The 42,974-nt window shown below is 66.4% G+C and carries 37 protein-coding genes and 1 tRNA gene; 16 read left to right on the top strand and 22 right to left on the bottom strand.

Annotated features, from left to right (window positions below):
* Positions 1-29 precede the first annotated feature (29 nt).
* On the bottom strand, positions 30-1,706 hold the full coding sequence (locus tag SB4_RS15950) for an aminotransferase class III-fold pyridoxal phosphate-dependent enzyme (protein WP_058753363.1): 1,677 nt from the start codon (positions 1,704-1,706) through the stop codon (positions 30-32).
* Positions 1,707-1,744: 38 nt separating this feature from the next.
* Here SB4_RS15950 and asd point away from each other — a divergent pair, with 38 nt between their 5' ends.
* On the top strand, positions 1,745-2,605 hold the full coding sequence (gene asd, locus SB4_RS15955; protein ID WP_241488651.1) for an archaetidylserine decarboxylase: 861 nt from the start codon (positions 1,745-1,747) through the stop codon (positions 2,603-2,605).
* A 194-nt stretch (positions 2,606-2,799) separates the two neighbouring features.
* Here asd and SB4_RS15960 read toward each other — a convergent pair.
* The 5 genes from SB4_RS15960 to SB4_RS15980 form a co-directional block, all read right to left on the bottom strand.
* Positions 2,800-2,876, bottom strand: a tRNA-Arg gene (locus SB4_RS15960).
* Positions 2,877-2,933: 57 nt separating this feature from the next.
* Positions 2,934-3,365 (bottom strand): DUF1178 family protein, encoded by a 432-nt coding sequence (locus SB4_RS15965; protein WP_058753365.1) that lies wholly within the window; start codon positions 3,363-3,365, stop codon positions 2,934-2,936.
* Complete coding sequence (locus SB4_RS15970; RefSeq protein WP_058753366.1) at positions 3,362-4,183, bottom strand: carbon-nitrogen hydrolase family protein; 822 nt, start codon at positions 4,181-4,183, stop codon at positions 3,362-3,364. Before SB4_RS15970 ends, SB4_RS15965 begins: the two co-directional genes overlap by 4 nt.
* Positions 4,180-4,437, bottom strand: coding sequence for a glutaredoxin 3 (grxC, locus tag SB4_RS15975; RefSeq protein ID WP_058716193.1), 258 nt, complete (start codon positions 4,435-4,437; stop codon positions 4,180-4,182). Before grxC ends, SB4_RS15970 begins: the two co-directional genes overlap by 4 nt.
* 31 nt (positions 4,438-4,468) lie before the next feature.
* A complete protein-coding gene (locus SB4_RS15980) occupies positions 4,469-5,215 on the bottom strand; it encodes a ComF family protein (protein ID WP_241488652.1) in 747 nt (248 codons plus the stop codon).
* Between the two features lie 58 nt (positions 5,216-5,273).
* Here SB4_RS15980 and SB4_RS15985 point away from each other — a divergent pair, with 58 nt between their 5' ends.
* On the top strand, positions 5,274-6,119 hold the full coding sequence (locus tag SB4_RS15985) for a class I SAM-dependent methyltransferase (protein WP_082670244.1): 846 nt from the start codon (positions 5,274-5,276) through the stop codon (positions 6,117-6,119).
* Here the strand turns inward: SB4_RS15985 and SB4_RS15990 are convergent, their stop codons facing one another.
* The 8 genes from SB4_RS15990 to SB4_RS16025 form a co-directional block, all read right to left on the bottom strand.
* Positions 6,120-6,509, bottom strand: coding sequence for a response regulator (locus tag SB4_RS15990; protein ID WP_058732700.1), 390 nt, complete (start codon positions 6,507-6,509; stop codon positions 6,120-6,122).
* A gap of 66 nt (positions 6,510-6,575) precedes the next feature.
* A complete protein-coding gene (locus tag SB4_RS15995; RefSeq protein WP_193753852.1) occupies positions 6,576-8,999 on the bottom strand; it encodes a tetratricopeptide repeat-containing sensor histidine kinase in 2,424 nt (807 codons plus the stop codon).
* Positions 8,986-10,305 carry an EAL domain-containing protein gene (locus SB4_RS16000; RefSeq protein WP_058753367.1) on the bottom strand — a complete coding sequence of 440 codons (1,320 nt, stop codon included), beginning with the start codon at positions 10,303-10,305 and terminating at the stop codon, positions 8,986-8,988. Before SB4_RS16000 ends, SB4_RS15995 begins: the two co-directional genes overlap by 14 nt.
* A 368-nt stretch (positions 10,306-10,673) precedes the next feature.
* A complete protein-coding gene (argE, locus tag SB4_RS16005; RefSeq protein ID WP_058753368.1) occupies positions 10,674-11,843 on the bottom strand; it encodes an acetylornithine deacetylase in 1,170 nt (389 codons plus the stop codon).
* A gap of 89 nt (positions 11,844-11,932) precedes the next feature.
* Entirely contained in the window at positions 11,933-16,165 is a 4,233-nt protein-coding gene (locus SB4_RS16010; RefSeq protein WP_058753369.1) for a translocation/assembly module TamB domain-containing protein, read from the bottom strand.
* Positions 16,165-18,378, bottom strand: a complete 2,214-nt coding sequence (locus SB4_RS16015; protein WP_058753370.1) for an autotransporter assembly complex protein TamA — start codon at positions 18,376-18,378, stop codon at positions 16,165-16,167. The genes SB4_RS16010 and SB4_RS16015 overlap by 1 nt, the downstream gene beginning before the upstream one ends.
* A 100-nt stretch (positions 18,379-18,478) precedes the next feature.
* Positions 18,479-18,892: a hypothetical protein gene (locus SB4_RS16020; protein WP_058753371.1), complete on the bottom strand. Its 414-nt coding sequence runs from the start codon at positions 18,890-18,892 to the stop codon at positions 18,479-18,481.
* Positions 18,889-19,650, bottom strand: a complete 762-nt coding sequence (locus SB4_RS16025) for a prepilin peptidase (RefSeq protein WP_058753372.1) — start codon at positions 19,648-19,650, stop codon at positions 18,889-18,891. The genes SB4_RS16020 and SB4_RS16025 overlap by 4 nt, the downstream gene beginning before the upstream one ends.
* Before the next feature lie 97 nt (positions 19,651-19,747).
* Here SB4_RS16025 and SB4_RS16030 point away from each other — a divergent pair, with 97 nt between their 5' ends.
* Complete coding sequence (locus SB4_RS16030; protein WP_058753373.1) at positions 19,748-20,929, top strand: acetyl-CoA C-acyltransferase; 1,182 nt, start codon at positions 19,748-19,750, stop codon at positions 20,927-20,929.
* 145 nt (positions 20,930-21,074) lie between these two features.
* Here the strand turns inward: SB4_RS16030 and SB4_RS16035 are convergent, their stop codons facing one another.
* Positions 21,075-21,587 carry an SH3 domain-containing protein gene (locus SB4_RS16035; protein WP_082670241.1) on the bottom strand — a complete coding sequence of 171 codons (513 nt, stop codon included), beginning with the start codon at positions 21,585-21,587 and terminating at the stop codon, positions 21,075-21,077.
* Positions 21,588-21,717: 130 nt separating this feature from the next.
* Here SB4_RS16035 and SB4_RS16040 point away from each other — a divergent pair, with 130 nt between their 5' ends.
* Positions 21,718-22,716 carry a 2-hydroxyacid dehydrogenase gene (locus SB4_RS16040; protein WP_058753374.1) on the top strand — a complete coding sequence of 333 codons (999 nt, stop codon included), beginning with the start codon at positions 21,718-21,720 and terminating at the stop codon, positions 22,714-22,716.
* Positions 22,717-22,727: 11 nt separating this feature from the next.
* On the opposite strand, the gene SB4_RS16045 is transcribed toward SB4_RS16040, so the two are convergent.
* On the bottom strand, positions 22,728-24,221 hold the full coding sequence (locus SB4_RS16045) for a serine hydrolase domain-containing protein (protein ID WP_193753853.1): 1,494 nt from the start codon (positions 24,219-24,221) through the stop codon (positions 22,728-22,730).
* A 257-nt stretch (positions 24,222-24,478) separates the two neighbouring features.
* Between SB4_RS16045 and SB4_RS16050 the strand changes: the two genes are divergently transcribed.
* Positions 24,479-24,670, top strand: coding sequence for a hypothetical protein (locus SB4_RS16050; protein WP_058753376.1), 192 nt, complete (start codon positions 24,479-24,481; stop codon positions 24,668-24,670).
* Positions 24,671-24,730: 60 nt separating this feature from the next.
* On the opposite strand, the gene SB4_RS16055 is transcribed toward SB4_RS16050, so the two are convergent.
* The 3 genes from SB4_RS16055 to SB4_RS16065 all read right to left on the bottom strand — a co-directional run bounded on the left by SB4_RS16055 (position 24,731) and on the right by SB4_RS16065 (position 28,406).
* Positions 24,731-26,134, bottom strand: coding sequence for an NAD(P)H-dependent flavin oxidoreductase (locus SB4_RS16055; RefSeq protein ID WP_058753377.1), 1,404 nt, complete (start codon positions 26,132-26,134; stop codon positions 24,731-24,733).
* A gap of 89 nt (positions 26,135-26,223) precedes the next feature.
* Positions 26,224-27,360 carry a glycosyltransferase family 4 protein gene (locus tag SB4_RS16060; protein WP_058753378.1) on the bottom strand — a complete coding sequence of 379 codons (1,137 nt, stop codon included), beginning with the start codon at positions 27,358-27,360 and terminating at the stop codon, positions 26,224-26,226.
* Positions 27,361-27,533: 173 nt separating this feature from the next.
* Positions 27,534-28,406, bottom strand: coding sequence for an alpha/beta fold hydrolase (locus tag SB4_RS16065; protein WP_058753379.1), 873 nt, complete (start codon positions 28,404-28,406; stop codon positions 27,534-27,536).
* 37 nt (positions 28,407-28,443) lie between these two features.
* Here SB4_RS16065 and SB4_RS16070 point away from each other — a divergent pair, with 37 nt between their 5' ends.
* Positions 28,444-29,820: a protein adenylyltransferase SelO family protein gene (locus SB4_RS16070; protein WP_058753380.1), complete on the top strand. Its 1,377-nt coding sequence runs from the start codon at positions 28,444-28,446 to the stop codon at positions 29,818-29,820.
* 109 nt (positions 29,821-29,929) lie between these two features.
* On the opposite strand, the gene SB4_RS16075 is transcribed toward SB4_RS16070, so the two are convergent.
* Positions 29,930-32,911 carry a TonB-dependent receptor domain-containing protein gene (locus tag SB4_RS16075; RefSeq protein ID WP_058753381.1) on the bottom strand — a complete coding sequence of 994 codons (2,982 nt, stop codon included), beginning with the start codon at positions 32,909-32,911 and terminating at the stop codon, positions 29,930-29,932.
* Positions 32,912-33,129: 218 nt separating this feature from the next.
* Between SB4_RS16075 and cobA the strand changes: the two genes are divergently transcribed.
* Genes cobA through SB4_RS16100 form a run of 5 tightly spaced genes read left to right on the top strand, consistent with a single transcriptional unit; the run spans position 33,130 to position 37,032 of the window.
* A complete protein-coding gene (cobA, locus tag SB4_RS16080) occupies positions 33,130-33,921 on the top strand; it encodes a uroporphyrinogen-III C-methyltransferase (RefSeq protein ID WP_058753382.1) in 792 nt (263 codons plus the stop codon).
* A complete protein-coding gene (locus SB4_RS16085) occupies positions 33,918-34,214 on the top strand; it encodes a DUF2849 domain-containing protein (protein ID WP_058717763.1) in 297 nt (98 codons plus the stop codon). Before cobA ends, SB4_RS16085 begins: the two co-directional genes overlap by 4 nt.
* Positions 34,215-34,225: 11 nt before the next feature.
* Positions 34,226-35,851 (top strand): nitrite/sulfite reductase, encoded by a 1,626-nt coding sequence (locus SB4_RS16090; RefSeq protein ID WP_058753383.1) that lies wholly within the window; start codon positions 34,226-34,228, stop codon positions 35,849-35,851.
* A complete protein-coding gene (locus SB4_RS16095; protein ID WP_058717761.1) occupies positions 35,844-36,302 on the top strand; it encodes a DUF934 domain-containing protein in 459 nt (152 codons plus the stop codon). Before SB4_RS16090 ends, SB4_RS16095 begins: the two co-directional genes overlap by 8 nt.
* Positions 36,295-37,032 carry a phosphoadenylyl-sulfate reductase gene (locus SB4_RS16100; protein WP_058753384.1) on the top strand — a complete coding sequence of 246 codons (738 nt, stop codon included), beginning with the start codon at positions 36,295-36,297 and terminating at the stop codon, positions 37,030-37,032. The genes SB4_RS16095 and SB4_RS16100 overlap by 8 nt, the downstream gene beginning before the upstream one ends.
* Positions 37,033-37,041: 9 nt before the next feature.
* Here the strand turns inward: SB4_RS16100 and SB4_RS16105 are convergent, their stop codons facing one another.
* Complete coding sequence (locus tag SB4_RS16105; RefSeq protein ID WP_058753385.1) at positions 37,042-38,142, bottom strand: helix-turn-helix transcriptional regulator; 1,101 nt, start codon at positions 38,140-38,142, stop codon at positions 37,042-37,044.
* 177 nt (positions 38,143-38,319) lie between these two features.
* On the opposite strand from SB4_RS16105, the gene SB4_RS16110 reads away from it, so the two are divergent.
* Positions 38,320-38,706 carry a hypothetical protein gene (locus SB4_RS16110; protein ID WP_058753386.1) on the top strand — a complete coding sequence of 129 codons (387 nt, stop codon included), beginning with the start codon at positions 38,320-38,322 and terminating at the stop codon, positions 38,704-38,706.
* A gap of 65 nt (positions 38,707-38,771) precedes the next feature.
* Positions 38,772-39,350: a dihydrofolate reductase family protein gene (locus tag SB4_RS16115; protein WP_058753387.1), complete on the top strand. Its 579-nt coding sequence runs from the start codon at positions 38,772-38,774 to the stop codon at positions 39,348-39,350.
* Between the two features lie 66 nt (positions 39,351-39,416).
* Here SB4_RS16115 and SB4_RS16120 read toward each other — a convergent pair whose 3' ends face one another.
* Positions 39,417-40,910 (bottom strand): replicative DNA helicase, encoded by a 1,494-nt coding sequence (locus SB4_RS16120; protein ID WP_056430330.1) that lies wholly within the window; start codon positions 40,908-40,910, stop codon positions 39,417-39,419.
* Between the two features lie 97 nt (positions 40,911-41,007).
* Between SB4_RS16120 and SB4_RS16125 the strand changes: the two genes are divergently transcribed.
* From SB4_RS16125 to SB4_RS16135, 3 genes are read left to right on the top strand one after another with little or no spacing between them, the layout of a single operon-like run.
* Positions 41,008-41,490 carry a UPF0262 family protein gene (locus SB4_RS16125; RefSeq protein WP_058717756.1) on the top strand — a complete coding sequence of 161 codons (483 nt, stop codon included), beginning with the start codon at positions 41,008-41,010 and terminating at the stop codon, positions 41,488-41,490.
* A complete protein-coding gene (locus SB4_RS16130; RefSeq protein WP_058753388.1) occupies positions 41,490-42,164 on the top strand; it encodes a GH25 family lysozyme in 675 nt (224 codons plus the stop codon). The genes SB4_RS16125 and SB4_RS16130 overlap by 1 nt, the downstream gene beginning before the upstream one ends.
* Positions 42,161-42,613, top strand: coding sequence for a cytidine deaminase (locus SB4_RS16135; protein ID WP_058733100.1), 453 nt, complete (start codon positions 42,161-42,163; stop codon positions 42,611-42,613). Before SB4_RS16130 ends, SB4_RS16135 begins: the two co-directional genes overlap by 4 nt.
* Positions 42,614-42,974: the final 361 nt, after the last annotated feature.

Here is a 42,974-nt window from a genome sequence, read left to right on the forward strand (position 1 = left end):
CGGGAGGGGCTTAAGAAGTGGGGAGAGGCTTACCCGCCCCGCCCCAGCCTCACCGCCAGCGACTCCTTCAAGATCCGCCGCCGGATCGCCTTGTTCGCCGCCTTCAACTCCTGCGGCGCCTCCGGCGACGTCCACCACCAGCCATCGTCACGCATCTGTTGTCCTGCTGCAACGAAGCGGTCGCAAATCTCGGCGAACAGGGTGTCGTCGATGTCGAGGCTGAAGATCAGCCGCCCGGTCCCGACCCAGCTCAACGCCAGACCTTCCGCTCGGAGATAATATTGCAGCATCCAGTTATAGGGCGAGGCGACCGAATAGAGGATGGTCCAGATCGTCTGGACATGCGCGACCGACAGGGGCAGTCCCGCCTCGGCCATCCGGGTGTTGAACATCGCGGCCCGCGCCTGCCAGCGCGCGTCCAGCCCGTCATAGAGCGCCGCCACCTCGGGCGTCTCCAGTCGTCGCAGGAACGCGTTCATCGCCCCCATCACCATGGGATGCGAGTTGAAGGTGCCGCGAGCAAAGCAGATGTCGACGGGCCGATCCTCGCGCCAGCGCTTCATCAGATGCGCCGGACCGCACAGCACGCCGACCGGCAACCCACCGCCCAGCGTCTTGCCATAGGTGATCAGGTCGGGCTTCACCCCGAAATATTCGGGCATCCCCCCTTTTGCCAGGCGGAAGCCCATGAACACCTCGTCGAAGATCAGGACGATGCCGTTCGCCCGGCAGGTCTCGGCCAGCTTGTGCAGCCATTCGCGATAGGCGGCCAGATCGGCCCCCGCCTTGCGCCCGCCATCGACCAGCTGGCCGTCCGACGGGGCCGAACCATTGGGGTGCATCGCCTGGAGCGGGTTGACCAGCACGCAGGCAATGTCCTTGCGCGTCGCCAGCACCTTCAGCGTCTTTTCAGACATGTCGGCCAGCGTCAGCGTGCGATCGGCGGGAACGGGATTGCCGATGCCCGGCTGCACATCGCCCCACCAGCCATGATAGGCGCCCGCAAAGCGCACCAGGCGCGGACGCTTGGTGTGATAGCGCGCCAGTCGCACCGCCTGCATCACCGCCTCGGTGCCCGACATGTGGAACGACACCTCGTCCATACCCGACAGCGTGGTCAGGCGATGGACATTGTCGGCAACGACCGGATGAAAGGACCCCAGCACCCCGCCCAGATCGGCGACCATCGCCGCCCCCTCGGCCATGGTCTGCTTGTAGAAGTCGTTGCCGAACAGGTTGACGCCGTAGGAGCCGGTCAGGTCGATCAGCCGGTTGCCGTCCAAATCGACCAGGATCGGCCCTTCCGATCGCTGATAGAAGGCTCCGGTCGCCAGCGTGGTGCGCACCTTCTCGCGGAACTGGAACGGCACACGATACGCGCCGGTGAATTGCAGGTCGGACAGGCCGCTGCGCGTTTCCTTGGTCAGCGCCAGCGTCTGCGCGAATCGCGTCGCGAACAGGCCGCCCAGCCGCTCGAACCCGGCGCGCCGCTGGTCGGCAATCGCGTCGGGCGCATCATCGACGCGGAAGAAGCGATCATCGCCATAGGTGTAGAACGGGATCTGCCCGGCAATGCGCTTGGCCATGCGGACATGGCCGCCCAGCCCCGGATGCTTGGCACGCGACAGGGACAGGCGGCGATGCCCTTTCTTCAAGGCAACCGCACCGGCGGAAACGGCCAGCAGGCCAGTGAGAATCGGGTTCATGCGGCCTTTGACCGCGTACCCATGACGGAGGCATGACAATGCGTGGACCCATCATGCGGTTCTTCCTGAACGAGGATATCAATTTCCTCGTCACCAACCGCCTGCCGCGTCGGTTCGCGACGAAACTGGTCGGCCGGATTGCCCGGATCGAGCATCCGCTGGTCGCCCGACCCAGCCTGGCGCTTTGGAAATTCTTTGCGGGCGTCGACCTGTCGGATGCACGGACGACACGATTCAAATCCCTGCGCGACGGCTTTGTCCGCGCGCTTCGCGACGGCGCGCGCGAGTTCGACGCCGATCTCGACAGCATCGCCTCCCCCTGCGACGCGCTGGTCGGCGCGCATGGACGGATCGAGGAGGACCGGCTCTATCAGGTAAAGGGCTTTCCCTATCGGCTCGGCGACCTGATCCCCGACGCAGCGCTGGTCGAGCGCTATCGCGATGGCTCGTTCGTCACGCTACGTCTGACGGCGGGCATGTACCACCGTTTCCACGCCCCCACCGACCTGGTGGTGGAAGGCGTGACCTACGTCTCCGGCGACTGCTGGAACGTAAATCCGATCGCGCTGAAGCGGGTCGAACGGCTTTTCTGCCGCAACGAGCGCGCGGTGATCGAGGCGCGCGTGCTGATGTCGGGTCAGCCGATGCTGATCGTGCCTGTCGCCGCGATCCTGGTCGCGAGCATCCGCCTCCACTGCCTCGATACCGAGCGGACGTTGCGCGAACATGGCCCCGGCCGCACCGCCTGTTCGGCGCGGATCGGCAAGGGTGAAGAGATGGGCTGGTTCGAGCATGGCTCGACGATCATCCTGTTCCTGCCCAAGGGAATGCGGCTGTCGGACACGCTGGTCGAGGGGCAAGCGATCCGTGCCGGTGCGGTGATCGGGCACGTCGGATAACGTCGCTGTCTTGGAAAGACTTGGCGGATGCCACCTTGGAACTCGGGACCGAACGGCGCATCATCCCACCGGTCACGCATGTCTGGCACGTGATGACGGACCGCTTCGAGCGGTGGTTCCGCTCCACGCCATGGCGCGGGATGACTGGAAAATTCCGGTGAGTCTTGCCATCAGTCGGATCGCAAAGCGTTACATGGTGACCCCGACTGGATTCGAACCAGTGGCCCTCAGATTAGGAATCTGATGCTCTATCCTGCTGAGCTACGGGGCCCCATGCGGGGGCGGTGATAACCGGGACGCGGCATGGGGTCCAGAGTGGTTCGCGGCCTCAATTGGCGAGCTTGGGCGGCACCACCGGAAAGGGAAGCGGGGCGACGGGCACCCCTTCTTCGACCAGCGCCTTCGCCTCGGCCAGGCTCGCCTGACCATGGATCGGCGCGACGGGCGCATCGCCGTCGTGCATGGCGCGGGCTTTGTCGGCAAAGGCGGTGCCGACCCAGGTCGACTTTTCCAGCATCTTGGCCTGGGCCTGCGCCAGTTGCTCCATGACCGCCTTCACCGCCTGCGAGTTGGGCAGGTCGGGCTTGCTGTTGCTCTTGGCGGGGATCTGCGGGGCCATGACCGCCTTTTCGATCTGGCGGTCGCCGCACAGCGGACAGGACACCTGCCCGTCGTCACGCTGTTCGGCATAGGCGGCGGAGGAGGCGAACCACGCCTCGAACACATGGCCGGTCGTGCAGCGCAGGTCGAAGACGATCATGCCACCACCGGCGGAATGGCGCGACGATGGCGAAGGGCGGGCAGGCGTTCGCGCACCGCCGCCACTTGGCCCGCGTCGATCGTCGCGACGCCCAGCCCGGCCGCCTCGCCCATGTCGAGCAGCACCTCGCCCCAAGGTCCCACGACCAGCGAATGGCCATAGGTGGCGCGACCGTCCTGATGCTCGCCGGTCTGCGCGGCGGCGACCAGATGCACCCCAGCCTCGATCGCCCGAGCGCGCAGCAGGATATGCCAGTGCGCCGCGCCCGTCGGCCGGGTAAAGGCGGCGGGCACGGAGAGGATCGTCGCCCCCGCCTCGGTCAGCGCGGCGAACAGCGCCGGAAAGCGCAGGTCATAGCAGATGGCCAGGCCCAACCGTCCGACCGGCGTATCGACGACGACCGCCTGTTCGCCCGGCACATAGGATGCCGACTCGCGCCAGCTTTCGCCGCTGGGCAGATCGACGTCGAACAGGTGCATCTTGTCATACCGCGCGCGGATCGCGCCGCCGTCATCGATGACATAACCGCGATTGGCGAGCCGCCCGTCGCCTTCGCGCACGGCCAGCGAGCCCAGATGCACCCACAGGCCTTGGGCCGCCGCCGCGGCACGAACGCGGGCGAGCACCGGGTCCTGATCCTCGGCCACGAGATGCGCCGCCGCGCGTGTCCGGTCGCGGTCGATCAGCCCGGACATTTCGGGCGTGAACAGCATTGTGGCACCGCGCGCCTTCGCCTCGACGATGGCGCGTTCCAGCACGTCCGCATTGGCGGCGGGATCGATCCCCGCCGTCATCTGCAGCACCGCGATATCGGTCATGCCGACAGCAGCGGGTCGAGCCCTCCCCGCTTGTCGAGCGCGGCCAGATCGTCCGAACCGCCGATATGCTCCCCGTCGATAAACACCTGCGGCACGGTGGTCCGCCCGTTCGCGCGCTGGATCATCTCGGCGCGCTGGGGACCGCCCATGGTGATGTCATATTCCTCGGGCTCGACGCCCTTGGAGGCGAGCAGCGCCTTGGCCCGGGTGCAATAGGGGCAGAACGCCTTGGTGTAGATTTCGACCTTTGCCATATCTCTCAGGTGTGGCGCGTCGGCCCGCTTGTCAATCGTCGGACCGCTCGATGACCCGCGCCCAGCACAGGATCGCGACCGACGCCGCGCCCGCCCTCAACAAGGCCGCCACGCACGCCCCCGCCGTCGCGCCGGTCGTATAGACGTCATCGACCAGCACGACGTGCCGCCCCCTGACCAGCTCGGTCTGGGCGACGCGAAAGGCGGTGGTCACCGCCGCGCGGCGCTGTCGCGGCGACAGGCCACGCAGCAGCGGCGTCGCCCTCACCCGCTCCAGCGCACCGCGCGCCATCGGCACCCCGGTCCGCCGTGCGACGCCCTCGCCCAGCAATACCGCCTGGTTGAAACCACGCCGCCACAAGCGCCAGCGATGCAGCGGTACGGGCACCAGCAAGTCTGCCCCCGGCGGCAAGCGCCGCGCCATCGGCCCGGCCATCGTCTCGGCCACGCCGATCCGCCCGCCATGCTTTAACCGGATCGGCAATTCGCGGGCGATGGGGCCATAGGCGACGGCGGCGTAAATGCCCGCATGGCGTGGCGGCCGGGCCATGCAGGGCCCGCACCACGGCTCACCGACCGCATCGCCGCCCAGTGGTATGCCGCACCGCGCACAGCCCCCATCGTCCAGAAAGCGCAACTGCCCCCAGCACCGCGCGCAGAAGCGATGATCGGCCTCGACCGGTTCGGCACAGCCCGGACAGCGCGGCGGTAGGGCCCAGCGCACGATTCCTGCCACGATCGCCCCGGCGCGCGCCATCGCGAATCCCGGCCATTTCATGCTTGCCCCCATCGGCTGCACCTTGTTCCCGATCGCACAAGCGCGCACAAGCGCGACCGTGACCCACCCCAGCATCTTCGACCGCCAAGCGCGCCGCCTGCGCCGCGACCGGGCCCAGCCCGCTTATGCCGAGCATGATTTCCTGCGCGCGGCCATGCTCGACGGCCTTGCCGAGCGGTTGGATGCGGTGACGCGGCCGTTCCGCGATATTCTGGACTTGGGTTGTTTCGATGGCGCCTTCCTGCAGCCCCCGGGGGCACGGGTGGCGCGGCTGGACCCGGGCTTTGCCTTTGCGCGCGGCGCGCACGGCGTGCAGGGGGATGAGGATCGGCTGCCGTTCGCGGATCGCAGCTTCGACCTGGTGGTCAGCGCGGGCGTGCTCGACCAGATCGATGATCTGCCCGGCGCGCTGACGCTGATCCGCCGGGTGCTGCGCCCCGACGGGCTGTTCCTCGGCGCGTTCGTCGGTGGCGGTTCGCTGCCCCGCCTCCGCGCAGCCCTGCGCGTGGCAGAGGCCGAGCGGCCGGTCGCGCGGCTGCATCCGCAGGTCGATGTGCGCTCGGCGGGCGATCTGTTGATGCGTGCAGGCTTCACCCTGCCGGTTGCGGATATCGAGACGCTGGACGTGCGCTACCGCGATTTCGGGCGGCTGCTGGGCGATCTGCGCGGCATGGCGGCGAACAACCTGCTGGCCGAGCGTCGGCCCATATCGCGAGAGGCGCTGACAACGGCGGCCTCAGCCTTTGCCGACATGGCGGACCCGGACGGCCGCGTGCCCGAACAGTTCAACCTGGTCTTCCTGACCGGCTGGGCCCCCGATCCGTCGCAGCCCGTGCCAGCGAAGCGGGGCAGCGCCACCGCGTCGCTGGCCGAGGCACTGCGCCCCAAGCCAGACGCGGACTGATCAGCCGATGATCGCGCCGCCGCGATCGCCCGCCAGGATACGGCCCATCGATTCGAATAGCTGATCCATAGCGACGGGCTTGACGATCACGTCGTCGGCCCCCGCCGTGATGCAGCGCTCGCGCAGGTCGACCCCGCTGTCGGCGGTCACCACGATGATCGGCACCTCCGCCTTGCCATCGCTGCGCGCGCGAATGTGGCGGATGGCGGTGATGCCATCCATGCCGGGCATCCGCAGATCGATCAGGATCATGTGATAATCGTCGCGGTCGATCATCTCAAGGCCGAGTTCGGCGCTCTCGGCCTCGGCCATCTGGGCTCCCGCCACGTCCAGCATATCGCGCACGACCCGACGGTTCATACGGTCGTCCTCGATAAAAAGGACGTTCATCGACGTCCCCTTTGCATCGCGGACAGGATGGCATCCAAGGCGCAGGTCATGGCTTCGCCCTAACGATCATGCCGCTTGCGTTACAAGCGGCGATTCAGGGCTTTGCGGCGAGATGTCGAACATTTTGCTCATCACCTCGGCCCCTGCGATCGGTTTGGCGATAACGTGAACCAATCCGCCGCGTGGCAAATCGTTCCCCGGCAGCGGATCGGCATCGGGCCACAGCAGGAATAGGGGCACCGCCGCGCCCGCTGCCGCTTCTGCCAAGGTATGCAGCGCCGCAGACCCATCATCGTCCCGAATCGCACCGTCATCGACCAGAAGCTGCGCGACCCCGCCCTCGCCCAGCCGCGCCACCGCTTCGTCCACATTCCCGGCGAAGGCCACGGCGGCATGGTCCGCACACAGCTTGGTCCACATGGCACGACGGATCGGATTGCGATCGACGATCAGGACAGTCAGCCGCGCGACTTCGGGCTCCACCGGCAACTCGACCAGCGGTAATGTCAGGGTAAAGCATGATCCGCGCCCCGGCTCGCTGTCGACCGTCACGTCGCCGCCCATGGCGCGCGCCAGCCGACGACAAATGGCAAGGCCCAGGCCCGTGCCGCCATATTGCCGCGTCGTACTGGTATCCGCCTGGCGAAACGCCTCGAAGATTTCCTCCAGCTTCTCGGGTGCAATGCCGATACCGGTATCGGTGACGCAGACCGAAACGCCGTCCGCCAGCCGCGTCACGGTCAGCCGGACCGCACCCTCGCTCGTGAATTTCAGGGCGTTGGACAACAGGTTGAAGACGATCTGCCGAATACGCGCTGAGTCGCCGACCACCATCGCCGGGCAATCGGACAGGTCGCGGGTAAAGCCGATCGCCTTGGCCGCCGCCTCCCCCTCGAACAGGCGGGACGCGTCGCGGATCGTCGCGGCGAGGTCGAACGGTGCCTCCTCAAGGGTCAGGCGGCCATTCTCGATCTTGGCGACGTCGAGCAGATCGTCGACCAGCGCGCGCATGGTCAGGCCTGCGCCGTGCATCACCTCGACCCGTTCGCGCTGTTCGTCGGGCAACCCGGCATCGGCCAGCATGACCTGGGTCATGCCCAGAATACCGTTCAGGGGCGTCCGGATTTCATGGCTGGTCGTCGCCAGAAACTCGGTCTTGACCACCAGCGCCTTTTCGAGCTGGTCGTTGGTAAGGGCCAGTTCGCCATGCGCCGCGCGAATCCGGTTGCGGCTGCGGCCCAGCGTGAACAGCCAGATGCCGAGCAGCGCCAGCACCACGACGATGGCGACGACCGATCCGATCAGGATGAAGCGCTCCGTCCGCAGCTGGGCGCGTTCAAAGGCGATGTTGCGTTGCAGGTCGGCGGCCTTCATCCGCGCGATCCGCAGTTCCTGATTGGCGAAGTCGAACCGCGCACCCATCAGCGCAAGACCGGTCGAGGTCGCCAGCCGGGTCGATTCGTCGTCGATCCGCTTGAGTGCCTCCAGATGGCGCAGCGCGTCGGCGGTCCGGCCGACCGCGTTGTAAATCTCATAAGCGCTGCGATGCGCGTCCCGCTGCAACACCGTGGTCGTCGCGAGATCGACGCCAGCAAAGCTCCGGTCGATCAGCCGCGCCGCCTCGGCCGCGTTGCCACGCTGGAACGCGGCCTGGGCCGCGATGCTTTGCAGCGCGCGGATATCCTCGGCCCCCGGCCGGGGATCGGCCCGCCGTACCTCGGCAATCGTTGCCTCGGCCTCGCCGATCCGGCCCATGCGCAATTGCGCCCGCGCGATGTTACGCCCGATCACCGCCTGTAGCGCGACGCTGTCCATCTGCCGGGCCAAGCCCAGCGCCTCGCGAAGCTGGGTCAGCGCATCGGCGGTGCGGCCCATCTCCGCCAAGGTCAGAGCGCGATTGTTCAGGATGGCGAGGCGAAACATATCGTCGCCGCGATAGGTGCTACTCGCCTGTTCCAGGTAACGAAGCGCCGAGGTGAAGTCCTTGGCGTCATTGTACAGGTCCGCGATCTGGACCAGCGCCTTGGCCTGCCCGCGCGGATCGTTCAGCTGTTGGAAGACGCGGTGCGCGGATTGATAGGCGTTCAGCGCATCGGCGATCTCACCGTCGGCGCGGTTCAGGCCCCCCTGCGACAACAGGATATTGGCCATCAGATCGGATTTCGGCGAAAGCGTCCGTGCGATCCGATACGCTTCGGCAATGGCCCCCTTCGCTTCGCCCGTTCGCCCCATACGAACCGCGCTTTCGCCGTGCAGCCAGTCGGCGGTGGCGAACGCCAGCATCCGATCGTCGGAGTCGGGGATCGCCGCGGCCGCCATGCGCGCGGCATCGGCACTGCGCATCGCCAGCGCAGGGTCGCGCAGCATGTCGGTCTTGGCGGCATCGATCGCCCGGCTATAGGGCAAAGGCAAGGGTGGTGCGGCGGCGCGGGCCTGCGCCTCGGCCACGACCAGCGCGATGAAGATCAGCGCCAGCCTAAAGGCGCGCATTGGCGACCAGCCGGGCGAAGGGCGTCGGCTTGGCCAGCGCCGCCACGGCCTCATGCGTGCGTTCGGTCAGGAAATGGATCAACGCCTCCAACCCGATCGGACGGCTGATCAGATAGCCCTGGATCATGTCGCATCCCATCACGGTCAGCAGTGCCAGCGTGGCGGGCGTCTCCACCCCCTCGGCTACCACCTCCATTTCCAGCGCATGGGCCAGATCGATGGTCGAGCGGACGATCAACGGATCGCGATTGGAACTGGTCAACTGGGTGATGAACAGCTTGTCGATCTTCAGCTCGCAGGCGGGCAGCTGCTTCAGATAGGAGAGCGACGACAAGCCCGAGCCATAATCGTCGATCGCCACCGCAATGCCCGTGTCGACCACGGCCTGAAGATGGGTGATGGCGCTTTCGGGGTCGTGGATGACCGAGGTTTCGGTGATCTCGAAGCCGATCTTGGCACCGCTTTCGGTAACGATCGCGCAGGCCTCCTGCACGAAAGTCTCGTCGCCCAGCAACATGCCCGAAATATTGATGAATATGCGCAGGTCATGCCCGGCTTCGGCCAGGCGCCGCTGGTCGGCGATGACCCGGCGCAGCACCCACAGCGTCAGCGGCGCGATGATCCGCGCTTCCTCCGCCACCGGTATGAACTCGACGGGACTGATCGGCCCGTGCACCGGATGCCGCCAGCGCAGCAGGGCCTCGGCGCTCGACACGCGCTGTTGGCGGACATGGACCTTGGGCTGATATTCGATCGACAGGCCGTCCTGCTCGATCGCGCGGGTCAGTTCGCGCGCCAGGGCGATGCGGTCCAGCCGGTCGGCGCGCGCGGCAAGTTCGCGGATGACCGTCCGCCCCTCGATCTGGGCGTCGGCCAGCGCGTGTTCGGCTTCCTCGAGCAAGCGCATGTCGTCATCATGCGGGACGGCGGCCAGGGCCGCCCCGAGCACCGGGTCGATCCGATACTCTCCATCGGGCAGCAGGAAGGGATAGCGAAGCGCCTCGCCCAGCGTCAGCAGGTTCGCGTCCAGCGCCTCGCGCGAATTGGCGCGAATCATCACCTCGATCTGGGACGGCGTGGCCGGTCGCGCGATGGCGTCGGGAATACACTGGCCCGCCCGCCCCGCCACGGCATCGACCAGCGTGGCCACGGCCTTTCGCCCAAGATGACGGCGCAGCAAGGTGAAGTTGCCCAGCCCGACCAGAACGAGCAACTGCCACTGCGCCCCGACTTCGGTCGGGGCGACATGGTCCGATGTGGCGGGCGCAGACGCGCCGGACGCGATTCGAGAGAGGCCGTTATCCACCCCTCCAAATTAAGGGCCACGGCTAAACAAGGTGTTAACCCCGTTTGGTACGACATTCCAACCGGTTGTCGGGCGGTGGCACCCCATGCCCCTTCCACAAACGCCGTGGGCTCCAACGCGGCCGTGGCGGTTAACGTAAGAGAAGCGGCAACCCATTGCGAAATGGTTAATAGCGAATTAACCATAACCATGCGCCGGATCACGGCGCTAACGAGGGAGAAAACCCATGCTGAAGTTCATTCTGGCGCTGATCTACGGCGAGTCGATCCGCCCCTGGTAATCCCAAGACGGTCATGGGGCGGAGCAACACGGCTCTAAGCCACGGCATCGCCCCATGACTTTTGATCGCTGTCCCAAGACCGGCGGCGTCAGCCCAGCAGGTCGTCGGCCAGCCGCAGCATGAAGGCCGCGCCGCGCTCCATCTGAGCGACCTCGATATATTCGTCCGGCTGATGCGCCTGGGCGATCGAGCCGGGGCCGCAGATGACGGCCGAGAATCCCGCTCCCTGAAACTGCCCCGCCTCGGCGGCATAGGGCACCGCCCGCGCCGGGCCATTATCCCCCGCCCATCGCCGCGCCAGCCGTTCGGCCACGCCATCCGCCTCGGGCGCGAAGGAAGGGGTGCGCGACCGCCGTTCGACCCGCACACCAGTGTCGGGAAAACGGGCGCGCAGGTCCGCATCCGCCGCTTCGCAGGCCAGGAAGAACGGCGCCAGGATCGCCTCCGGCTCCTGCCCCGGCAGGGTGCGCAGATCAAAGGCGAAGCGGCACTCGCGCGCCAGGATGTTGACCGCCGTGCCGCCATTCACCTGCCCGATGGTCAGGGTGGCATGATGCGGACAGAAGGGACCATGCGGATCGCCCTCCCCCGCCAGCTGGTCGGCGAGATCGGCGAGCTGCTGCATCAGCCGGACCGCCACCATGTTCGCCGACGCGCCCAGATGGATGAGGCTGGAATGCGCCTCATGCCCGGTCACCGTCACGGTCCAGGTCGCGATGCCCTTGTGGCCGCTGACCACCACCATGTCGGTCGGCTCGCCCACCACGACGGCGGCCGGGCTCGGCACCTCTCGCGCAATCTCGGCGATCATCGACGGCGCGCCCAGACACCCCACTTCCTCGTCATAAGAAAAGGCCAGATGCAGCGGACGGACCGCGCGGCCCTTTGCGATATGCGGTGCCAAGGCCAGCGACAGCGCCAGAAATCCCTTCATGTCGCAGGTGCCGCGCCCGAACAGCCGGTCGCCCCGCCGGGTCAGCCGCCAGGGATCGCTGGTCCAATTCTGTCCATCGACCGGCACGACGTCGCTATGTCCCGACAGGACGACACCGCCGGGCTCCACCGGGCCGATGGTAGCGTAGAGATTGGCCTTGGTGCCTTCCGCATTGAACACCCGCCGCCCCGTGACGCCGATCTGGCCCAGATGCCGCTCGACATAGGCGATCAGGTCGAGGTTCGATTCGCGCGACGTGGTGTCGATCGCGATCAGGTCGGCCAGGATGGCGGTGGCTTGGGCGGCGAGCTGGTCCGGGGTCATGCCGCCATCCTGCCGGATGTTACGGTTTGGTGAAAGCCCTGCAGCCTCCCTCTTCTAACAGGAGAGAGAAGGCTGCGGGGCCATCCCGGTCAGAAATCCCGCGAGTAGCGCAGGCTTGCCGCCGATCCACCGAACGAGCCCGTCTGCGTCAGCAGACTGAGCGTACGGGTCAGCGCGATCTGCAACTGGGTGGCGGTGAAGCCGCGCGCGTCGGTGACGATCTCCACATAGATATTGTCGGTGATGTACTTGCCCGCCGCCAGGCTGGTGCCCCGACCGGTCGCGTCGTCGGCTCCCAACACACGCAGCCGGTCGATGCCCGTCGCCGAGCGCAGCTTGCCCAGCGGGTTCAGCCCGCCACCGCCAGACCCACGCAGCGAGTTGAGCGCGGCGGCCAGCTGGATCGCCTCGGTCGCGGACAGGTTTTCGGGGTTGGTCCCGAACAGCAACCGGCTGAGCACCTCGTCCTGCGGCAGGGTCGGCGTCGAGGTGAAGCTGATCTGCGGACGCTGGCCGGTGCCGGTGACGTTGATGACGGCGGTGATGCCATCGGTCGTGGTCGTCGCCTGGATATTGATATCCGGGTCGGTCAGCGCACCACCACGGAAGCGGATGGTGCCGCGATTCACCTCGAACCGCTTGCCCGCAAAGCTGTAGGTGCCGCGCACCAGGTCGAGCCCGCCATTGATCGTCGGTGCCGCGCTGGTGCCACCGACCCGCAGGTCCATCTCCCATTCCGACTCCAGCCCCATGCCCGAGACGAAGAGCTGGTTGTTGGCGCGCACCCGCAGGTCGAGGCGGAACAGCCCCGGCGGTGCGGCGGGCGCGGGTCGGTCGGTCGGGCGCGCCACGCGAATCTCGCTACGACGGCGAACCCCGGTCAGTTCGGGCACTTCGGCCTGGCCCTGGCGGATGATCTGGTAGCGGGCGTTGGGCACGGTCAGGTCACCCTGGATCAGCCCGCCGTCCCGGTTATGGGTCAGGCGGATCGTGCCGCTGGTCGTCGCGGCCAAAGCATCGCTGTCGGCCAGGCGCGCATTGTTCAGCTGCGCGCGGATGTCGATCGGATAGCCGCTGTCCGCCGCCAGCCCGATCGTACCCTGCGCCTGCACGGTGCCGTCCCCCGCCTTGGCCTGAAGCCGGGTGATCTCCAGCCGGTCGTTGTTGAAACGTCCCGCCAGCTGCATGTTGGTCAGCCGGGTGCCATAGGTTTCGTTGTCATAGGTCAGGTTGTCGGCCCGCATCAGGCCGTTAAGCTGCGGCGCGGACACCCGCCCGCCGAAATCGGCCGCGACCGCGATCGGGCCGCTCAGCTGCTGGTTGGGAAGCGCCGCGAAGGAGAACAGCACCGCCGACGGGCCATTATAACGGAGCCCTCCCGAGAGCGGGGCCTGCATCAGACGGTTGACCCAGCCGCCATTACCCGGCGGCAGCGGGCGGAGATTGGCGACCATCCGGCCGACGACCATCTGCCCCCGCCGGATCAATGCGCGCGCCTCGCCCCCGTCGGAGACCAGCCGCCCGGCAAAGACGATGTCCACCGTCTCCGACACCGCCGCCAGACCGGTGCGCCGGAAATTGGCGATGGTCAGCCGTGCCTCGGCCGCCGGGAAGCTGGCATCACGCGCCTGCGTAAAGTCGAGCGCGCCGCTCGCCTGGCCCGAAATACCCAGATTGGGGACAAAGGCATCCAGGATCGACAGCTGTAGCTTGTCGAGCCGCGTCTGCACCTTCAGCCCGTTGCCATAGCTGCCCGCCATCAGCACCGATCCGCGCCCGAAGTCGATCCGGGTCGGCGACAGCTGCCACTCGCCCTTCACGCTCTGGATGCGCGCCGGGTTGGCGGTGCGAAAGTTGATGCCGTTGGCCTGTCCCTTGGCCGCGACCAGATATTGGTTCGGCGCCAGTTGCGCGTTGAGCGCGACGTTGAAGGGGATGCTCGACGATCCGGTCAGCACTGCCTGCGCCGTGCCGCGTCCGCCCGCATAGTTCAGCTTGGCGCGCGAGGACTGGATGACCACTTCGCCGTAACGCGTATCGGCCAGCTGCGCGTCGGCGACGATCTGCGGCGCGTTCGGCACCATGACCAGGCTGGCGTTGACGATGGCACGGCCGATGGTGAAATCCACCGCGCCGGGCACGCGTGCATTATAGGCCCGCGCGGCGATATCGGCGCGCTGGTTGCCGCCCTGATCCGCCAGCTGAACGCGGCCGTTGATCCCCTGCCCTGCGAATTGCAGCGCCCCCGCAAAGGGCCCCGCCGCGGTCTGCACGACACGGCCGGTCGCGTTGATCCCCGCAAAGACCAGACTGCGCACATCGACCGCCAGCTGCCGCCCGGTGCTGACCAGCACATCGGCGGTAAAGGGACCATAATTGGTGCCGCCGCTGGCATTGACGGCATAGGCGCCGGTACGGCCGACGATCCTGGCCTGAAGATTGGTCAGGCCCACGCCGACGCCGGGCTTGCTGGCGCGCAACACGACGACCGGATTGGTCTGCGACCCCGTCACCCGTGCGGTGATTGGGCCGTACTGGTTGGAATAGGCATCCGCCTCGACCGCCAGCGCCCCATTGGCGGGGTTGTAGCGCCCGCTGCCCCGCGTCACGCGGAATTGCGGAGCCGTCAGGCGCAGGCCACCGAAGGTCACGATGCCTTCCGGGCTATATTCGACATCGGCGCGGACGATCGCGTTGCCGCCCAGGAAATTGCGCGCGCCTTCATTGAAGATCTGCTGCGTCCGCGCGACCACCCGGCCCTTCATGCCAAAGCCGGTCGGCGTCGCGACCAGATTGGCATCGGTGGTCAGGTTGATGATGCCGATGCTCTCGACCCGGTAATTGTTGACCCGGCCCTTCAGCGCGCCGGTGTAGCGCCCGGTCTTCAGGTTCGCGACGACCACGGCGGTCGCATCGATATTGTCCGAACGAATGCGCAGATTGTCCGACAGGATATTGGGCATGGCGATCGCGAAATCGCCTTGGATCGCGACATTGTTGGTCAGCCCGCCGACAGCGGCGTTCAGCCCCGCGATTCGCTTCGCCCGTGCCTTGACCGGCACCAGGATGCGGTCGGCATTCACCTTGGCCAGACCCTCGGCATAAAGGTTTTCGACCGAGGTTTCACCGAAGCCGAGTGCCGCGGCGCGGATCTTGTAATCCACGGTCGGCGTCGCGAATGCCCCGTCGAGCACCGCACGCGCCAGTACGTCGCGGCCGCGCAAGTTCGGCGCTATGGCACCGGGGGTCAGCAACTTGGCATCGACCGCGAAATTGCCGAACCGGCTGTTCGCCAGATCGATCAGGCCACCCGCATCGACCATCAGCGCCGAAGAGCGCAGCTTCATCCGCGTATCCGCGCGCCGCTGGTTCAGCGTCGTGTCGATCGCCACCTGGAGCGCGGGTGCGGTCAGCCGCTCGACCGGCCCTTCCAGATACAGGCCGGGCCGGGTCACGCCGCGAAGTTCGATATGCCCGTCGCGCGCCGTGCCGGTCAGGTTCGCCAGCTCCCCGCCGCCCAGCGTGGCAATGGCGCGGCCGGTCCAGGCCTTCCAACCACCGCGCCCATCGACCGACAGGGTCAGCGGCGCCTTCAGCCCGGCCATGGTCGCGACCACGCCACCGGTCGGCGCGGTCAGCTTCACGTCCACCGCCAGCCGGTCGGCATCCGGCACGGCGTCGAGGACCAGGCGCAACCGGTCGCCGCCCGCGATGCCGGGTCCACGCAGCGCGTCCGCACTGGCCGTCACCTGCGCGCGGCGGTCGGCGATATGCACCTTGCCATCGATGGCCAGCACATGGCGCTGACCCGTCACCGGCGCACCGATGACGAAGCGCTTCAGCGTCAGCCGGTTCACGTCGATGTCGAGATCGGGGAGCAGCGGCGCATTCGGGTCGCTGGGCGTCGGCTTCAGTTCGGGCTTACGCGCCAGCGTCACCAGATCGGCGTTGAGCGAGCGGACGTCGATATGGTTCTTGGTATAGGCAAAGGGTCGCCAGTCGACATCCAGGCGCGGGCTCGACAGGAACACGCCTTTGGGATCGCTGACCCGCAGGTCCATCAGCCGCATCCGGCCATAGAGCGACCCCTCGATCCGTCCGACCTTGATGTTCAGCCCCGAGGCGGTGGTGTAGCCGCCCAACTGGTCCGCGACGAAACGACGGCCCGGATCGGTGTTGATCCCCAGCAGCACCGCCCCGACCAGCAGGATCAGACCCAAGATCGTGAAGCCGATCCATTTCAGGATACGCTGCCACAAGGGACGCCGCACGATGACGGTTTCGGTGACGGGCTCGGGCGCCATGGTCTGTTCGTCCGCCATCAGAAGGCCTGCCCGATCGAGATGTACAGGGCGACCTTGCCGTCACCCGGTCGCGGGTTCAGCGGCGTCGCGACGTCAACGCGCAGCGGCCCGAAATTGGTGTAGAAGCGCCCACCGATACCCGCGCCGAAGCGCAGGTCCTTGCCTGTGGGCAGCGTGCTTTCATAGCTGTTGCCCGCATCGACGAACGGCACGATGCCGAAATTGCCGAAGCGATAGCGCGCCTCCAGCGCGAACTCGTTCAGGCTGCGGCCGCCGACCGGATTGCCCTGCGGATCGAGCGGCCCAAGCCGCTGGAAACCATAGCCGCGCACCGATCCGCCGCCGCCACCATAATAGCGCCGCGACGGGGCCAGATCATCCCGCTCGATGCCGAAGATCGCTCCCGCCCGCGCCCGGCCCGCAAGGACGAGGCTGTCGTTGAACGGATAATAGAAGGTGCCCTCGACCATCGTCCGCGCATAGGGCCGCACCGCGCCGCGCACCGAGGTTTCGGGGCTGAGGTTCAGCTTCAGGCGATAGCCGCGCGTCGGGTTGAGCAGGTCGTTCGACTGGTCGAACACCACCTGACCCGGAATGGCGGCGATGCCATAGGTGCCGCGCACCCTCTCGCCCCGCGCGAAATCATAGACGCTTTCGTTGGTGCCGGTCAGTTCGCCACCAAAGGCATAGGTGAACTTCTTCTGCCAGATCGGCGTGGAGTCATAGCTCCAGCGGAAGGCAACCGTGCCGATGAACGCATCAAACGCATCGTAATTCTGGTGGCTGGCCGAGGCGATGACCTGAAACGTGCGGTCACGCCGCCCGGCGTTCGAGCGGCGGAAGGTGCCGCTGAGCCCCTGTTCCTGCGTACCCGCAATGACCGAGGCGATGATCGCGCCCTCGGGCGAGAAGGCGTTGCGGTTGGTGAAGCTGCCCTGCACCCGCACGCCTTGTCCCGTCGAATAGCCGCCCTCGCCCGACAGGGTCCGGCTGGGCCCCTTGGTCTGCGTGACTTGCAGGTCGATCTGCTCGGTGCCGTCGGGATTCATCCGCCCGGTCTGCTTGGGCTCGACCGCGATACCGTTGAACAGGCCGGTCGCGACCAGCGCGTTGCGCAGATCGTCGGTCAGTCGCGAGTCGTACAACTGGCCTTCGTCGAAACGCGGAAAGACGTTCAGGTGATCGAGGTCGAACACCGCGTCGCCCGTCGTGGTCAGCTTGCCGAACGCCGAGCGCGGGCCGGTATCGACCGGCAGGGTGTAGGCGCCGACCGGCTCCGGCCCCTGATCCTCCAGCAATATGTCGCGGTCGCCGACCTTGACGAAGGGATAGCCGCGCTGGGGCAGGACCAGGCTGACATTCGCCTCGGCACCTTGGATTCGCGCGGCTTCGATCGGATCGCCGACCTTGAGCGGCAAGTTGGAGCGGACCAGATCGGGCGGCGTGGTCGGATCGGCCTTCACCGTCACCGAGGACAGGCGATAGAGCCGTCCCGGTGTCGCGGTCAGCACGACCTTCAACCGACCATTCTCGCCCTCTCCCGCGCCTTCGCGCTGGAGCGTCGATACGGCGGTGGCGTCGTAATAGCCGAGCGACTTCATCAGCCGGATCGCCAGCTGCTCGTCCTCGCGGGCGCGGGCGGAGACCTGGGTCGCATTGGCCGCCTTGCCCTTGCCTTCGCGCAGGGACGACAGGCCCTTGAACTCGTCGTCCAGCTTCAGCTCGGCCAGGCCGCGCACCTCCATGTCATACCGGATTTCGGGCGTGCGGGTGCCCTTGGGATCGGCTGCGGTTTCCAGCGGGGTCGTGTCGAAACTGGCCAGCGGGGTCAGCGGCTGGGCCAGTTGCGGGTCCTCGGGCGCGATCGGGCCGATGGTATCGCCGGTCGCCAGCGGCTGGGCGGTCTGCGCGCTGGGCAGGGGCGGCGCGGTCTGCGGCGTCGGGATGGCCTGGGCCGCGGGCTGGTTCTTTTCCATGGTCGCCATGGATTCCAGCGGTGCGTTGATATCGCCGCTCAGCGGGGGGAGCGCGGCGTTGAACTGCGCGTCGGGGACGATGGGGGCATTGGCCTGCGGGTCGCTGGTCCCGTCGCGCTGATCCTGCGGCACGCTCGGCCCTTGTGCAGGGGCGGTGCCCGGCTTGGACAATTGCCCCGAGACGGGCGACGAGAACAGGGAGGGAGCAATCAGCGCGAACGCGAGCCAGGTATGTCTGCCGTTTCGTTCCGCCACGCTGTAAAAAGCCCCTTTCCGACAGGGCTCTTCCGTTATTCGGAACGATCCCCCAACGATCCCCCAACGCGGGAAGACCCCGCGAAGTTCCCTCGGCGGATCAACGGGCCGCCGGTGCGCACCCCACCATGCCGCCCACCGGCACGATGATTTCGTCCTGATTTCCGCGCGCTAGGCGGATCGTCGCATCCGATACGATGGCCCCGTCCTGCAGCGTTTCGCGCTGGGTGATCGTCATGTCGAGCGTGGCCGTAACCCCTTCCCCGGCATAGCGCGTTGTGCTGGCCAGCCCCAGCGCGCCCGTGCCCCCGGCCTCGGCAGCGGGCAGATCGGCTTGCTTGCCGTCCAGCATCACGCGCAGCCGCCCCGGCTCGACCATGGCGACGAAACGCTGGTCCTGCACCGCCCACAGATAGGCGGCGCAGCCCTTTTCCGGGAGGGACTGTTTGGGCAGCGTGCCCAGAACGGGCGCGGCGGCGGCTTGCGCCATGGCGACGATCGTCAAGAGCATCATGGGGCCATTCCTATCATCAACACCCAGGCCGGGTAAGCCGCCAGGGCCAGCAGCAGGCCCAGCGGCACCATGTCCTGCCTCAGCGCCCCGCGCCCCAAGACGAGCCGCAGTCCGACGAAGCCCAGCCCGATGATGCAGGCGACCAGCAGCACCCCCGGAATCATCCGCCAGCCGAGCCACAAGCCGATCGCCCCCAACAGCTTCGGGTCGCCACCGCCCAGCCCTTCGCGTCCGCGCCACCACCGGTAGCCCGCACCAATGGCCCAGAGCCCACCAAAACCAATCAGCCCGCCGACCAGCCGATCGCCCAGCGGCGGCGCTTGGCCCAGCACCCCGGTCAGGACACCCGTCATCGCTAGCCAAAGCGTCAACCGATCCGGCAGCCAGAAGGCCAGGGCATCCAACGCCCCCAGCGCCAGCAGCGACCAGCCGAACAGCGCCCCCATCCAGCCATCGGGCCCCGCGACCCAACCCGCCGATGCGCCGATCAGCAGTGCCAGCACCTCTATTCGCCAATGCACCGGATCGATCGGCTCTCGGCACCGCGCGCAACGGCCGCGCAGGGCAACGAAGCTCAGGACCGGCACCAGCTCCCAGGGCCGCAGCGTTCCCCCGCAATGATCGCAGGCCGACCGCCCGACCATGACCGAGCGATCCTCCAGCCAGCGCAGCACCAGCGCGGCGACGAACGATCCGACGATCGCGCCCGCCAATCCATAGAACACGGCCCACACCGCCGATGCCGCCCCGAACGCCATGGCCACCGCCCTAGCCCCTTTGCGCCGCCCGAGCAAAAGGCGTACAGACCCGGCCAACAACGACATCAAAACATACCTATTTGGAGAGCATGTCCCCATGACGGACCCCATCGTCATCCTGTCCTATGCCCGCACCCCCATGGGATCGTTCCAGGGCAGCCTGTCGGGCTTGTCCGCGACCCAGCTGGGCGCCGCCGCCGTAAAGGGTGCGGTCGAGCGGGCGGGCGTCGATCCTTCCACCATCGATCGCATCCATATGGGCTGCGTCCTGCCCGCCGGGTTGGGTCAGGCCCCAGCGCGCCAGGCGGCGATCTTCGCGGGTCTGGGTGAACAGGTCGAGGCGACGACGGTCAACAAGATGTGCGGTTCGGGCATGCAGGCCGCGATCATGGCCGCCGAGGCGCTGGCGGCCGGGTCGGCCGACCTGATCGTCGCGGGCGGCATGGAGAGCATGACGAACGCCCCCTATCTCAGCCACAAGCATCGCGGCGGCGCGCGCATCGGCCATGACACGCTCTACGACCATATGTTCCTCGACGGGCTGGAGGACGCCTATGAGCGGGGGCGGCTGATGGGCCATTTCGCCGAGGAGGCGGCGCAGGAATACCAGTTCACGCGGGCGGCGCAGGATGATTTCGCCATCGCCTCGCTGGAGCGCGCCAAGGCGGCGCAGGCCTCCGGCGCGTTCGACCGCGAGATCGTGCCGGTCACCATCAAGACCCGCAAGGGCGAGGAACAGATCAGCCTCGACGAACAACCCGCCAAGGGCGATCCGGCCAAGATCCCGACGCTGAAGCCCGCCTTTGCCAAGGACGGCACCATCACCGCGGCCAATGCCTCCTCCATCTCGGACGGCGCGGCGGCGCTGGTCATGACGCGCGCCAGCGTCGCCGAGCGGCTGGGCCTCACCCCGATCGCGCGGGTCGTAGCGCAGGCAGGCCATGCCCATGCGCCCGCCCGTTTCACCACCGCGCCGGTCTTCGCGATGCGCAAGGCGCTCGAGCGCGCGGGCTGGTCGACCGGTGATGCCGATCTCTATGAAGTCAACGAAGCCTTTGCGGCCGTCGCGATGATCGCGATGCGCGACATGGACCTGTCGCACGACCGGCTGAACGTCCATGGCGGCGCTTGCGCGCTGGGCCACCCGATCGGCGCGAGCGGCGCACGCGTGCTGGCGACCCTGTTGTCGGCGCTGGAGACCAAGGGGGCCAAACGCGGCGTCGCCTCGCTCTGCATCGGCGGCGGCGAAGCCACCGCGATGGCGGTGGAGTTGTTGTAAGTTTCTGCTTCGCTGTCGCAGCCCGGCAAGGGTCTGAAGTTTCATTGAGGCAATCGCTGCCCTCCCCCATCCCCTCCCGCCTGCGGGAGGGGATGGGGGAGGGCAAGGGGTCTCACCGAGACCAATTCCGCGACCAGGAACCCCCTTACGGCAGCACTTCCCCCGGATCGACACCCCAGATCGAGCCGACCGGCACGAAGCCCGCCTGCCCCTTCACGTCGAACCGGCACCAGGCCCCGTTGCACTCGCTGATCCGCCCGACCACGCCCGGCGCAGCGCGCCATAGTGTCTTGGCACCCTCATCCGGGGCGGCGCGCATCGGCAGCGGGTCGGAACTGCGCACGATGGCGGTACGGGTGTTGCGGAGCAGGACGGCGAGCATCCAGCCCTCGGTCCCATCGGGGTCCTGCACCTTGCGCCATTCCTTGAACGCGGCGATCACCTTTACCGGCAGGTCCTGGCGGCGATAGGTCCAGCTGGCGGGATAGGCGCGCGCCGGGCCGGTGCGCATCCGGGCCAGCGTCGCCCCGATCGAACCATAATAGGGCATGGCGCGCTTTTCGGACGCGGCAACGGCGGCCGGAGCGGTCAGCCCCGTCGCCAGATCCATCGACAGCGTCGTCGCGATCAGTGCCAGCCCGGCCATCGACCTGCGCATCGTCTATCCTTTTACCTGCCCGCCCGGCCCTGCCTCTACGCCGAGCGGGGGCGCCGCTTCAACCATGTTCGCAGGGGCGTGCGGCGCGTGCCCGGTTGACGGACCGGCGGGCTTGGCCCAATCCGTCGCTATGACCGATCCACGCCGCTGCCTGAACCCCAGGGTGGTCGTCACCCGCGAGCTGCCCGATCCGATCATGGAGCGGATGGCCGCGCTGTTCGATACGCAGCTGAATCGCTCGGACGAAAAGATGCACCGCGACGAACTGGCCGCCGCCATGGCCGATTGCGACGTGCTGGTCCCGACCGTAACCGACGCGATCGACGCGGATTTGATCGCGAGCGCCGGGCCCCGCCTGAAGCTGATCGCCAATTTCGGCGCGGGCGTGAACCATATCGACCTGAAGGCAGCCCGCGCCCGGGGCATCATCGTCACCAATACCCCCGGCGTCCTGACCGAGGACACCGCCGACATGACCATGGCGCTGATCCTGTCGGTGCCGCGCCGCCTGCCCGAGGGCGAGAAGCTGGTCCGCTCGGGCGGCTGGAAGGGATGGAGCCCCGGCGGGATGCTGGGCCACCGGATCGGCGGCAAGGCGCTGGGCGTGGTCGGCATGGGGCGGATCGGCCAAGCCGTCGCCCGGCGCGCACGCGCCTTTGGCCTGTCGATCCATTACCATAACCGCCGCCGCCTGCCCGCCAGCATCGAGGCGGAGCTGGGCGCGACCTGGCATCCCGATCTCGATGCGATGCTGGGCGCGGTCGACATCGTGTCGATCCACACGCCCCTGAACGCCGATAGCCATGACCTGATCGACCGCCGCCGCATCGCCCTGATGCGCCCCCATGTCTATCTGATCAACGCCAGCCGGGGCGGCATCGTCGACGAGGATGCGCTGGTCGACGCGCTGGAGGCGGGCCAACTGGCAGGGGCCGGCCTCGACGTCTGGCGGCACGAGCCGGAGATCGACCCGCGCCTGCTGGCGCTGCCCAATGTCGTTCTGACCCCGCATATGGGCTCGGCCACGCTGGAAGGTCGTGTGGCATCCGGCGAGAAGGTCATCGCCAATATCCGCAGCTGGGCCGACGGCCACCGTCCGCCGGATCAGGTGTTGGAGGGGTGGTTATAGGGGCTGGGCCGCTAGCGGGGCGAGGCCTGCAGCCGCTTCAACGCATCGCTGGCATAGACATTGGTCGGATCGAGCGCCAGCGACTGGCGAAACAGGCTGATTGCCTGTTCGCGATCCCCCTCGGCGACGGCGATGTCCGCCAAGCCGTCATGGCTATAAGCGGATTTGGGGTAGACCGTCAGGTTGAAGCGGAAAATCGCCTTGGCGTCGGCATAGCGCTGGGCTTCATAAAGATCATAGCCCAGCCCCACCAGCGCATCGTCGCTGAAGTCGAGCTTGGCATCCGACTGTTTCAGTTCCCGATACAGCGCGATGGCGCCGGCGACGCCGCCACGATCGATCCGGTCCCAGAGAATTTCTCGAAGCTGCGCGACGGGCAGCGGTGTCGGCTGACCGAAGGCAATGGCGGCCATCGCATTCCCGACCTTGCTCGCCGAGGCACGATCGCTGTTGCTCAGCACAATCGCGGTCAGCCGATCGGCGGGGAATCGGATGATGTAGGTCGAGAAGCCGTTGTCGCTTCCGGAATGGTCCATCTCGTGGCGGCCAAACCGCTCCCCGATCCGCCAGCCAAAGCCGTAATTGTTCTTCGCTGGCGTAAACATCGCATCAAGGGACGCCTGGCTGACCAATTTGCCGGGCGCCAATGCTCGCTCCCAGAGCAGCAAGTCACCCACGGTCGAGTGGAGCCCACCCGCAGCATAGCCGACCGTGTGGCTGATGATCGGCGCGTTGATAAAGGTGGTGCCAAGCGAATAATAGCCCGACGCGCGGTGTGGAACGATGGCGCGACTATTATCGTCCCCGCTGTGCGTCATCCCGACCGGTATCAATATGTGCCGCTTGACATAGGCACCCCAAGGCATCCCCGAGGTCCGCTCGATGATAAGACCGAGGAGATGATAGCCCGAATTGGAATAATCGTACTTTTCACCGGGCGCGAATTTCAGGGGCAGGTTGCGGAATAGCGCGACAAGCTCGGTCGGTGTGTAATCGCGCCGGGACAGCACCTCGTCCCACTCGGGCAGGCTGGAGAAGTTGGGAATGCCCGACATGTGGTTTAGCAACTGGCGAATGGTGATCGGCCGCCATGCGGCCGGACAGTCGACCAGATAGCGGCAGATCGGATCGTCGACATGGAGCTTGTTCTGCTCTTGAAGCTGCATGACGGCAAGCGCGGTAAACTGCTTGGTGATCGAAGCGAGGCGGAACACCGTGTCGGGGCCGTTCGGGACGCTCAGCTCGTAGTTTGCCATGCCATAGCTGCGCAGGAAGACCGGCTTGCCGTCCCGCGCGAGAAGCACGGTGCCGGAAAATTGCTCGTTCCGGGTCGCGGCGACGAGATAGGCATTCAGCGCCGTGTCCAACGCCCGATCCGCAGCAACGGATGCGGGCACCGCCTGCCCCTTGGCGGATAGGGGGGCTGCAACGAGGATCAATGCCAGCGTAACGGTAGAGACCGCCCACCGGACATAGGTGTCGCGCGACCCCATTATGCGTGACATGCTCGCCATGTGCTTCCCCCCTGCCGTCGTTTCAGGCGCAGTACCCGAATATATGAGGAACTGTGTTACTGAAACAATACAGATATCGGGATGATCGTATCGCTTCAACCCGGATCGGCAAAGGCGGCACGCACTTCCAACCCAGCATCCTATCGCCCTGTAACGGCGTTTCCCGATCCGTTTCAAAATGTTGCGACGCGGAACCGCATGGGGCGGGCGGCATTCCCCCTCCTGTCATCTCAACAGGAGCTACCTTCATGAAAAAGCTGGCCATTGCCTTCACCCTCACCGCAACCGCGCTGTCGATGTCGGCCTGTTCGACGCTGAAGGGCGCCGCAATCGGTGGCGCGGGTGGCGCGGGCGTCGCCGCCGCGACCGGAGGCAGCGTGCAGAAGGGCGCAGCGGTCGGCGGCACCGCCGGTGCGGTCGTCGGCACCGTCGCCGACTGATGCAAAAAGGGGGGCTTACCGGTTCAGGAAAGCCCCCCTTTTCGTAACGCTTCGCGGCGATCAGTCGCCGGTCAGGATGCGGTCGACCAGTTGCTTGACCGTCGGCACGAACCCGTTCGAGTAGAAAGGGTCGCGCTTGAAGTTGTACGCGGCGTGGCCCGCGAACATCAGGTTCTGCTCGACATCGCCGCCATGGGCGATCTCCTGCAGCGTCTTCTGGATGCAGAAGCTGCGCGGGTCGGCCAGACGGCCGGTCGAGTTGGTCTCGCTATCCGCCCAGCTCGAAAACAGGCACTGCGACAGGCAGCCCATGCAGTCGGCCTGGTCCTTGCGGATTTCCTTGGCTTCTTCCGGCGTCACGAAGACCAGCGTGTTGTCGGGCGTCTTCAGCGCCATGGTGAAACCCGCGCCGAACCACTCGCGGGCTCGCAGCAGGTCGCCCTTGGTCACCCAGAAATTCTTGCCCTTCACGCCCACGTCGAGCTGGAAGACATGGTCTCCCGCTTCCTGGGTCGAGAAGGCGATCTGGCGCTCCGAACGAGCCTCCAGATTGCGCAGGAAGGGGTTGCGCACCGCACTGGAATAGAAACCGGTCGGCGAGAAGCGGTGGAGCAAGACGTCACCCTGCTCGATCGTCATCAGCCGCTGCTTCCAATCCTCGGGGATCGGGCTTTCCTGGGTCAGCAGCGGACGCGTGCCGAACTGGAAGGCGATCTTGCCCAGCTCGGGATTGTCGATCCAGTCGTTCCAGTCGCGCAAGTACCAGACGCCGCCCGCCATCACGATCGGCACCTCGTCCGAAATCCCGCCCTCGCGCATCGTGTCGCGCAGCGCCTTCACACGCGGATACGGGTCTTGGGGCTGCAAGGGGTCTTCGGCGTTGGACAGGCCGTTATGGCCACCGGCGAGCCAGGGGTCCTCATACACCACCGCCGACAGCCATTCCGCCGCCTTGGAATAGGCACGCTTCCACAGCGCGCGGAAAGCGCGGCCCGAGGAGACGATCGGCAGATAGCTGACCTGATGATGCGCCGCGATCTCGGAGAGCTTATAGGGCATGCCAGCGCCACAGGTGACGCCCGCGACCAGCCCCTTGGTGCGCGCCAGCACGCCTTCCAACACGCGCTGCGCGCCGCCCATTTCCCACAGCACGTTGATGTTGATCGCGCCCTTGCCACCGGCAATGTCCCAGGCGCGCTTCACCTGCTGGACCGCGCCCTCGATGGCGTATTCGATCAGCTCTTCGTGCCGCTCGCGCCGGGTCAGCGCGCGGTAGATCTGGGGAATGATCTTGCCCTCGGCATCATAGCTGTCGGCATTCACGGCCGACACGGTGCCGACGCCGCCCGCCGCCGCCCAGGCGCCAGCGGATGCGTGGTTGGTCGCAGCGACGCCCTTCCCGCCTTCGATCAGCGGCCAAACCTCGCGGCCGTTGTACAGGATGGGGCTCAAGCCTTTGAACACGTCTTTACCTTACTGGTCCGAAAGGGTCTCATATAGCGTGTTGGCATGGGTTAGCGAGGGGAATTAACGGCACGCCCCGGTGTGGACGGTCAGCCCAGCGCGCCGGGCCGCCCCAGGACCCGCTCGTACAGCGCCTTGTAGCGCGCGATCATCTGCGCCTGGTCGAACTCGGCCCGCACCCGCGCCTGGTTGGCCGCGCCCGCCTCGGCGCGAAGCTCGGGATGCGAGATCAGCGCCTGGATCACGTCGCGCAGGCGCACCTCGTTGGGGGCATCGGCGATGAACTGGCGATTGGGCTCCGACACCATCAGCGGCACGTCGCCGACCGGCAGCGAGGCGATGGGCAGGCCCGCCGCCATCCCTTCCAGCACGGAGATCGGTGCCTGTTCCGACATGGACGACAGCGCGACGATGTCGAAATGGCGGATGTAATTGTACGGGCGTTCGAGGAAGCCCGGCATGACCAGCCGGTCGGCGATGCCCATCGCGGCGGCGGCCTGCTGGATATTTGCGCGCTCGGGGCCCTCGCCCACGATCACCAGGCGGAAGCGGTTGGGGATGCCCCCCATCGCGCGGACGAGCATCGGCAGGTTCTTGACCGGGCGCAGGCCCGCCAGCACGCCGACGACGATCTCCTTGGGCTGGCGGACGAAGCCGGGAATGCCCTTGGGATCGGGATCGCGGGCGTAAAGCTCGGTCGCGATGCCGTTGGGGATGCGGTGGACCCGCTCGGCCGGTTGCTTCCAGGTCTGGCGCGCAATGCCTTCCAGGATATGGCTCGGCACCGCCAGCGCATCCGCCGCCGACAGGGCGATGCGGCGATAGATGTTGCGCTCGATCTTCAGGCCGCGCGCCTCGTCGGCGTTGAACCCGTCTTCGTGATGAACCAGCGGCGGCGCGCCCTTGGGATAGACGCGCCGTGCCATCACCCCGTCGATCGCGCCCCAATTATAGGTCAGCACCAGGTCGAACCGGCGCATATAGGCGGCGATCGCTTCATATCGCTTGACCGAGGGCTTGCCGGTCAGGGGCGGCGCCTCCTGCGCGATCTCATAGCGTATGCCCTTGGCAATGGAATCGCGCGCGCCCAGCTCGTCGGGCATGGCGGAGACGATGGTGTGCTTCGCCGCATCGCCAAAGGCGTTCATGAGCGCGACCGCACGCGCCTCCTTGCCGCCCAGCGAGAAGGAGGAGTGGAGATGCAGGATGTTCAGCGGACGGGCCATGCCTGCGGGATTAGCGGGCGGGGACAGCGTTGGAAACCGCCAGCGCCATTTTCCTCCCCTGCAAGGGGAGGTGGCAGGGCGAAGGACTGACGGAGGGGTGTCACGGTCGGAGAGGTTGGGCCAAACTCGCCACCGGGGACACCCCTCCACCAGCTTCGCTGGTCCCCCTCCCCTTACAGGGGAGGAATTTGGCCTACATTATCCAGCAACCGCCCGGTCCCCGCCAGCGCCTCCGCCTCGGTCAGCAGCGGCGTATGGCCGACGCCCGGCACCGTCACCAGTTCGGACGGAGACAGCCGCTCGACCATCCGCTCGGCGACCGCGGCGCTCAGGATGTCCGACCGCTCGCCGCGTACCACCAGCGTCGGCACGCCGTTCAGCGCGTCCAGCGCGGCCCACATATCGGGCCCGCCCTCGGTATTGGGCACCCGGAACGGCTCGGCGATCTTCAGGTCATAGTCGAGCACGATCCGTCCCGCGCTGGTCAACCGATGCGTGCGCTTGGCCATGGTCAGCCAATCCTCGACGCCCCAGTCGGGATAGACGTCCTCGTTATTCTCCTGAACGCAGCGGGCGGCGTGCAGCCAGGTGGGAAAGCTCTGCCCCTTGCCGACATAGCCGCGAATGCGCGCTAGGCCCGCCGCCTCGATCTCCGGCCCGATATCGTTCAGCACCGCCCCCGCCAGCCGCCCTCGTGCGGTGGCCGCCAGGATCATCGTCACGATCCCGCCCAGCGAGGTGCCGACCGCGACGAAGCGGGTGATGTCCAGTTCGTCCAGCATCGCCTCGACATCCTGGACATAGGTGAGCGGCACATAGCTCATCGGGTCCTTGGCATAGGCGCTTTCGCCCCGGCCGCGAAAACTGACCGCGATCACCCGCGCGCGGCCCGCCAGAGCCTCGGCCAGCCCCTCGAAATCGCGCGCATTGCGAGTCAGGCCCGGCAGGCAGATGACCGGGGGCAGCGTGTCGTCCCCCTCATAGTCGCGCGCATGGAGCCGCAGGCCGTCTTTCGACCACCAATATCGATTCTCATGAGGGATCATGCTTGAAGGTCCTCCGGTGCCGCCTCCATATCGCTTTATGCCCGTATCCCCGCAAGCCTATGGCCCGTCCACCGCCCTGACCGAGGTGGCCGATTTTCTCGCCGATCCGGTGGAGGCGGCGAATTTTCCGCAGACCGTCATCCGCTATCGCAACGACCGCGCCGCCGCCGAAATCGGTTTGGAGACGCTGACCGATAACGAATGGGCACGGCATTTCGGCCGGTTCGCCCCCCTGCCCGACACGCTGCCCGGGCCGATGGCGCTGCGCTATCACGGGCATCAGTTCCGCCATTACAACAGCGATCTCGGCGACGGACGCGGCTTCACCTTCGCGCAGATGACGGCGCGTGACGGCCGGTTGCTGGAACTCGGCACCAAGGGGTCGGGGCAGACGCCCTATAGCCGCTCCGGCGACGGCCGCCTGACTCTGAAGGGCGGGGTCCGCGAAATCCTGGCGACCGAGATGCTGGAGGCGCTGAACGTCCCCACCTCGCGCACGCTGTCGCTGATCGAGACGGGCGAGGCGCTGCACCGGGGTGACGAGCCCTCCCCCACCCGCTCGGCCGTCATGGTGCGGATGAGCCACGGCCATGTCCGTATCGGCAGTTTCCAGCGGCTCGCCTTCGAGCGCGACGAGGATGGGATGCGGCGGCTGGTCGCCTATGTCCTGCGCCACTTCTATGGCGAGGAATCGGACGATCCCGTCCGACTGCTGACCCTGGTGGCGGAGCGCACCGCCAGGCTCGCCGCGCGCTATATGGCTGCCGGGTTCGTCCACGGCGTACTCAATTCCGACAATATCAACGTGACCGGCGAGAGCTTCGACTATGGCCCGTGGCGGTTCGCGCCGAGCTGGGACGCGGGCTTCACCGCCGCCTATTTCGACCAGATGGGCCTCTACGCCTTTGGCCGCCAGCCCGAGGCGATCCAGTGGGACGTGATGCAGCTGGCCTCCAGCCTGCGGCTGATCGCGGAGAGCGCCCCGCTGATCGCCGCGCTGGAGGGCTTTGCCACGACCTATCAGGCGGAGATCATCACCGCGATCCTCTGGCGGCTGGGCGTGACGCCACGCGGCGGGACCGAGGACCGGGCGCTCGTCCAGACCTTCGAGCAGGCGCTGCGCACCAGCGCCGCTCCTCTGGACCGCGTCTATTTCGACCTGTTCGGCGGGCAGGTGCCGGATCATTATGACGACACGTGGAACGCCTTGCGCGACCTGGTCGAGCCCTATTCCCCGCGCCGCGCACGCGACCACGCCTATTGGCAGGGCGAGCCCGAATCCATGCTGATCGAGGAGGTGGAAGCGATCTGGGCATCGATCGCGCAGGCTGACGACTGGGGAATGCTGCACGATAAGGTCGCGCGGGTCCGGGCGATGGGCGGGGCACTGGCCGACCCTGATGCGGCGGCCTAGCCGCTGGTCGAGCCTCCGTCGACGATGCCGAGCGTGAAGTCGCTAATCCCTTTTTGGGGCGCGCGGGTTGAAAAAAGCGCCCGGAACCGAGGTTCCGGGCTTTCCCCGATTAGAAGCGGGCGGAGATACCGACCCGCAACGTCCGTCCCCGCACCGTGTAGTAGGTGGGATAGGTGTTGAAATAGACCGCGCTCCACGCCGTTGCCGCATCGCCGATCAGAGGCGGATCTTTGTCGAAGATATTCTGGACGTTGAACCGCACGTCGATCCCCTTCACCAGCGTGACGTTCGTGTTGAAGTCGAAGTAGTTATAGGCGGGGATACGCCGGATCATCGGATACGTCTCGCCCGGCTTGGCCGCGAGAACCGTGTTGGTGGAGGACTTGGACACATCGGTGCCCCCGATATAGCGCCAGGTGAAACCGACCCCGCCCTTGATCCAGGGCAGTTGCCAGTTCACGCCCGCCACATGCCGCCAGCGCGGCATCGGATCGCGGCAGGTGAAGCCGAAATACCCCAGGCACGACCAGGGCGTGTTGCCCGGCGCGAACTGACGCTCGAACTTCGTGGTCAACGTGCCGTTGAAGTTCAGGCCGAAGGTGCCGATGTCGTCCGCGATGCCCAGACGCTTGGGATCGAGCGTATAGTTGGTGCTGAAGTCGATGCCCCGCGTCTTGGTATAGCCGGAATTGTTGTACCGCGCATCTGCGACCAGCACGCGGCCGCTCTGCGGATCACGCTTGTAGAATTGGCAGAAGAACTCGACCTTGTTGTTATAGCATTGGTCGAACGCCATATCGATCCGGGTCCACTCGAATGCCCCCCGGATATCGATGTCATACCAGTCGACCGTCGCGGAAAGGCCCGGAATCCCGCGCGGCTGGAATACGACGCCCAGCGTCTTGCTGCGCGACCGTTCGGGCTGGAGATCGCGGTTACCGCCATTGACCAGCGTCGTCGGACAGAAGCCGCGGGAATCGCACCCCGCATAGCTGGTCAGCGCATCATATTGGGCGCGCGTCATGCCGATCGAGCATTGGTCGAAGGTATAGCGCTGGATGGTCTTTCCATTGGTGGCCGCACGTGGCGGCGCACAAAGATCGAGCATCATCGCGTTGGGATAGCGATTCTCGCCTTCCAGCCGCTCGAGCACGCCCACGCGAACCGCGCGGTTGTAGCTGCCCCGGAAACGCAGGCCCTCGACCGGAGCCCAGCTGGCCTCCGCCTTCCAGCTGTGGACCAGGCTCTGATAGACGTCATAATCGGAAATCCGATAGCCACCATTGACGCTGAGTTCCTTGAAGAAGGGCCGGTCTTCGATCAGCGGGATGTCGATCTCCCCACCCAGTTCCTTGACACTGGTACGCCCGTCAAAGGTGGTGAAGTTCGACCAGGCGCCAAAGCCCTGCGACTGGTTGCGATACTTGCGATATTCGCCGGTGATCGCAAAGCCGATGCCGTTGGTCGCCCACGGGCTCTTCAGGCCGTAATCCTCCAGCGTCCCGGACACGACGCCGTTGATGACCTGCAAATCGTTCTGCTGGCGGCGGCTGCCGATACCGGTCAGCCAGCCATAGACCGCATCGCTGATCGGGGAGTCGGACGAAAAGGCATCGACCGGCAGGCAGCTCCGGTCGCTGCCATTGATCTTGGACAGACAGGTCGGAACCCCGCCAACGTTGCGAACCTGGAGCCCACGCGCGAGCCTATCCTCTTGATCCGGAAGCCAGTTGTGATCGGCCGACCCGTTCTGGATATTCCGGGTCTGCTGATAGCTGAGTTCAAAGCGGATCTTGTCGACGATCATGCCCGACAGGCCGAGCGAGCCGCGCCAGTCGTCTGTCGTATTGCGGAAATTCTGGATCATGCCGGGCCGGAACAGCGACAAGGATATCGGCGCGCTGAGCACCGTAGTGCCCGCCGCCGAACCGCAGATGATCTGTGCCTGTTGCTGCCCCAGGAAGGGGTTGTCGCAATTGACCGGTGCCGTCGGGGTCGACATCCCGCCATCAATCGAGTTGAACCCCGTCTCGACGATCTTGCTGTACAGGAAGCTGCCACTCAGCCGCATCCCAGCCGGCAGATCGGCGGTCAGGAAGCCGCCCGCATTGACCGTCTCGCTCCGCCGTTGAATCGTGTCCACCCGTTGGATACGAACCTCGTCCTGCGTGTCATAGGGACGGAAGCTGCGCGATCCGTCTCGAGCGTTGGTCAGATCCTGACCATTGGCGAAGAAATAGTTATAGGGATTGTAGGTCGTACCGTTGCACGTCCACTTCGTGTTCCCGGCATCGACATTGTTGGGATCGAACATCAACAGCGGACAGTTCGTCGTATCGATGTTCCGATACTGGATCGGGTCGGCCTTCTTGTACGTCGCAAAGGCGCTAATGTTGAGCTTGTCGTCGAACAGGTTCTTGCCCGCCGCCAGCGACGCGAAATAATTGCCGCCGCCCAGATAGCTGCCACGCGGATAGGTATAGCCCGCCTCCTGCGCGACCTTCGCCAGCAGCGGATTGTTGTTGTTGTGGTTGAAGCCGCTGACCTCACCGTCAAAGGCGATGCCGTTGAACTTGCGCTTTACGATAAAGTTGACGACGCCCGCGATCGCGTCCGAACCGTACACCGCCGATGCACCGCCGGTCATGATGTCGATCCGCTCGATCAGCGCACCAGGGATGATGTTGACGTCATTGTCCATCCGCTGGCCGTTAAGCAGGGTCAGCGTCCGCCCCGCACCCAGGCTGCGCAGGCCCACCGGCGCCGAACCCGAGGTCCAGCTTGCCCCCTGCAAGCCGAGCATCGGGGTCACCTGCGGCAATTGCGCCAGCGCGTCCTCGACCCGGGCGAGCCCGCGCTCCTTCAGATAGGTCGAGTCGATCGTGGTGATCGGCGCGTTGCTTTCCATATTCGGCCGCACGATGCGCGTGCCGGTAACGATGACGTCACCGGGATCGCGTGCCTCCTGCTTGGCGTCGATCCGGTCGGTCGACGCGGCCACGCCTGTGACCTCGATCTTCTCGGCCTGCGCACTGGCATCCGCTTCAGCAGCTGGAGCGGTTTGCGCCGATGCAACGCCGACCCAAGCCATCGCAATCAGCGAAGCACCAAACGCTGCTCTGGCGCAACTTTGTGTCCTCATTTCCATTCCCCCCTTTGGCTTTATGCCCCTTTGTCCAGTCAAACATAGACTCATACAAAAGGCAAATATGTTATACCTTGTACGGCAAAGTGGGGTGAAGCTGATCTACCGCCGCCCCAAGCATCGCTCGGTTGTGGCGGCGCGGGCGGAGGGGCATCTGTTGCAGCATGGCTAGTCTTCTCGATCCCACCGCGCGCGGACGCGTGATCCTGGTTGGTGCAGGCCCCGGTGATCCGGGCCTGTTGACCGTGCGCGCGGTTGAGGCGCTGAAGACCGCCGACGTCGTCGTGCATGACGGGCTGATCGATCCGCGTGTGCTCGACCTCGCGCCGCCGGAGGCGCAGCGCATCTCGGTCGCCAAGCGGCGCGCGCGGCACACGCTGTCGCAGGATGCGATCAACGCGCTGATCGTCGCGCATGTAAAGACCGGCGCGATCGTCGTGCGGCTGAAGGGCGGCGACCCGTTCATCTTCGGGCGCGGCGGCGAGGAGGTCGAGGCGGTGCGCGACGCTGGGCTTCCCGTCGAAGTGATCCCCGGCGTGTCGGCGGCCCTCGGTTGCGCGGCGGAGGCGATGCTGCCACTGACCCACCGCGACCACAGCTCGGCCGTGTCCTTCGTCGCGGGCCAGTGCAAGGGGCTGACCGATCAGGACTGGTCGGGGCTGGCGGGCCAGGGACGCACGCTCGTCATCTATATGGGCGTCGCGACCGCCAACGGCATCGCCGACAAGCTGATGGCCGATGGCGTGGCCCCCGACATGCCGGTCGCGGTGCTGGAGCGCGGCACGCTGGATGGTCACCGCGCCATCCGCACCCTGCTCGCCGATCTCGGGCCGATGGTCGAGCGCGAGAAGGTGCAGAGCCCGGCGATCATCGTCGTCGGCGAAGTCGTGACCCTGTCGGATGCCGAAGACAAGCTCGCGCGTTGGGCCCGCGTGGCGGAAGGAATGAGTGCATGAAGCTGTTGACGGGCAATGACTTGAGCACCGGCGATGTCGTCTGGTGGACCGGGCGCGACTGGTCGCGTCATGTCGAGGATGCGGTCGATGTCGGCGGCCAAGGCGAGGCGATCCTTCGCGCCGAGGAAGGCGCGCGCCGGGTCAACGTCCCCTATCTGATCGATGCCGAGGCGACCGAACAGGGCCCCCGCCCCGCCCATATCAAGGACCGTATCCGCGCACTCGGCCCCACGGTGCGCCCCGATCTGACGCTGAAGCCCGCCGATGCGGACGCCGGCGCCTGGGTCATCTGAGAGAGCCATTCATGTATCGCTATGACGAATATGACCAGAGCATCGTCGATGCGCGTGTCGAGGAATTTCGCGACCAGGTGGATCGCCGCCTGTCGGGTGCGCTGACCGAGGATCAATTCAAGCCGCTGCGACTGATGAATGGCCTCTACCTCCAGCTGCACGCCTATATGCTGCGCGTCGCGGTGCCCTATGGCACGCTGGACAGCCGCCAGATGCGGATGCTGGGCCATATCGCGCGCAAGTACGATCGGGGCTACGGACATTTCACCACGCGCCAAAACATTCAGTATAACTGGATCAAGCTGGCCGATGCGCCCGATATCCTCGCCGAGCTGGCGACCGTCCAGATGCATGCCATCCAGACCTCGGGCAATTGCATCCGCAACATCTCATCGGACCAGTTCGCCGGGGCGGCCGCCGATGAGGTCGCCGATCCCCGCCCCTGGGCCGAGTTGCTGCGGCAATGGTCGACCTTCCACCCGGAATTCACCTATCTGCCGCGCAAGTTCAAGATTGCGGTGATCGCCGCGGACGAGGACCGGGCGGCGATGCGGCTGCACGATATCGGCATCCAACTGCTGGAGCGCGACGGCGTGCTGGGCGCGAAGATCTTCGTCGGCGGCGGCATGGGCCGCACCCCGATGATCGCGCATGAGGTGAAGGACTTCATCACCGCCGACCATCTGATGAGCTATCTGGAGGCGTGCCTGCGGGTCTATAACCGCTATGGCCGCCGCGATAATATCTACAAGGCGCGGATCAAGATCCTGCTCCACGAGATCGGCGTCGACGCTTACCGCGATCAGGTGGAGGCGGAATTCGCCGCCATCCGCGACCTCGGCATCGACCCGCCGCTCGCCGAGTTGGAGCGGATCACTGCCATGTTTGCCGGTCCCGACTTCGCCAGCGACGCGCCCGACACGGTCGACCGTTCCGACCCCGACTTCGCGGTCTGGCTGGATCAGAATGTCTCAGGCCACAAGCAGCCCGGCCATGCCATCGTCACGATCAGCCTCAAGCCGATCGGCGGCATCCCCGGCGACGCCTCGGCCGACCAGATCGACCTGATGGCCGACCTCGCCGAGCGTTACGGCCATGACGAACTGCGCGTGACCCATGCGCAGAACATCGTCCTGCCGCATGTCCGCAAGGCAGACTTGTACGCCATCTGGACCGCGCTTCGCGACGCCGGGCTGGCCGAGGCCAATCTCGACCTGATTTCGGACATCATCGCCTGCCCCGGCCTGGATTATTGCAGCCTCGCCAATGCCCGCTCCATCCCGCTGGCGCAGAAGATCGGCGAGCGTTTCGCCGGGCGGCAGCGCGAACTGGGCGAGTTGAAGCTGAAGATTTCAGGCTGCATCAACGCCTGCGGCCATCATCATGCCGGGCATATCGGCATATTGGGCGTCGATAAGAAGGGCACCGAGAATTACCAGCTGCTGCTCGGCGGATCGGGGGCGGAGGACGTCTCGCTCGGCAAGATCACCGGCCCCGGCTTCGACGAGGACGGCGTGGTCGACGCGATCGAACGGGTGACCGACCGCTATGTCGCATTGCGCGAGGGCGGTGAGCGCTTCCTCGACACCTATCGCCGCGTCGGTATGCAGCCGTTCAAGGAAGCGATCTATGGTTGATCCCATCACCGTGAACACCGATGCCGGCGCAACGCTGCTGCGTTTCCGCGACGATGTGGTGCATGACGAACCGGCAGTGACGCTCGACGCGTTCCTGGGCCAGACCAACGCCACGGCCGTCCGGTTGGAGGCGGGCGACGATGCGCGCGAACTCCTGCCGCATCTGGGCCAGATCGCGCTGGTCGAGATCAGCTTCCCGACCTTTCGCGACGGGCGCGGTTATTCGGCGGCTCGTATCCTGCGCGAGGCGGGGTTCGAGGGCGAGTTGCGCGCGGCAGGCGATGTACTGGTCGACCAGATCCCGCCCATGCGCCGCTGCGGCTTCGACAGTTTCGCGCCGGAAAAGCCGGTCGACGCCGCCACGCTGACCAAGCTGCTCGCGCTCTACCCCCAGCCCTATCAGAAGGCCGCCGATACCCGCGTGCCGGTGTGGAAGCTGCGCCATGGCTGAGCGCGCGCTCGACCGGATCGACGTGCGCCCCGCTTACACGGCGGAGGATGCCGCGGCGTATGAAGCGCGGTTTGCGGGTGTGGCCGCGCCGGACATGCTGCGCACGTTGCTGACCGGCGAGTTACGCGGACAGATCGCGGCGGTGTCGTCCTTCGGTGCCGAGTCCGCCGTGCTGTTGCACATGGTCGCACAGGCCGATCCGGCGACGCCGGTGGTCTTCACCGACACGCTGAAGATGTTTTCCGAAACGCTGGCGTACCGCGATACGCTGGTCGAGCGGCTGGGCCTGCTGGACGTCCGCGTGATCCAGCCCGACGCCTCGCTGCTCGCGGCGAAGGACCCGGACGGCATTCGCCACGGCTATGACCCCGATGGCTGCTGCGAGTTGCGCAAGGTCGAACCGCTGGCGCGCGGCCTCACCCCGTTCGAAGCCTGGATTTCGGGCCGCAAGGGCTTTCAGGCGGGCACCCGCCGCGCACTGCCCCGGTTCGAGGTCGAAGAGGGGCGGCTGAAGCTCAACCCGCTGGCGGATTGGGACAAGGCGGCGCTGGACGGCTATTTCGAACGCCATGACCTGCCCCGCCACCCGCTGGAGGCGCAAGGCTATCTGTCGATCGGCTGCGCACCCTGCACCAGCATCGTCAAGCCCGGTGAAGACCCGCGCGCCGGGCGCTGGCGCGGCTTCGACAAGGTGGAATGCGGGATACACCGGCCGATCCCGGCATCCTGAAGCGGCAAGTCAGGCCCCGATCCGCGCGAGCAGCTGGATCAGCTCGGCCTGGCGTCCCGTATAGGTTTTGGAAAAGATGTGGCGCAGATGGACGCGTGCAGTCGACACGCTCATCTCCAGGCTGTTGGCCGCCTTCTCCAGCGAATGGCCCGCGACCAGCTGTTCGGCCAGATCCCTCTCCCGCCGGGTCAGCCCGAACGCCTGTTGCCACCGCTCCGGCGATGCCTGTGGTGCGGTGTCGGGGTCGATCAGGGTCACGATCGCGACAGCCTCCAGCGGCGCCATCGGGCGCGCCGGTCCGTGCAGGGAATAGGCGTTCAGGATATAGGCGGACTTGCCCGACGGGCGATCGATGCGACAGGTGCCCGGCGCACGTACGCGCGTCGTCGCCAGCCCGATGAACCGATCGAGCGCCGCATCGGCGATACCGCCACCACAGGTCAACCGCCCTTGCCTGCATCGCAAACCATCGCCGTTGCGGAGCAATGCCTCCATGGGCGGCGTGGCACGCAGCACGGTTCCCCGCTCACTGAGCAGCAGACAAGGCTCGGTGCGCCGGGTCAGCAGGCCGTCCCAATAGGCGTGGGTCAGCTTGGCGGCATGAACGAAGCCGAGTTCGAGCGCCCGTTGGATGTCGGGCAACAGCATCTCCAGACGGCGGCGCGCCTCCGTTGTCGTGGCCCCGTCCTCGACATGGCGGTGAACGGACAGACCGGCACAGATACGCCCGCCGTCCAGCGGCACGGCCGCGGTTAGATAATGTTCCAGCTTGCCGTTCGCGGCCTGCCACGCGAAATATTCGCGTGTGGCCGGATCATTGCGGTCCGCATGATCCGTATCGGTAAAGACCTTTGCGCGGCGCAAGCGCGCCACATAGGAAAGCTGCGGATCGAGGCGGCCAATATCCTCGGCGACATAGCGTTCGAGCGGTGCCGGGTCCTTGAGCAATATCTGCTGGTGCCGAATGACACCCGGCGCCTCGACCACATGGAAGGCGCCGCACGCCCCGCCGAGCATCGAGGCGGTCTGCCACGTCCAATCGGCCCATCGTCCGTCATCGAGCGCGGCCGCGTACGCCCCCTCGATCGCCGTCCGCAAACCTTCGTCCATGCCCGCCCCCGCCTTAACCCAGATTACAGGATGCGTTACGCAGCCTGCCAGAGTCCATGGCTATGCCGTGCCCTGGCAACGATTTCGGGGGCTGAGCCCGGTGCCCGCCCCGGAAGCGGTCGAGTAAAACCCGATCCGTTTCACCCTCCTTTAATCGCACCCTGCCATGGATAGGACATGACGAACCAAAATCCCTTGTTCGACATCACGCTCGACCTCGGGCTTGGCTATTTCGAGGTCGTTACTCGCGGCTTCTGGAGCCTGGACGACATCGCCGAGTTCCGCTCCGCGCTGGAGCGGACCATCCACCGGATTCGCGCGACCGGCCGCATGCCGGTCAGCCTGTGCGACTATTCCCATGCCATCGTCCAGAGCCAGGAGGTGGTCGCGGCCTTCATGCAGATGATGGAGGCTCCGGCGGTCCGTTCGGGCCGGGTCGCGGTCTATACCAAGGGTGCGCTGACGAAATTTCAGGCGACGCGGGCCAATCTGGACCATGGGGAATTTCGATTCTTCACCTGCAAGGACGCGGCACGCGCCTGGCTGCTGTCGCCGCGGGACTGAGATCGAACGGGACGCCGGGATACACCGATAACGCTGGCCGTTTCACCTCCCGAACGGAGGTGCCTATGCGCGAACTGATCCTGAAGATGACGATGTCGCTCGATGGTTTCGTCAGTGCCGCCGATGACGACAATCGCTGGATGTTCGGACAGGACCCGGCCGCCAAGGCCTGGAGCGTCGACTATCTCGGCAAGGCCGGTCTGCACATCATGGGGCGCGAGACCTTTCACGCCATGGCCGACCACTGGCCGGGATCGACCGATGCCTTTGCCGCACCGATGAACGCGATCCCGAAGGCCGTGTTCTCGCGCGAGGGTGACGAGATCGCGCCGGATGCGGCAACCCTGCCACCGGACGGCGAGAGCTGGGCCAATGCCTATGTCGCCAGCGGCGACCTGGGCGAGGAAATCGCCGCCCTCAAGGCGGAGCTGGGCGGTCCGATCATCGCGCATGGCGGGGTCCACTTCGGGCGCAGCCTGATCGCGCATGGGCTGGTGGATCGGTTCGCTCTGCTGGTCGTGCCGGTCGCGTTGGGACGCGGCGAGCCGCTGTTTTCGGACCTCGATGCGCCACTGGCCCTACATCTGGCCGAGGCCATCGCCTTTCCCGGCGGAGCGGTGGCGAAAATTTACCAGCCTGCCTGACGGAGCGCCGGGCTCAGGGCGCATTTTACAGGGACCATTCGTACGGCACGAACGGTCCCAGCGGCCTCAATAACCCGCGAAGTCGGTAAAGCGCGTAATCGTCGGGTCGAACTTCATCACGACCTTGCCGGTCGCACCGTGACGTTGCTTGGCGACGATCAGCTCGGCCAGGCCATAGACCCGCTCCACCTCGGTCGCCCATTTGGCGTGATCCTCGAAGACCTTGCCGTCATCGCCTTCCATCGGGCGCTTGGGCTCGCGTTGCATCATGTAATAGTCCTCGCGGAACACGAACCAGACCATGTCGGCGTCCTGCTCGATCGAGCCCGATTCGCGAAGGTCGGACAGCATCGGCCGCTTGTCCTCGCGCTGCTCGACCGCACGGCTCAACTGCGACAGCGCCAGCACCGGCACGTTCATATCCTTGGCCAGCGTCTTCAGTCCGCGCGAAATCTCCGAGATTTCCTGCACGCGATTGCCCTCGGACGACTTGCCCGAGCCGGTCAACAGCTGGAGATAGTCGACCACGACCAGACCCAGTTCGTTGTTCAGCCGCCGCTGCAAACGCCGGACGCGGGTGTGCAGCGCGGAGATGGTCAGGCCGCCGGTATCGTCGATGAACAGCGGCAACTGCTCCAGCTCGGCGGCGGCGGCGGCGAGCTGGGCGAACTCGTTGCGGCTGATCTTGCCCATGCGCAGCGCTTCGGAGCTGATCCCCGACTGCTCGGCCAGGATACGCGTCGCCAGCTGGTCGGCCGACATTTCGAGGCTGAAGAACGCGACCTTGGCACCGACCGATTCGGAAGGCGGGATGCCGTCCTGCATGTCGCGCATCCAGCGGCGCGCGGCGTTGAACGCGATATTGGTCGCCAGCGAGGTCTTGCCCATGCCCGGACGCCCCGCCAGGATCATCAAGTCGGACCGGTGCATACCGCCGATCTTGGCATTGACTGAGTCCAGACCCGTGGTGATGCCCGAGACATGGCCGCCGGAGTTCAGCGCGCGCTCGGCATTCTTGACCGCCATGGTGGTGGCCTGGGAGAAGCTCTTGACCGCATTCTCGGAGCCGCCATCGGCCGCGACCTTGAACAGCTCGTTCTCGGCCAGCTCGATCTGCGCGCGCGGGTTCACCTCCTCCGAGGTGTCCATCGCCCGGTCGACCAGCGTCCGCCCCACCGTCACCAGCGCGCGCAACATCGCCAGGTCATAGATCTGGGTCGCGAACTGCCTCGCGCCGATCAGGCCCGCGCCCGAGCCCGTTAGCTGCGCCAGATAGGACGGACCGCCCAGCGCCTTCATCCCCTCGTCCGCCTCGAACATAGGACGCAGGGTGACAGGGGTCGCCAGCATGTCGGTGGCGCGCAGGTTCTTGATCGCGGAAAACACCCGGCCATGGACGGGCTCGAAGAAATGCTCCGGGTCCAGCCGATCGACCAGATCGTCGGCCAGCCGGTTGTCGATCATCATCGCGCCCAGCAGCGCGGCCTCCGCCTCGATATTGCGGGGAAGCTGCTGCGGCTCGGTGGCGGCAGCGGGGTTCTGAAATGCTAGGGTGGCCATTTCTTCGGCGTTAGCGCGGACTGGCCCCGGATGAAAACGCATTCAGTCGATCAGCGCGGGATTTGCGGCGCACGCGCTTCGCGACTATCCCTGCCGGATGGCCGATCCGCGGATCATCTCTATCGACCTTGACGAGCGCAGCCTGGGCTGGCGCTCGGCCGATGTCGAACAGGAGCGGCGGATCGCGATCTTCGACCTGATCGAGGAAAATTATTTCGCGCCCCAGCGGCCCCAGCCCGACGGCTATGCCGGGCCCTACCGCATCAAGCTCGAGTCCGAAGAAGGCCGCCTGGGCATTCATATGCACCGCGAGGATGGGACGCATATCGAGACGCTGGTGCTGGCGCTCGGGCGCTTTCGGCGGCCGATCAAGGATTATTTCGCAATCTGCGACAGCTATTACCAAGCGATCCGCGCCGCCACGCCGCAACAGATCGAGACGATCGATATGGCCCGGCGCGGTATCCATAACGACGCGGCACAGATGCTGAAGGAGCGGTTGACCGGCAAGATCGAGGTCGATTTCGATACCGCACGCCGCCTCTTCACACTGCTCTGCGTCCTGCATATCCGCAACTGATGGCGATTCTCTGGAAAATCGGTGCCGGGCTGCTGGTCCTGGGCGCGGTCAGCGCAGGCGGGCGGCACTGGGTGACGCATTGGCAGCCCTCGACCGAGCATTATCCGCTGCAGGGTATCGACTTGCCCGAAAACCCGCCTGCGGTCGAATGGCGCACCCTGCGCGCGAACGGCGCGGACTTCGCCTATATCGTCGCCACGTCGGGCACCGATCGGCGCGATGCCGCCTTCGAGGGAAATTGGGACGCGCTGCCCGAAGCCGGAATGCGGCGCGGCGCGATCCATATCTATTCACTGTGCCAGCCCGCCGCCGCGCAGGCCGATGCCTTTAACATCTTCGTACCGCGCGCCGGGGACGCCCTGCCCGCCGCCATCGACCTGTCCTTCCACGACGACTGCACGGCGCGGCCCGACCGCGCCAAGCTGGTCGCCGACCTGACCCGCTTCGTGGCGATGGTCGAGACCCACACCGCCAAGCCGGTGATGCTGCGCGTGTCGAAAGCATTCGAGTCGGAATATAGCATCACCGCCGCGCTGCCCCGCCCTGTCTGGTCGGTCGGCAATCTGTTCAAGCCCGATTATGCCGCGCGCCCCTGGCGCATGTGGCGTGCCAGCGATTTCCGCCGGGTCGAGGGGGTGGAAGGCCCCGTCAACTGGGACGTCGTCACGCCATGAATGCCACCGATCCTCACGCCCTTATTGCCGCCGCCCGTGCCGCCGCCCGCAACGCCCATGCGCCGTACAGCCGCTTTGCGGTCGGCGCGGCGCTGTTGATGGAGGACGGCTCGGTCATCACCGGGGCCAATTTCGAGAATGCCAGCTACGGCCTGTCGCTCTGCGCCGAAACGGTCGCCATCGCCACCGCCTCGGCGGCGGGGCGGCTGCGTCAGATCGTGGCGGTCGGCGTCATCGGCGGAGCCATGGACGCGGACGGCAAGCCGACCGGCACCACCCCGGTCAGCCCCTGCGGCCGCTGTCGCCAGGTCATCAACGAAGCCGCCCAGATGGGGGGCCGCGACCTGCCCGTCCATTGCGGCGCGGCCGAAGGCGATGCGGTGCGCACCTATCGTTTGTCCGAGCTTCTGCCGGATGCGTTCGGCCCGGCGGACCTGGGGATCGGCTGACCTTTTTGCGGGGGGCGCGGACAGGCGCAGAGTACGCAGAGAAGAAGTTTAGCCCCCCCCTTTTCAGCGAGAACTGGCCATTGCCAATGGCCGTCCACGCTCTCTGCGTCCTCCGCGCCTCTGCGTCCTCCGCGCCTCTGCGCGAACGAATCTTCGTGAGTTTTGGCGCCGTGGTGGTGGCAAATAACCTGCCGCTCACGCCGTGATGGCAACTGATTTTTCACGCGAAGGCGCGAAGACGCTAAGATTGAATCGCGCGGAGACGCGGAGGCGCGGAGAAGAGGAATTAAAGTCTCCCGCCCGTTGGCGATGACCGGTCATCGCTTACGATCGGATACCCCCCTCCGTGTCTCCGCGCCTC

Source organism: Sphingomonas sanguinis, assembly GCF_001476905.1.
GTDB classification, from domain to species: domain Bacteria; phylum Pseudomonadota; class Alphaproteobacteria; order Sphingomonadales; family Sphingomonadaceae; genus Sphingomonas; species Sphingomonas sanguinis_B.

What these genes read in the sequence shown, in the direction of transcription:
- SB4_RS15980 (WP_241488652.1), bottom strand. Translation starts at nt 5,215, where the DNA reads ATGAAATGGCCGGGATTCGCGATGGCGCGCGCCGGGGCGATCGTGGCA.
- SB4_RS16045 (WP_193753853.1), bottom strand. Translation starts at nt 24,221, where the DNA reads ATGTCACGCATAATGGGGTCGCGCGACACCTATGTCCGGTGGGCGGTC.
- SB4_RS16090 (WP_058753383.1), top strand. Translation starts at nt 34,226, where the DNA reads ATGTATCGCTATGACGAATATGACCAGAGCATCGTCGATGCGCGTGTC.
- SB4_RS16050 (WP_058753376.1), top strand. Translation starts at nt 24,479, where the DNA reads ATGAAAAAGCTGGCCATTGCCTTCACCCTCACCGCAACCGCGCTGTCG.
- SB4_RS16135 (WP_058733100.1), top strand. Translation starts at nt 42,161, where the DNA reads ATGAATGCCACCGATCCTCACGCCCTTATTGCCGCCGCCCGTGCCGCC.
- SB4_RS16130 (WP_058753388.1), top strand. Translation starts at nt 41,490, where the DNA reads ATGGCGATTCTCTGGAAAATCGGTGCCGGGCTGCTGGTCCTGGGCGCG.
- SB4_RS16075 (WP_058753381.1), bottom strand. Translation starts at nt 32,911, where the DNA reads ATGGCTTGGGTCGGCGTTGCATCGGCGCAAACCGCTCCAGCTGCTGAA.
- SB4_RS16035 (WP_082670241.1), bottom strand. Translation starts at nt 21,587, where the DNA reads ATGCGCAGGTCGATGGCCGGGCTGGCACTGATCGCGACGACGCTGTCG.
- cobA (WP_058753382.1), top strand. Translation starts at nt 33,130, where the DNA reads ATGGCTAGTCTTCTCGATCCCACCGCGCGCGGACGCGTGATCCTGGTT.
- asd (WP_241488651.1), top strand. Translation starts at nt 1,745, where the DNA reads ATGCGTGGACCCATCATGCGGTTCTTCCTGAACGAGGATATCAATTTC.
- SB4_RS16010 (WP_058753369.1), bottom strand. Translation starts at nt 16,165, where the DNA reads ATGGCGGACGAACAGACCATGGCGCCCGAGCCCGTCACCGAAACCGTC.
- SB4_RS16030 (WP_058753373.1), top strand. Translation starts at nt 19,748, where the DNA reads ATGACGGACCCCATCGTCATCCTGTCCTATGCCCGCACCCCCATGGGA.
- SB4_RS16085 (WP_058717763.1), top strand. Translation starts at nt 33,918, where the DNA reads ATGAAGCTGTTGACGGGCAATGACTTGAGCACCGGCGATGTCGTCTGG.
- grxC (WP_058716193.1), bottom strand. Translation starts at nt 4,437, where the DNA reads ATGGCAAAGGTCGAAATCTACACCAAGGCGTTCTGCCCCTATTGCACC.
- SB4_RS15990 (WP_058732700.1), bottom strand. Translation starts at nt 6,509, where the DNA reads ATGAACGTCCTTTTTATCGAGGACGACCGTATGAACCGTCGGGTCGTG.
- SB4_RS16110 (WP_058753386.1), top strand. Translation starts at nt 38,320, where the DNA reads ATGACGAACCAAAATCCCTTGTTCGACATCACGCTCGACCTCGGGCTT.
- SB4_RS15995 (WP_193753852.1), bottom strand. Translation starts at nt 8,999, where the DNA reads ATGCGCGCCTTTAGGCTGGCGCTGATCTTCATCGCGCTGGTCGTGGCC.
- SB4_RS16065 (WP_058753379.1), bottom strand. Translation starts at nt 28,406, where the DNA reads ATGATCCCTCATGAGAATCGATATTGGTGGTCGAAAGACGGCCTGCGG.
- SB4_RS16115 (WP_058753387.1), top strand. Translation starts at nt 38,772, where the DNA reads ATGCGCGAACTGATCCTGAAGATGACGATGTCGCTCGATGGTTTCGTC.
- SB4_RS16040 (WP_058753374.1), top strand. Translation starts at nt 21,718, where the DNA reads ATGACCGATCCACGCCGCTGCCTGAACCCCAGGGTGGTCGTCACCCGC.
- SB4_RS16095 (WP_058717761.1), top strand. Translation starts at nt 35,844, where the DNA reads ATGGTTGATCCCATCACCGTGAACACCGATGCCGGCGCAACGCTGCTG.
- SB4_RS16105 (WP_058753385.1), bottom strand. Translation starts at nt 38,142, where the DNA reads ATGGACGAAGGTTTGCGGACGGCGATCGAGGGGGCGTACGCGGCCGCG.
- SB4_RS16025 (WP_058753372.1), bottom strand. Translation starts at nt 19,650, where the DNA reads ATGGCGTTCGGGGCGGCATCGGCGGTGTGGGCCGTGTTCTATGGATTG.
- SB4_RS16100 (WP_058753384.1), top strand. Translation starts at nt 36,295, where the DNA reads ATGGCTGAGCGCGCGCTCGACCGGATCGACGTGCGCCCCGCTTACACG.
- SB4_RS16120 (WP_056430330.1), bottom strand. Translation starts at nt 40,910, where the DNA reads ATGGCCACCCTAGCATTTCAGAACCCCGCTGCCGCCACCGAGCCGCAG.
- SB4_RS16125 (WP_058717756.1), top strand. Translation starts at nt 41,008, where the DNA reads ATGGCCGATCCGCGGATCATCTCTATCGACCTTGACGAGCGCAGCCTG.
- SB4_RS15950 (WP_058753363.1), bottom strand. Translation starts at nt 1,706, where the DNA reads ATGAACCCGATTCTCACTGGCCTGCTGGCCGTTTCCGCCGGTGCGGTT.
- SB4_RS16020 (WP_058753371.1), bottom strand. Translation starts at nt 18,892, where the DNA reads ATGATGCTCTTGACGATCGTCGCCATGGCGCAAGCCGCCGCCGCGCCC.
- SB4_RS15965 (WP_058753365.1), bottom strand. Translation starts at nt 3,365, where the DNA reads ATGATCGTCTTCGACCTGCGCTGCACGACCGGCCATGTGTTCGAGGCG.
- SB4_RS16060 (WP_058753378.1), bottom strand. Translation starts at nt 27,360, where the DNA reads ATGGCCCGTCCGCTGAACATCCTGCATCTCCACTCCTCCTTCTCGCTG.
- SB4_RS16070 (WP_058753380.1), top strand. Translation starts at nt 28,444, where the DNA reads ATGCCCGTATCCCCGCAAGCCTATGGCCCGTCCACCGCCCTGACCGAG.
- SB4_RS15970 (WP_058753366.1), bottom strand. Translation starts at nt 4,183, where the DNA reads ATGACCGATATCGCGGTGCTGCAGATGACGGCGGGGATCGATCCCGCC.
- argE (WP_058753368.1), bottom strand. Translation starts at nt 11,843, where the DNA reads ATGACCCCGGACCAGCTCGCCGCCCAAGCCACCGCCATCCTGGCCGAC.